The following is a 57671-nucleotide window of genomic DNA, read 5'->3' as shown; positions in this document are numbered from 1 at the left end:
GCTTCTTCACGATAGGTGATTCCTTCCAACACATTTTCAAATTTAACTTCACCCGCAATTTCAGAGATGATTACATTATTGAATGGATCCCATGTACAGATCACATCACCTTTCTTTACATGCTGACCATCTTTTACGGTAAGCGTAGAACCATAAGGAATATTATTAGTGATAAGAAGACGATCATTTTTCAGATCCATGATCCTTACTTCACCAGTACGACCAATTACAGTCTGCACTTTTTCTTTCTCTATATTTTCTGTAGTAACTGTACGCAGGCCATCAAACTGGATAGTACCATCGAATCTTGCAGTTAATGAAGATTCTACTGATGCTGATCCCGCAACACCACCCACGTGGAAGGTACGTAATGTAAGCTGTGTACCCGGCTCACCAATTGACTGCGCAGCAATGATGCCTACAGCATCACCTCGCTGAGCAATTGTACCTGTAGCCAGGTTCTTACCATAACACCTTACACAAACACCACGCTTAGATTCGCAGGTAAGTACAGAACGTATCTCAACAGTTTCAATACCTACTTCTTCAATATAATTAGCTACATCTGCAGATATTTCAAGACCCGCTTCAATGATCAGTTCATCTGTTACAGGGTGATAAACATTGTGCAATGATGTACGTCCTTCAATCCTATCTGATAGTGGTTCGATTACATCTTCATTATCCTTTAAGGCACTTGTTGCAATACCACGAAGTGTACCACAATCTTCTTCACCAATTACCACATCCTGAGATACGTCAACAAGACGACGGGTTAAGTAACCGGCATCTGCTGTTTTCAAGGCAGTATCGGCAAGACCTTTACGGGCACCATGCGTAGAGATAAAGTAATCCAATACGTTCAGGCCTCCTTTAAAGTTGGAAAGGATCGGGTTTTCAATGATCTCGGATCCTGTAGAGCCGGATTTTCTTGGTTTTGCCATCAATCCCCTGATACCAGCTAACTGTTTAACCTGTTGTTTAGAACCACGGGCACCTGAATCAAGCATCATGTAAACAGAGTTGAAACCTTGTTTATCTGTTGCCATTTCACGGATCAATGTTTCAGTGATCCTTGTATCAACACGGCTCCATATATCAATTACCTGGTTATAACGTTCGTTATTGGTAATAAGGCCCATGTTATAATTTTCCCACACTTCATCCACTTCAACTTTAGCCTGGTCTAATAATTCATTCCTGATCTCAGGTATAATAAGGTCATTAACGTTAAATGATAACCCACCCCTGAACGCCATGCGGAAACCTAATGTCTTAATATCATCCAGGAATTTTGCAGCTGTAGGTACATTGGTTATTTTAATGATATCACCAATGATTTCACGTAAGCTTTTCTTAGTTAATAAAGCGTTGATGAAACCAACTTTTTCAGGTACATGCTGGTTAAATAGTACGCGGCCTACAGTGGTATCAATAATTTTTTTAGAAATATTTCCGGTTGCAGCATCACGAACATTTACTTTAACCTTAATGCCCGCGTGTAGATCTGCTCGTCCTTCATTGTAAGCGATCATCACTTCTTCCATGCTGTAAAAGGTCATATTCTCACCTTTTACTCTCTCAGTTTCAGTAGATTTTTTGCCTTTGGAAATATAATACAGACCCAATACCATGTCCTGTGAAGGAAGTGTGATTGGCGTACCATTCTGTGGGTTCAAAATGTTGTGTGCAGAGAGCATCAATAACTGGGCTTCCAATACGGCAGCATTGCTTAATGGAACGTGTACCGCCATCTGGTCACCATCAAAGTCAGCATTGAACGCTGTAGTTACCAACGGGTGTAATTGTATCGCTTTACCTTCTACCAGTTTTGGCTGGAATGCCTGGATAGACAGACGGTGAAGTGTTGGAGCTCGGTTAAGCATAACCGGGTGACCCTTCAATATATTTTCAAGGATATCCCAAACCACAGCATCTTTTCTGTCAACTAATTTCTTGGCAGACTTTACTGTTTTTACGATACCTCTTTCAATCAATTTGCGAATGATAAATGGCTTAAACAATTCAGCAGCCATATCTTTTGGTAATCCGCACTCATGCATCTTGAGTTCAGGACCTACGACGATTACAGAACGGCCAGAATAGTCAACACGTTTACCCAATAAGTTCTGACGGAAACGTCCTTGTTTACCTTTCAGTACATCTGATAAGGATTTCAACGCACGTCCACCTTCAGCTTTAACTGCATTTGATTTACGGCTGTTATCAAACAAACTGTCAATGGCTTCCTGCAACATACGTTTTTCGTTACGCAGGATCACTTCAGGCGCTTTGATCTCTAACAACCTTTTCAAACGGTTATTACGGATAATAACACGGCGATAAAGATCATTAAGGTCAGAGGAAGCAAAACGACCACCATCCAATGGCACCAACGGGCGCAATTCAGGTGGAATTACAGGAATATATTGCATTACCATCCATTCAGGACGATTGGTAATTCTTGTACTTGCATCACGGAAAGCTTCTACCACACTCAAACGTTTTAAAGCATCTGCCTTACGCTGTTGTGAAGTTTCTGTAGCTGCCGCATTACGCAATGAAAAGCTTAATTCATCAAGATCAAGTCTGCCCAACAGATCATGCACTGCTTCAGCACCCATTTTAGCGATGAATTTCTGCGGGTCTTCATCTGGCAGATACTGATTATCTTTTGGCAAACCATCTATAATATCAAGGTATTCTTCTTCAGAAAGAAGATCACCCATTTTAAGACCTTTATCTTCACGGATACCAGCCTGTATTACCGCAAATCTTTCATAATACACAATGGTCTCTAATTTCTTAGAGCTCATACCCAAAAGGTAACCAATCTTATTTGGCAAACTTTTGAAATACCAGATATGCACCACCGGAACCACCAGTTTAATGTGACCCATACGTTCCCTGCGCACTTTCTTTTCAGTAACTTCCACACCACACCTGTCACAAACAATACCCTTATATCGGATACGCTTGTATTTACCGCAGGCACATTCGTAATCCTTTACTGGTCCGAAGATCCTTTCGCAGAACAATCCATCACGTTCAGGTTTGTAGGTCCTGTAATTGATGGTTTCAGGCTTTAAAACTTCGCCAAAACTGCGTTCCAGAATGCTGTCGGGAGATGCAAGACCAATGGTAATCTGCGAGAAATTTGATCTTGGACGGTTGTCTTTTTTAATGGCCATATTAAAAATTGCAATTTTTTAAATGTTATGCTGAATTATGTTTCCGGCTTTCTTATAAAAATTTAACTTCCGTTGCGTCATACACTTGTACTACAACACCTTGTTTGTCAAGGTATTACAAATTTTTTATTTGTAAACTCAACTGGAAACTTTTAATTGTAAAACCGCCGGGAGACAATACTTCAAAATGCATAGGGCGGCAAAGGTAAGTATTTATGACAAATCAAAAGACAGAAAATTTTGGTAATAAAACATTGATTTTTCCGCAGTCTCATCATGATGTTACAATATGATCTTGTCTATAATCAGTAAAGTTAATGTACCTGCCAGCCAAAGCCAATTCTTGATAGTGGGTCTATATTTTTTTCTAAATGGCTTCCACAGAAGAATAATAGAAAAAACAAAACAAATAATAGATGTTACACCATAGCTTTTATAAAAAGAAGCAAATGGCAGCATGTTATTGGCAGCATTTGATTTAGAGGATAGATAAAATATAGCACCAAACATAGCTGTGGCAATCAGTGAAAGTAACCACCCTTTCTTATCATTAAAAAAAAGCAAAGAGCCACCAAACAGGCCGATCAAACTTATAAGTACCGGTAAATGATGCATTTTTAGTAACTGTAAATAAGTCGAACCGTCTTTAGAGGTATAACCGGAAGTGAGAATACCTGCAATTATAGAAACCTCATTATATAATACAAACACACTGCTTATTGTAAGAATTACAGCAATTGCTTTTTCAACAAAATTCCATCCCCTGGGTAAAGCAGGCAGTGTATCGTTTTGTGATGACATCAGTTAATTTTTAGTTGGCGACAAATTAAAACAAAAATCCCGGCACAATCTATAGCCGGGACTTTAATATTTATTCAGTCAAAATATTTTATCCAAAACTTCTGCACTCTTTCAATTCTTTTTCTGTGTACGTATATCCATATTGCTTTAGCACATCTTCAGGTACGCCATTCCATTGATTAGGTGTGTTACCCACATAACCAACATCTTTCACGCCAATCTCGGAAGTATAAAAACCCGTTGCTGTAAGATTGCGCATCAAATTAAAAAATGAAACACCCTGACTCATTTCAGGCTTTGCCTTTTTAGGATAAGCAATTGCATCCACCATTTCTATTTGTTGTTCTTTAGTGCAATCTGTAAATGCCTTTCCATAAAGCTCGATACATTTTATATCAAGCCAGCGCAAGCCGCCACGCATCGGCGTTTGATGATCGGGCATATCTTTTACAATAAACTCTATGAAGTCGGGAACCTTTGCGTCACTGGCGCTGCCACTCACATCATCTTTTGGAATAATTATATCTCCAAGCACAGTTATTGTTGCCATTTCAGCGTCTGTAAAAAACTTCGGGCCTTTGTTTATGCCATCTATATACGCCTGTTCTTCTGCCATACGATTGATGCCATCTGTCTTTTTTGCGTCAGGCGCAACAGTTGTTTCTGCCTTTTTATCACCGGGTTTACAGGCATCTATCAATACGCCTGTAGCAACTGTTCCTACTGCAAGGGCTTTGAGTGATTTTCTTCTATCCATAAACAGTAATTTTTTTATTAACTGATCAGAATTTTTTTTGTTGATTTTTTTGTTTCAGTACAAGAGTGCGACGCAACAGGCGATGATACAGGTGTAACTGCCCGGTTTATAACATCCTTATAAATTTCTTTTCTTCATTTCATCTACAATATACTCGCTTGTACGCATAGACAATGCTAGAATGGTCCATGTAATATTCTTATCTGCCTGTGATACGAACGGACCACCATCCACACAGAAAAGGTTCTTACACTCATGCGCCTGCGACCATTTATTGAGTGGCGCACGTTTTGCATCATTGCCCATACGCACTGTGCCGGCTTCATGAATAATATTACCAGGTGCATGCAAACCATAATTATTTTCAGGGCCATCATCCCCGCCCCATGTAATAACTGCACCCATTGCATGCAATATTTCTGAGAATGTTTCTTTCATATGTTTTGCCTGCTTTATTTCATACTCTGAAGGCTTAACATTGAAACGCAAAACAGGAATACCATATTTATCAACAACTGTAGGGTCTATTTCGCAATAGTTTGTTTCAAACGCAATTGCTTCTCCCCGACCTGCCATACCAACATGCGAGCCAAAGAAGTAACGATAATCCTCTTTCAATGAAGCACCGTAACCGCCAGCCTCTTTTTGTTTGCCTTTTATTTTATAAGTTCCGTTGAGATTTTCAATTCCCCAGCTAAAGCCATACACCGGCTGCCCAAAACCACCGCCGTATTCAATATGATAACCGCGTGGAAAATCAAGTTTTTTATTATCCAGCCACCATGGCGTATACACGTGCATGCCCCCTACCCCATCTTCATTGTAGCGTTTGCGATCGAAGAGTTCAGGAATAATACCGCCCATATCTGCACCGGTAGAATCATGCAAATATTTACCAACAACATTACTGCCGTTTGCAAGCCCGTTTGGATGACGTGCTGATTTTGAATTAAGCATCAACCTTGCACTTTCGCATGCGCTTGCGGCAAGTATAACCGTTCTGCCTTCAACCTGATACTCCTGCATGTCAAGTGTATTTACATAAGACACTCCTGTAGCAAGGCCCTCTTTATTTGTCATTACTTCACGTGCCATTGCATGCGGAAATACATCGAGGTTTCCCGTTTTCTGTGCCGGAATAATTAATACAGATGACGAAGAAAAATCTGCATATGCTTTACAGCTTCTTCCGCATTGCGCACAGTAAAAACATTCACCGCGTTCATTGTTAATCTTTTTGGTCAATATAGATAACCTTGAAGGAATAACAGGAATACCAATACCTGTTGCGGCTTTCTTTATAAACAACTCATGTAAACGTGGTTTTGGCGGTGGCAGGAATATACCATCAGGTGCATCTTCCAAACCTTCATTGGTACCAAACACACCAAGCAACTGATCAATTTTATCGTAGTAAGGTTTAATATCTTCATAACCAATCGGCCAGTCATCACCGAGTCCATCTATGCTTCTGCGTTTAAAATCTTTCGGACCAAAACGCAATGAAATCCTTCCCCAGTGATTGGTTCGTCCACCCAGCATTCTTGCACGCCACCATTCCCATTTTGTATCGCCCACATGGGTGTAAGGTTCACCATCAATTTCCCAGCCCCAGTAACAACCATCAAAATCACCAAAAGGGCGAAATTTAGTGCTGGCACCACGACGTGGAGAATCCCAGGGGTTCTTTAACTGGTTAGAATCTTTTGCCGGATCGAACATAGGGCCTGCTTCAAGCAAGCAAACTTTCAACCCCGCATTCGCTAAAACATACGCAGCCATACCACCGCCGGCGCCGGAACCAACGATCACTGCATCATACTTTTTAGTTTCTTTTTTTACAGAGATACCCATAATTGAATTACAATTGGAGATTATTAATACACAAGAAATTTTATGATACCAGCTTTTGTACTTATGGCGTCTTCGTTGCGTCGCAATCCTTTCATCTGCATACGAATTGGCAGCTATAATCATTCATTTCCTCAATTCATTTGCCTTAGTACACTTTCCAGGTTATTTGAAACAAGTTTCTAAACTCTCCTTTTGAGGAAATTTAGAGGGCTTTGTATAGCAGGTGTGAAAGTAGGATATTATGACTTACAACAAATGCTTTTTTTATAAGAGTGCTTCAATTATTTTAGCATCATGCAACATTTTATTGCCATTGATCTTGGCACCACAAATTGTAAGACTGTTGTTATAGATGAAAGCTGCCATATTGTTCACACAAACAAGATAGCTGTCAACTCTATTCTTCAGGATGATGGCACACATGAACAAAACGCCGAAGAAATATTCCAGGCTGTTATAAAACTTTTACAACAATATTTACAGGGGTCAGATAAGAATATAATTGCCTGTGTAAGTTTTAGTGCAGCCATGCATAGTTTTATGGCTGTTGATAAAAATGGCAATCCACTCATGAATGCCATGACATGGGCAGATACACGCAGTAAAAAATATGCTATTGAATTACGCAACTCAGAAACGGGGAAAAATATTTATGCGCAAACAGGAACACCCATTCACGCCATGTCTCCGTTGTGTAAATTACTTTGGCTAAAAAATGAGAAACCGCAAATATTTAATGCTGCAGACAAATTCATTTCCATCAAAGAATTTATTTATAGCAAGCTCTTCAATAAGTACATTATTGATGAGGGCATAGCCTGTAGCACAGGCTTATACAATATTTATGATAACAAATGGAACAAACAATCTTTGCAACTGGCAGGCATTGATGAGTCAAAACTTTCTACCGTTGTTGCAACAACACATTATGAAACAGAACTTTTGCATGGGATAAAGACACAACTGAATCTTACAAACGATATTCCATTCGTAATGGGCGGCAATGATGGCTGTCTTGCCAACTTTGGTTGCGGTGCATTATCAAAAGATACGGCAGTTCTTACGCTTGGTACCAGTGGCGCAGTAAGGTTAACCATTCCCAAACCAATACTAAAAGAACTCAACGGACTGTTTCGATACATACTTACAAAAGAAGTTTATGTTACAGGTGGGCCAATTAACAATGGTGGCATTGTACTAGAATGGTTCGCTAAGAATTTTCTAAATATTATTTTGGAACAAGATGACAATTTTGATAAGGTAATGCGGCTTGCTGCAAAAGCTTCTCCAACATCGGAAGGTTTAATGTTCCTTCCTTATTTATTAGGAGAACGTGCACCTGTATGGGATGAAAATGCCTGTGGCATTTTTTACAACCTGAAAATGAATCATGAAAAAGAGCATTTAACAAGGGCCGTTATAGAAGGCATTTCATTTTCATTGTTACAAATATTAAATAACATCGAAGAACAAAACAATACCGTCGACGGTGTTTATGTAAGTGGTTTTGTTACAAATTCTGATTTCTGGATGCAACTGCTTGCCGACATGTTTGGCAAAAAAATTATTCTTAATGAAGTGGCAGATGCATCTGCTGTTGGTGCAGCATTAATTGGTATGTATGCAACAGGTTTTATAAAAAATGTTTACGAGGTGAAAAAGTTTTTAAAAACAGATAAAGTGTTTATACCAGATGATACTAATCATGTATTGTATCAAAAGCATTTTGAGCGATACAAAAAATTATATCCCGCTTTTAAAGTAGTAAGCTAAAATTATTGATTGCATTCCCGAAATTGTACATGCACGATTAATAATAAAATGCCATTCATTAAAAGATAACTAAGCAGCCCGCTTCCCATATATTTCCCAAAGGGACTATTATTCCCCAAATTATTTACCGCCCATACCTGCAATAATGTGGAACAAGGTTTGAGATAGTAATATGCACCTTAGAAAAAACCGGGCTTTTAAGAAACTGTTTGAGTTAATAAAAATCTTTTCATTTATATGCAGGGTAATGATGCCATATTTTATATGGATGAATGGATTGCGACGCAACGAGGATGCTATAAAAGCTATAGCTGGTATCTAAAACAATAACTCAGGCAGGTTTTAAGTATGCTAACCTAAAGAAACATCTGCTTTATTAATTGCCATGTAAAATAAAAAATATAACCATGAAAAATACTACCAAAAAAAAACAAGGTGGAGACACACATCAAACTGCAGACAAAGCGCATCCTGTTTTAACAACCAACCAGGGCATTCATGTATCAGATAACCAGAATAGTCTGAAAGCGGGGCAACGCGGCCCGGTATTACTGGAAGATTTTGTGCTGCGCGAAAAGATATTTCATTTTGACCATGAACGCATACCCGAACGCATTGTACATGCGAGAGGTTCTGCTGCGCATGGCTATTTTGAATTGTATGAGTCCTTGTCCGACATTACAAAGGCTGATATCTTTCAACGCGCCGGTGAAAAGACACCTTTGTTTACAAGAATTTCAACTGTAGCAGGTGGTGCAGGTTCTGTAGATACACCAAGAGATGTGCGTGGTTTTGCTGTAAAGTTTTATACAAAAGAAGGAAACTGGGATCTGGTTGGAAACAACATTCCGGTGTTCTTTATCCAGGATGCCATTAAATTTCCTGACCTTATACATGCCGTTAAAATGGAATCTGATAAAGGATATCCCCAGGCAGCAAGTGCACATGATACATTTTGGGATTTTGTTTCTTTAATGCCCGAAACATCTCATATGATCATGTGGGCAATGAGCGACCGTGCTATTCCACGTTCCTTAAGAATGATAGAAGGTTTTGGTATTCATACCTTCAGGCTGGTAAATGCAAAAGGTAAATCGACTTTTGTAAAATTTCATTGGAAACCTAAGCTGGGTTTACAATCAACTCTATGGGATGAAGCATTGAAACTACAGGCTGCTGATAATGATTTCCATCGCCGTGATTTATATGAAGCAATAGACAGGGGCGATTTTCCTGAATGGGAATTGGGATTACAACTGTTTGATCAAAAGACAGCAGATGCATTGCCTTATGATGTACTCGATTCTACTAAACTGATACCTGAAGAAGTAATTCCTGTAAGAATTGTAGGGCGCATGGTACTTGACCGCAATCCCGATAATTTCTTTGCAGAAACAGAACAGGTGGCCTATTGCCCCGCCAATATAGTTCCGGGAGTAGATTTCACCAACGATCCATTATTGCAGGGAAGGTTGTTCAGCTATCTTGACACACAGAAATCAAGATTGGGAACTGCCAATTTTCACCAGATACCCATTAATGCACCCAAATGCCCCATGATGAACCTGCAGCGTGATGGTATGATGCAGACAGAAGTGCCTAAAGGTCGTGCTAATTATGAACCAAATAGCCTTGATGTGGCAGGTGAAGAAGCCGGTCCAAGAGAATGCCCTGTTACAGGCTTTACAAGTTTCCAGGGGCGCCCGGAAAATGAAGAACAAGGAGATAAACTACGTATCCGTCCCGAATCTTTTGCAGATCATTATAGCCAGGCAAGATTATTTTTTAATTCACAAACAGAAAATGAACAGGCACACTTAGCTTCCGCACTTGTGTTTGAATTATCTAAAGTAACGCTGGAACACGTGCCTCCACGTGTTATTGCCAACTTACGGAATATATCAGAAGACCTGGCAGCACGGGTTGCCAAAGGCTTAGGCATTCCATTGCCCGCAAAAGCACCATCTTCCAAACCGGTACAGGATCTTGAAACTTCAGCTGCACTCTCTATTCAAAAAAATATGAAAGAGACTTTGCAGGGCAGGTGTGTGGGTATTTTAATTACCGACGGAACCGATGCTGCTGCTATAGACAAATTGAAAAAAGATATCAAGAAAGCAGGTGGCACCAGCAAAATTGTGGCACCAAGACTTAACGGTATTGTACTATCAGATAAAACAAAAATAAAAGCAGATGGTCAGCTTGCAGGAACACCTTCCCAGCTCTTTGATGCAGTAGCTGTTATTCTTTCCAGGGAAGGTGCTGATATGCTTGCAAAAGAAGCCGCCGCCATACAATGGGTAATGGATGCATTCGGGCATTTAAAAGCAATTGGCTATACTAAAGAAGCCATGCCTTTGCTCGATAAAGCAAACGTTGTAAAAGACGAAGGTGTAAAAGAATTGGGCAAACAATTCATTACTGCAGCCACCAAACGTTTCTGGGAACGTGAACCTTCCGTTCGTAATCTTGCATAGTTAAACTGTATATATTTTACTTACATAGATAAGTCCATCATACCTGATGGACTTATCTATTATTTTTATAGCAGCACCGGCAGCAGTTATAATTGCATTTACACTTGCACATTAAGTAATAAAATTACCTGCAGTAAAAATATAATTTGAAAGAAGGAATATTATGTAACCTGCTATATAACCTTTTTCAACTTTTGTTGTGTCACTCACTTGTGCGACTGGTTCTTTGTGCAGCAAGGCACGGGTACCTGCACAGAAAGCCTTGCGGCTTATACTTCGCCAGAATAAGATTTTTTTATAGAGACTTTTGTTTTATCAACCAGTCTTTACTCCGAACAGGTAACCAACCAAAGCTGTTATCCCCATTGCTATTGTTCCCCAAAAGCAAATTCTGAGTATTCCCTTTACAATAGCTGAGCCACCCGCCTTTGCAGCAATAGCACCCGACAATGCAAGAAATACAATTGAAAAAGAATATTGATAAATAACCATGTGGTTTACAGGCGCAAATAAAGAAACCAAAAGTGGTAAAAGTCCACCCGATATAAAAGATGCTCCTGAAACCAGGGCTGCCTGCAATGGCTTAGGCTGTGTGGCTTCATTAATACTTAATTCATCCTTGGCATGAGCCTCTAATACATTCTGCTTTGTAAGCTGTACGGCTACCTGCATTGCCAAATCGCTGTCCAAACCCCTGCGTTGATAGATCTTAGCCAATTCATTCAATTCAATGTCGGGTATTTTATCCAATTCACTTTTCTCCCTATTTAAATCAGCGGTTTCACTATCTGACTGTGAACTAACAGAAACATATTCACCTGCTGCCATAGACAAGGCACCTGCAACCAAGCTAGCTAATGCCGCCAGAATGATTGGAGGTCTTGTATCACTGGCTGCAGCTATTCCAATAACTATACTTGTTGTCGAAAGTATTCCATCATTCGCGCCCAATACAGCCGCCCTGAGCCATCCACTTCTATTTATATAATGTTTCTCAAGTTCCATTTTTGGTGAGGTTCTTACGCTTGCACCTAACACTAAAATATACGACTCTCACGAGTTTCCCAAATAAAACTGAACCATGGAAAATGAAATGCCTGATGTTCACTGTTCTTACAGAAAGATGAAATTCTTTACAGGATTTGACACCTTGTAAAAACGACAACTCAGGGGAGGGATTCCGGCAAGAACAGAAAGATTGCGAACATTGACTGATAAATAAAAGAACATTTTTTGGTTTGGGGCTAACAACCTTGTGGCAACTGTGGTTGTGCCACTCACTTGTACTTTTTGTTTTTATGGCAGCAATAAAAATACATTGCTATGGTACAGGCAACTACCGGCACAAGGTACTGTCAGTAATCACGTTTATATACCTGCACCATTTGGGGAATTTATAATACCTATTATTTCAAAGTTAAATACCAGTCACGCTTTACTATTTAAATTGCATATCCGTTATGTTACTTTAAAAAACTATTCAGATAGTTCAGGATCGTTGTAGTCTGCATCATCAGGCTTACATGTCCTTGTGAAGGAACAATTGCCAGTTGCGATTTTGGCATTGGTTGCAGATCAGAAACACCACCTCCCAATAATTTATATGTTTTCATCAACTCAACTTTATCCAGACCATCGTTATCTCCGGATATAATTAATACAGGCGCAGCAATTTTCGCAATATTAGAATCTCCAACGTTGAATGGCTCTTGTGCAAAAGCAAACATCTGCATTAAAAAATTTCTCCATTTTGTTTTATCAGGTGCCACTGCATCGTATGCAGTTTTTAAAGGTGTGTTGTCAAAAAACTCAGGTTTAAAATCTTTAAACGCACCGTTTACTATTGGCAGCCAGCCATCAGATTTATAAGTGGAAGAAATGATGACTAATTTTCTTAACCGTTCAGGACTTTGCACTGCAAACCGGTAAGCAACGGAACCACCCATACTATAACCTGCAACATCAGCACTGTCTATCTTCAGGTAATCCATTACTTTTTCCACATCACTTGCCAACGTAGTGATCGATAATTTTCTGTCTGAGTATGGTGTATGCCCATGTCCCTGCATTTCAATGGCGATTACTTTTCTTGTTTTTGAAAGTTCTGGTATCAACTGACTCCAGTTAAGATCAATGGTGTAAAAAGCACCATGCAGTAAAACTATAGGGCTACCCTCACCATATACTTCGTAATAAACTTTGATGCCATTAACAGGTGCGTATCCACTGCTCGAAGGTTTTATTTGTTGACCGTTTGATTGAGATGCTGCCAACATAATGGTTGTAATCAGCATTATTGATTTAAAGAGACTATGTGTTTTGAGTAAATTTTTCATGGCACTATTTAACTTAGTTAGAATTTTATTGACAATACAAAGATGGAATTCATTCCGGTATTTGATACGGTGTAAAAGCGACAACTTAGGGGGTAAATTTCGGCAAGAGCAGAAAGATTGCGGACATTAACCGATAAATAAAATCGATAGTTGCAGGTATTGAAGTTATTTTTTGGTACATGCTGCAGGTAGTTATGGTGTCTCTGGTTGTGTCACTCATTTGTACGGGTTGTTCTTTATTGAACATTTCGCTTTGCTCAATATAGTTGCTGCAGATGAAGTGAGTGACACAACCAAAGCCGCAACCTGCATTGGAGCCGGTAAACAAAAAATATAAAAACCCATGCAAGCATGGGTCTTTTATATCACAGTTGCAAGTTTAATTAAACCACTCCGTTGGTGCCTTACCATATTTCTTTTTAAAAGAATAAGAGAAATGTGCAAGGGTTTCAAAACCCAGGTCAAGATAAATAGCGGAAGGCTTCTTCTTTTTTTCTATAAGATGCCTTGCTTCTGATAACCTTTTTTCCCGCAGCCAATGCCTCGGCGACATATCAAATACTTTTTGAAAATCACGTTTAAAACCTGCAAGACTTCTGCCTGTAAGCTGCGCAAACTTTTCAACGGGCAGGTTGTAATGAAAGTTGCTCAACATAAATTCTTCCAGGTCTATCTTATATGGTTCTGAAAAATCAAACAACAAGTCACTAAGTTGTGGCACAGCATGGAGTATCAGCTTTACCGCCTCTTTTACTTTCAGCATGCCCATATCTGCAGATATTGTTGTCTGCGGGTTGCGCACATAAGGAACAATAGATTGAAAAAATCCTTTCAGAAAATCACTGGAGGGGATAAGCACATTTAATGGCCCTGTATATTTTTGTTTTGTTTCAATGTGTTCTTCCAGTGCTATCTTCCTCAGCAGGTCTTCCTGTAAAGAAATAACGATCGTTTCATACATCCCGTCACCAGGTAGTGGTGTTTTAGTAATGGTACCTAATTGATTTTTACCAATCAGCAGCATCTCACCTTTTGTCATAGAAATTTTCTGCGCCGCTGTTTCCAGGGTAAAATGTCCTGATACCTGTAACACAAGCGTATTATGCTTTAAAAAGCTCACCTTATCTTTCCTTGTAGCAGAGAGATAAGCATAGAAAATTACACCCGGTATTATTTTTGTAGGATTTGTCACAATGTAAAGATATTGATCAGCTTTTTATTATCGTTGCAGGTATGTACCACCAAGTATGGTGCCTTGTGCAAACGTGGTGTTCAGTGTATTCATTTCTGCAGGCGTAAAATTTATTTCCATTGCCTGTATGTTTTCCGGTAACCTTTTCCTCCGGCTCATGCTTACCAATGGCATAATATGTTCACCCTGTGTATTAACCCATGCTATAGCCAGTTGCGTTGGTGAGTAGCCTTTATCGCGTGCCATTTGTTTTAATACTTCTACTTTCTCCAGGTTCTTTATAAGATTATTTCCCTGGAAGCGTGTAAAGTGATTTTGATAATCACCGGCAGCAAGTGGTGCCTTCATATCACCGGTAAGTAAACCTTCTGCAGTATTGGCAAAAGCAACCACGCCAATGCCCAACTCTTTTGCCGCAGGTAAAAGGTCTGCTTCAATTTGCCGGTCTGCCAGCGAATAACCTATCTCTAATGCAGTTACAGGATAAACGCTGTTGGCTTTGCGTAGCTGTTCTGCTGTTATTTCTGATACACCGAGGTAGCGTACTTTTCCTTCTTTTATCAGGTCTGCGACCGTGCCTATAATATCTTCTACCGGCACGCTGTTGTCCATCCTGCACGGCTGGTAAAGATCAATAGTATCTATACCGAGGCGCACCAAAGAATAATTGATAAAATTCTTAATGGCTACAGGGCGAAGGTCTAAGCCAATGAATTGATTGCGGTAAACAAGACCACCAAATTTTACACTGATGAATGCATCATCTCTCCTGCCTTTAATGGCTTTACCTACCAGCAGTTCATTGTGACCCGCCCCATAAAAATCTCCCGTATTCAAAAAATTAATACCATTCTCCAATGCCATTTGTATGGTAGCAATACTTTCACTTTCATCATTCATTGCGCTACCCCACACAGGCGACATGCGCATACAACCCAATCCAAGTTTAGATACGAGCGGACCATTGTTGCCAAGCTTTATTTTTGTCATAGTCAATATTGTTTTTGTTTTATTAACTGTGCAAAGGTCCTGGCACTTAAGCAATGGCATATTTCCTGAACGGCTCAATTTACTTGCCTGTATAGCTCACATGTTTGTAGTGATTATTATGTTGCCGGCATTGGTATGTTATGGCATCTTCGTTGTGTCACTCACTTGTACGTTCTGTTTTCATGGCAGCATTAATATTTTTTATTTCTAAGGCGAGTCTCATGTGTGCAGGATTGAGTTATAGCGGACTCGCCGTGTTATTATGCGGTGAGTGCCATAAAACCAATACACAAAGCAATCTGACACTCGCCTGAGAACGTGTTTATTTTGGAGACTTACGGAGTAAAAAAAAGAAAAGGTGGAGATGTTGCAGAAATTATTAGACAGGAAATAAAATGTGTTTTAAACTTCTTTCTTATACATATCCCATCATTGGATATGCTTTGACAAACCTCTTTATTTTTAAAGAGGTTTTTTGCCTTATAGGTAGTTACAAATTTACTTCCACACCTTGTTGGGTGCCCTGAAACTTTTTTCCAAACAATCGTAACTGAAAAATAACCTTTACCCTTTTGCACAGTTTTATTATATGGCTAAATTTAATTGTTCGTGTTTTGTTGAGTGAATGAAAAGATGTTTATTATGAAAAACAAAGTGGTCCTAATTTTCAAGAAAGTAATTAATTATAAAGCGCTTGATCTTGCTATTGCATCGTGCAAACGGGACGATAATGATCTTGCAGTTGTATTTATTTACTCTCCGCAAGATGAGAAAAGGGGTTATGGCTTTCCGAGCGATATAAACTTAGCGGAAACTGTAACAGACGAAAAAGACATATGGCGTGAAGATACCGGGTTGCTGTTAGAAGAGGCGAAACTGCTACATGAAAAAGCAAAAACGGAAAATATTGACATTACCATTGTTCCATTCAATCAAATAGCCGGGAATACTTTGCAAACCATGATCGATGAAGCACCGGAATTATATGTAGATGCTTCTGAATTTAAGGAAGTAACAAATGAACCCAATGAACTGATCCTTCAAAATTCTCATTTTAAAGTTAAGTGCCCGGTTATATTGGTTAAGAAAAAATGATTTTCCAATATTGCCTGCCTGATGCTGGCTTAAGATTGAGGCGTATGTTTAGTGTGCCAGCATCTCAAGCCTTGTTGAGTCATCCATCACAACACCCTTACATACAAAGCCACGCCTCAGTCTTGCGCTATCGTATTATTTTTTATTTGACATTCTTATACCAACGCGAGGGTCTGATCTTAAAATTATTATTAAGCGCACCCATTATCAACAAGCAATTATTTAATCATCTCTTTTAGTATATAGTTGAATACTCCCGTTTGGTAAATTGTTTTAGCCATCGCAGAAATTTGCAGAAAAGAGTCATTGCCTATATGCAGTAGGGCAAGCTACTTTTATTACCCACAGGGTTCGCTACGCCCAACCCTGGGACGACACAAAATGATACTACTTCACCTTTATAGATTCAAGTATTTTGTCAGCATTAGGTTCCCATGTTTTTTGAAGTTTTTCAATACAGTTAAAAGTGAAAAATAAAATTTTACCATTAGCAACTGTAAAAAAATAATAATTAAATATTTTCTGATCAACCGCCTGAGAAGTAAATTTAATGTACCCAACTTTCTTCCCATTTACATCTTTAATTCCATCTGATAAAAAAGTCACATCCGATCTTGTGTTCTTTAAATTTTGTATTCGAAAATCTTTATAAGAAGATAACTGGTCTTCAGAAGCTGGCTGGTTTGTTATATCAACCAGGAGATTGATCTCTGCATTTTCATCAGAAAAAGCAACTGCAGGTTTTGGTAAAGTATGATATTTAATTTTCCATGTTTCATCAGATATGGCTGATAAATTATCTGTTATTGAGAATTCAACTTTTCCATCCAGCAAAGTCATCTTTTTAAATCCTGTTTGAGGAACAAGTATAAAGGAAAAGATCAATGAAATAATTGGTTTCATAATTGTGTTGATTTTTTCTAATAGTGAATTTACATTGCACTTTTAATGGCAGTCCTTAATTTTTTATAACTTCTTACTTCTGTGATTTGTTAATACAAATACTTATTACCCACAAAGTTCACTACGCATAACGCTGTGGCGACAGCAAAAGAAACAACCGTTTAATAAAACACAGGCACATTTTCAAAAGAACCATTTGTAATTAATACTGAACCTTGGGTACCATATATATCAGGAGTACCCGGAGTTATCAATGGTGTAAGCACCCCTGAAAAATTTCCGCTTATATGCCCGTTTGAATAAGATGTAATGTTGAAGTTTATATTATCCCCCGGGTAATGCACAAATGAAGGATGGTTGTTATAATCTGTTACAAAGATGTCGCCGGAAGTATATTTATAATTGCCCACAGTTAAACTATCCGTAAAAAAGGTAAACGCAAATTCCCCGCCACCAATAGCTTCCAGGTAATAAAAACCAGATTTAGTGCAAGCCAGTTTATAATTACCCGGCATTTGGTTATCTGCATCAGGCACTGATATATTTACCGCTTCACCATTAAATTCATAGCTAAGTGTTGCAGTACCGCCGCCATGCTTGCCAAGCATCGCATCCGGAATGGATTGTTTTAAACAAGATGAGAAGAGCAGTATTGCTATAATGGTTGTACAATAAAATTTCATGGTAAATAATTTTTGAACAGTTTTTTAATCTCTCCTTCCAAAGCTGATAAATCTTGATATTCCCAAGCTGATAAAATTATTAGAACCTCCATGAGCCATCACCGTCTCGTAACGAAGGTTTAAATCAAAAGGTAAGTTCCAGATGGAGAACAGGTAGCCTGTACCTGCTGCAAATACAACACCGTGATATTTCAGATCTACCTGTTTGCCCTGCGCATCTGTTAAAGAAGTAACACCGTAAACATTATAACCTGCCTGTGGTTCTACATAAAATCCCTCGCCGGTTCCGTTTAATGTATACCTGTATCCAACTTTCAACGGGCACATTGCTGTACCTTCACCACTACTCCAACCACCTTCTGAAGGAAAAAAATCAGCTCCTATTTCTACGGTAACATTAGCCGCGTCTGATACAGGAATGCTGCTTTTAATAAACGCCCCAAAACCTATTGAATAATCTTTGGTACCAGGTCCAACTAATTTCATGACACCTATTTGCGCATGTGCATGCAGCATAAAAAAGAAAAGAATAAATATGGCAGGAAGTCTTTTTCTCATAGCAGGTTCAGGTTTTGAAAAAAAATTAAGTGTTTAAGAAACGACACAATACTACATTTTATTTCAGCAATATCATTACAAAGTCTTATTGATTTTTTTGTTATAAGCTTTAGCAACATTGTGGAGCTGTGGTTGTGTCACTCACTTCATCTGCAGAAGCATTATTGAGCAAAGCGAAATAATGCAAAGGCAGACTTGTGCATTCTGTTTTCATGATAGTATTAATATTTTTTATTTCTAAGGCGTCTCATGTGTGCAGAATTGTGTGATAGCGGACTTGCCGTATTGTTATGCGGCGAGTGCCACACAGCCAATACACAAAGCTATCTGACACTCGCCTGAGAACATGTTTATTTTGAAGACTCGCGGAGTAAAAAAGCCTTTGTTTAACTAACCCGCCCAAGACGCCATACACAAAGCAACTCCTCAGTCTTGAGCTAGCTTCTTATTTTTTATTTGGCATTCTTTGACTAACTGGGGAACGTTGTTTATTTTGGAGACTCGCGGAGTAAAAAGAAAAATTTTGTTTCCACTCAGTTCTCTTTTCGTTGCAGAATATCTTTACAAACTAAAGTCTGTCTTGCACCAGTACAATATAAAATGCTATTGCTCTATAGAGATTTCCTTTTCTCCTTTTGCAATCTTATCCAATATATCTTTTGCTATTTGATCGTAGTATTCATTTTGTGCGTGCTGATCTTCTTTCGACCACTCTTTGTTCACAAAAGTGATAGCAAGCGCTTCATTAAGTTTCTCTTTTGATGAATCATTGTTTCCAGTAAAATAGCTCATACAGCCAAGCATTAAAGTATAGTACTTTTTATTTTCCAGGCTTGTGTCAGCTAATACCTGTTTAGCGAATTCAATTGCTTTTTGCCGTGAATCTTTAGCAAGTTCTGGCTTATTCTCCCCCATCATATGATAACCCATTACCCTATAAAAAAAGCACCATTCATGAGGAGATTGTTCTTTTATCTGATAAACTTTTTCGGCCACAACAAACCTTTCAGACATTGGAATGTCGTAGTAATTTTTTTTCTGATCTATCTTAACATCTTTAAGCATTTTTATCAATGCTTCTTTTTTATCTGCGTGTACACTGTCAAAATCGCTCATCATTGCCGTATAGTAACAATGCTTGCAACTATACAGGAACCTTGTATCTGTAGCCGGCCAATATATCAGTTGATACTTTGAAGGCCAACTATAAATGTAGCTACCATAACTCATTACTTCCTGGAAAGTATTTACTGTATTGCATAAGGGGCACTTAACTTCAACAGATCCCCAGGTGGTGGCGTTAGCATTAATAAAAAAAGTAGAAAGAAAAAATATTGAAACTGCTTTGAATAGGAAGGGTCTCATAATGTTTGTTTAGGTTTTTTAAATGTAATAAATAAAAATGTAGCGTTTCGTTAAAACAAATACGCAGTACAAGGCTTCTGGTTTTGAAAGTTGCTTTTACATATCTGTACAAGTGAGTGACACAACAGGCGATGCCATGAAATGCCGTAGCTGGCTACAAAAATTATCCTTTATAATAATGATGACTGCTGTTGTCTTCGCTATAACGATCTTCTTTCTTTTTGACTTTTCACTTTTCACTTTTGACTTTTGACTTATGTTCCAGCCGTATATCATATTGTTTTGCTGGCAAGTGTTTGGTTGATTAAATTTATAAGGATAATATTTAAAACCACATGAATTTAAGCCGCCGTAAGTTCTTACAATCATCCTTCTTTGCCGGCTTCGCTATAGCGACAAAAAAAGGCTGGGCAAACAAACTTCCCACGCCGGCAACGGAGCGCCGTGATCTCTTTCCACAAGGTGTAGCATCGGGTGACCCGACAGCCAACAGCGTGATCCTGTGGACGAGACGCCCTCCTCTAAAAGATAGTACTGCTAAAAAGCTGGTTGTTGAAATTTCAACAACGGATGATTTCAAAAAAATACATGCAGGCGGTACGGCGAATATCAGTGCTGATTCAGACTGGACATGCCGTTTCCTGGCAAAAGATCTAAAACCCCACCATGAGTATTGGTACCGTTTTATTGATGAGCATGGTTTCGCCAGCCGCACCGGTCGTACTATAACAGCACCCGCCAACGATGCTGATACTCCTGTTCATTTTACGTTTGTAAGCTGCCAATGCCCTAACGAAGCTGGGCTGAATGCTTACCGCAGGATGATCTTTGAAGATGAGGCACGCCCCAGGGAGCAGCAACTAAATTTTGTATTGCACCTGGGTGACTTTATTTACGAAGTAACCTGGTATGCAGAAGATAACCCGAATGGAAACCGTGGCCGCCGCATAAGAGACCTGTATAAGTTTCCGCAGGGTAGAAAGGTTAGTAATTTTCATCTCCCCGTTACTTTGGAAGATTATCGTACACTCTACCGTGCGTACCTGGAGGACCCTGATCTGCAGGATGCCCGTGCCCGTTGGCCATTTGTTTGTATCTGGGATAACCACGAATTTGCCTGGGCAGGATACCAGAGTGAGTATGTTGCAGGAGGCGGCTACAATGCTCCTGCACAAAACCAGAAAATCTCTGCCAACCAGGCCTGGTGGGAGTTTATACCTGCCATGGTGCAACAGCCTGGCAACCCAAAGCTTGAACATTTTATAGCCCCTGCTGTGGTGGACACACCAATGGAAACCTTCAACGAAGACGGACTTAGTGAAGAGCCTAATAACCTGGTGGCGATACACAGCCTGAATATACGGCGCGTATTGCGATGGGGTAAAAATGTTGATCTGCTGTTGACAGATAATTGGTCATTCCGTTCTCCTGATATGTCCACCGATGATTTTGCTGTGCCTGAATATCCCAGGGTTGATGCGCAAATTCCTTTTGAAATCATGAATTACGGTCGTCATTATAATAACGACAATCCACCTGATACCATTCGTTTTAATGGAAAGGATATACCAAACCCTACAAAAGATGTACATGCCCAGACTTATTTGGGCAAGGAGCAAAGAGACTGGGCGTTAGAGCAGTTAGGAACTTCAACTGCGCGCTGGAAAATATGGGGACATGGTTTTGGCACTATGGAAGTAAGAAGCGATTATCAAAACCTGCCCGGTGAATTAGGAAGTAAGTGGCCGAAAGATGCAGGCTACGCAGTAATAGACAATCGCTTTCTTCGTGATAAAGACATCATCTTTGATTTTATACGTGATAACAAGATAACAGGCTTTTGTGTTGTTGGTGGTGACCGTCATGCGTTTCACGCCGGTTTAGCCTCGAAAGCGCTGCCACCTAAGCAGTACGAGCCACTGGGCGTTGAATTTATTACCGGCTCTATATCGCAGCAAACGCTGTTTGAAGTAATGGAAGTAACCATGGCCAAAGACCATCCGAAACGTGTACTGCACCTGATCGATCAACCCGATGGTACTGTGATCCCTTCTATGAATGTTACTGCTATGCATGGAGTGCTTTCGACCTTAAAGTTGAAGGAGACCGGAGATATGAAGCAAGCCCGTGCGATACGCAACCCTGACGTTGCACCGCATTTATCATTTATCGATTTTGGTGGTCACGGTTATGGTTTAGTAACCGCCACTTCCGATGAGCTTTCGACTGAGTTCGTATGCATACCTATTCCTTTTGAACGCAATGAGCGCCCTGATGGTGGACCTTTGGTTTACCGGGTTGTGCATCGCACCCGTTTATGGAAAGCTGGAGAGGCGCCTAAGCTTGAACAGGAAATCCTGGAAGGCGACCCGAGGTATTGCGTCTGAAAGTCATTACCCGCAGAGAACCCTGTGCAGGTATTTATAATAAATGCTTAAGTAATTGATCAAAGATTAGCAGCAGCCTTTTCAGAAGATTGGGCCAGGTTGTTAGCGGTTACACAATTTCATTTGGCATTACAAATAGCAAACTATTCTTTAAAATAAAAAAGTTGATTTCTTACAAAAAGCCACAGACAACTCAATACACAAACCCATGCTGTTGTCTTCGCTATGACGATATATTACAAACGTACAAGTGAGTGACACAACAGGCGATGCCATAAGTGCCAAAGCTTGCCAATAAAAAAATTATTTCTTTCTGTAACATAACCTTCACTCATCAAATTATTTTACAGATGAACCCTGTAAACAAAGAGGCTGCTCTAAAAGAGCAGCCTCTTGCATTATAAGAAGAGTTTTTTAATAAACAGCAAGACCCGCTGCAAAATCAGGTAGTGATGAAACAGTGCCGATATGATTGAGCTGACCGAAAGGTTTTCTTTCAAACCCCTCCAGTGTATGCGAAGCCGCACCTATTGCATAAGTGTAACGGTTGTCTGAACTTACTATTACATCTATTGTTGACAGGCCGGCTGCGCCTGCAGCAGCATTTATAAGATAAAGATTGCCTGTTTCTGAGATGTAATATGAGGACAATGTTCCGTTACCGGTATTAGCCACATAAGCAAAAGTTCCATGTTTGGTAGTACCAACCCAGCAAGGTGCACCCTGGTTATTGGCAACCGCGCCATTCCTGTCGTTAAGCATTCCGTTTGCAGAAAGACTATATGAAGTACATGATCCTGCGTCTGCAAGACCCATTACCGCATTAGATACAACAAGGAATTTTTTATTGCGGGCATAATCAAAACCAAAAGGTGTTTCGCCTGTAGAAGGCATAAAGTCTGCAGATGCAACAGCACCATTTGGGTTAAGTGTAAAGCGATCTATTTTATTGGTTGCTTTTTCTGTAACATACAGTGCCTGACCTGTAGGCTCAAAACTTATCTGTGGTGCATCAACTGCAGTATCGCTTAATGCATGCCATGAGCCTTCTATTTTGGTGAGCTCACCATCGGAACCGATTGCAAAACCACAGATAGAAGAGCTACCTGTGTTAAGCACATACAAAATGTTTCCATGTACTGCAACACTGTTTGGTTTTGCACCACCTGATGCCGCAGTATGTTTTAATGTAAGGTTGCCATCTGCAGCAACGCTAAAGGAAGACACTGTATTATCACCTGCATTTACTGCAAAGAGCAAGCTATGTGTTTCATTTAATATCAGTGCACCTTGTGATCCAAGCCCTGCACCATAACCTGCACCACCTGAATTAACTTCCTGCTGTTTGGTTAACATACCATCTGCACTTTGGCTAAATACCCATATTGTGTTTTGTTCCGCTGCATTGCTTTGTGTGTAAAGATGCCCGCCACCTGTTCCTGCTGCATTTGCAGCAAAGATAGCTTCATCAGGATTGGCGCCATGCTCGCTTATCATGTCCTGCAGAGATGTGCTTACAACACCTTGCACTTTAGATAATTCATTTTCTTTTTTACATGCGCTGAATAAAAGCATAGACATAGCGATAGCCGTAAGTGCTTGCGTCTTTTTCATAATTGTTTTTATTTGATGTTGTTAAAAATTTACCTGCAGGATTGGCAATAACTGCACATTCCGTTTTATTGAAGGAATATCTAATGTTTATTTCTTAATTGAGTACACCTGTTATTCTATACCGGTTTGATATTACGGGTTGTAAACTAACAAGCTGATTTTTTCAATGGTCAGCAATGGATTTATACGTATAAAACGAAGTGCTATAACAAGTACATACGCCGCATTTATAAAAGCGTTGCAGTAAATAAATATTTTTTTTGTGCCGTGCTTTGGCACATGTATTAGACTTTCGTTGCGTTGCACACTTGTGCCGCATAAAATAATTGAGCAATATTTTGTGGTATGATTTATTTGTGCGGGGCTATTGTAAAAAATACATGCACACCTGAAGTTGAAACAGGAAGACTACCAATACCGATGCCCTTTGCAGGTATTGTTACATAAGGTTCAAAACGTATTGTATTATTTTTTCCTACGCTGTGGGCATAACCTGCGCTTATATTAAATGCACCCGCAAAGTATCCTGATGTGTTTGTATAATTGCTATGCATATTACCCGTGTTGCCATTGATTGAGGTAGTATAATTATTTTTCTCATTAACCAGTATATAAGATGATATTCCTGCAGAAGCATATACTGCATTGTTTGTTCCCTGAACTATGTTATACCTGAATTTTAATGGTATTTCAATAATGCTGCTATTGCCTTTAACACTCATGATTTTCATATCCTGTGGCATATCATTTTTCATTTTATCCATACTGAAATACTTACCATCACTGTAATAATATTTATGCGTGTACAATACATTTATTTCTACCGATGATCTTGCGGATAACTGATAGCCTGCGGCAATACCTATATCAAAACCAGGTTTGGTAAAGCTTTGGCTTTTAACAGTAGTAAAACCTGCACCTGCCAGTAAGCCATAATACATACCATGTTTATTTTTCACCGTCAGCTTAATTGCCGGGTTATTTGATGCACTGTCATTAGATAAGGTTTGTTTTGCGTCAACAGGTTTATGGTTTGATACAGTAAGTAGTTCCGGGGACTGAATTAAAGTTACTTGTTCATTATCTATTTTATTGTCCGAAGCAGGAAAGTTTTTAATATGAGGAATATTTTTATCATCAATACGGGCAATATTATATTTAATGCCTGGCGTGTAAATCAATTGATCTTTCTTGTCAGGTCGATTTGCAGCAGTTGTAATTCTATTGTGATCAAGGTAAGGCTGTGTGTTTTTATTCTGATCATTTATTACCACTTTATCCTGCTGTATTTTCTCTTCACCTGGTGATAAAATGCTTTCATTTAATTTGTCAGCGCTTGTGTTATTGGTTTGATGTTTTGTATTTACGGGTATTACTTTATTAATAAGTGCATATTTATTAAACAAAATACCTGAAGCAAAGCATAATAAAAGAAGATTAGCTGTTATTATGTGTTTTCCTGTTCTTTTGTTTTTAGTTTCGGGCACAACAGGCGCCACGACAGAAGGCTCTAACTGACCGGCGATTTTGTTCCAGTTGCTTTCTCCTTCTTTCAGCATATAATTATCTGCTGCCTTGCGGAATAATTCATCCATATGTTCGCCTACATCCTGCATGCAGTTGCATCCTCCATTTTTTTTATACCTGATTGTAATAAGTTTCTGGCTCTTGAAAGGCTGGATTTTGAAGTGCCGACTGATATATTCAATATTTCTGCAATTTCTGTGTGTGAATAACCATCAATAACATAGAGATTAAAAACAGTTCTGTAATTTGGTTGCAGGTTTTTTACCATAGCGATAAGATCGTTGTATAAGAGTACCTGGTCTGCTTTGTTGCTGTCATCAGGGGTATCCCACACATACTCAGGAATACCACCAATCTCAGGCATCATGCTTGATCTGCGTAGTGCATCTATAGAGGTGTTTATCATTATTTTTTTCAGCCATGCCATCAGAATTTTTTCATTATCGGTATCTGCACCAATATTAAACTCCGGGAAATGGTTGAATAATTTTACAAAACCATCGTTTACTGCATCAACAGCTTTTTCATACCTGTACAGATATCTAAAAGAAATATTTAAAGCATAGCCACGATAATGCTCATAAAGAATCTTCTGACACTTATGATCTTTATTTATGCACCCTTTTATAATCGTGGTTATATTTTCCAAAAGCCCCTGAACAGTTTATATAAGTTAGCTCACAATTTTAAAGCCATAGATTTAGTGTATCCATTAAAGCAGTAAACAATACAAATAGTGAATACGCTTTATTTAAAAAAGGGTTGCAACAGGAAAATAATTTTCTGTTAATGTAAACTCTTATGCAGTTATTTGCAAGTTAAGCCAAGCGTGACAACAGGTGATGTCAAGTGTATCAAAACTTGCTTACAAAAAATTATTGCTTCTCTACCGGATACACTTCACTCAATAAATTACTGTTGCTGATAAACGCTATCTTCTTACTATCAGGCGACCAGTTCGGGGTATTCATTGTTCCCTGCCCACCCTATAAATAAGCTATAACCCTGGGGGTTTATAAATAAATTTTGATGAATACCCGACGTTAATAACTCCTGTTTTGTTTTTTGTTGGTTTCAGGTGTTGCTCTTTAAATTTATAGCATGAACCGACTACTGCTGATGTTTTGCTTGCTGCTATTGATTGCTGTAGAAGTATTACGTGGTTAGTTTATCATGCCGCTTCCCGGGAGCCAATCTGATAATACCATTGATTTTGCTTACTGGTTAAACAACAACGTGAACTGGATAAGAGTTGCGGGATTGATCGTAGTATTATTTCTGTTGCTAAAAATATTCAGAAACAGCAAAACAGGGGGTAAAGGTATTATTCTCTCTTACGGTTGCTGCCTATGTTGTAATCTTTTACCTGTTTAATTTTCATCTGGGGCTGACTAGGTATTTTACCAGCCTAAAGTAGCATCATTTGTCATCATCTGCTGATACAACTGATAAAGTAAAACTGGTAATCGGTATTGTAGTTAATGGCGAAGCAAAAAACGAAAGGAAAAATCTTTTTTATTGCTATATACATATTAAGCATAAAGTTTAAAATATAACCTAATCGATAAAGTTTGGAACGCATAAGTAAGCGACACAACAGGCAATACCACGAAATACACGTTGCCTGCAAAAGATCCTGCTACTTTTCCCGGCAAACTTCAAATGCAGTTACATAACAGCAATAGATATGCTGCCAGCTAAACGTTTGGTAATGCGATGATAAAATTGGAGCCCTCCCCGGGGATGCTTTCGGCGTTTATAAACCCATTGTGTTTTTCAATGATTTTTTTACAGATGGATAAGCCTACACCGCTTCCTTCAAAATCATGATAACTGTGTAATCTTTTGAAAACGGAGAAAATATCTTCTTTATATTTTGGATCAAAACCAATTCCGTTATCCTGCACATTAATGAGAGAATAAGTTATCGAATTGATTTTTTTTGAGGACAATTGTATGTTTATTGAGGGTGCCAGATCTGAACGGCGAAACTTAATAGCGTTATTAAGTAAGTTATAAAACAACTGGCGTATAAGGCTTGGGATAATATAAAGCACCGGAAGCTTTTCAACATGAATTGATGCTTTTGTTTTTTCAATTTCCATTTCAAGTTCATGTAATGCCTCCTTTACAATAATATTCAGATCAGATTTTGTAAAATCGGAAGGAGTAATATTTTGTCTTGAAAAATGAAGCAGGTCTTGTATCAGCGATTGCATGCGTTGTGAAGAACTTACAATCTTTTGCAAATACCTGTTTACATTCTCTTTTGTATCCGCCATCAGAATTTTATCACTGAAGATCATGATCTTTCTTAGTGGTTCCTGCAGATCATGGGAAGCAACGTACGCAAACCTGTCTAATTCTTCATTTACTGTTTTTAGGTTTTCATTATTGATCAGTAACTGCGTATTCAATAATTTTATTTTTTCTTCAGATAATTTTCTCTCTTCAATTTCATTTTGAAGCGAGGTATTAATCGCAAGCAATTCTTTTTCATGTTCAATCAATTGTTGATTCTTTCTGAAGAGTTCAACAAAGACCTCCACTTTAGCTTTTAGTAATTCAGGATTAATTGGTTTGTAGATGTAATCAACCGCACCTAATTTGTAACCTTTAAAAACAAGATCATCATCATAATTGTGCGCAGTAATAAATATGATCGGAATATCTTTCAGTTTATCCCGTTGATAAATAATGTTAGCAGTTTCCAAACCATTTATGTCGGGCATCTGCACATCCATCAATATCAGCGAAAAATCGTGCTGATGAAGTAATATCTTTAAAGCAGCCCTGCCTGAATTAGCTTTGACAATTGTATAATTATTTTTTTCAAGAATAGTCTCTATAGAAAACAGGTTATCTTCCCTATCATCCACAGCAAGAATCTTAATATCTTTCGAAGCAACTTTCAAAACCGTGCTTTTAAATTTTAAGTTAGAATTCTTATTTACTTAACTATTGTACTACTATCATCGCCTGTTGTGTCACTCACTTCATCGTTTTGAACCTTGAAGTCAAAATTCACAATGAGCATGCATTTTTGAATTCTGACTTTTTACTCTTGAATTATATTCTTAACTACAAGAGTGCGACGCAACAGGCGATGCTATAAAATGCCGCAGTTCATAACAAAAAAATCGCGGCATTGAGGATTAGTCCTTTATTTTTAAAAGTATCCTCGAATTTCATTTCACTAATACCAAAATAAAATAACAGACACATTGGTAAATGCTTAAGCTGGTATCCAAAAAAATATTTCAAACAGCTTAATGATTTAAATGCTACTTATAAAGCCAAACCCTCATCAATGAAAGTAACTGATCTATTTTTAATGGTTTTGTAATGTAATCTGAAGCGCCGGCTTCGATACATTTTTCCCTGTCACCTTTCATTGCCTTTGCAGTAACTGCAATAATCGGCAAAGAAGTGTTCTTATGTTCTCTTCTTATTTTTTGAGTTGTTTCGTATCCGTCCATTTCAGGCATCATTATATCCATCAATACAATATCAATGTGCGGATGTTCAGATAAAATCTGCATTGCTTCACGTCCGCTTTCTGCAGTAATTGTATTGATGTTAAACCTGTCGAATGCAGTTGTTAATGCAAAAAGATTGCGCACATCATCATCTACAACAAGTACATTCTTTGCAGTGAGGATGTCTTTATTAGAACGTAAGTTTTCTATGAGCTTACGTTTTTCAGGAAGCAGGTCTTTTTGATTAATGTGCAATAAGAGAACAGTTTCTTCAAGCAAAAGATCAAGAGAGCTTACATCTTTTAATAGAATCCTGTTTGCATATTGTTTTAACTGGCTTCTTTCTTTAGCAGAAAAATCTTTTGCAGAATAAACTATCACTGGCGTCATTTGCGATTTCCTGATAGAATTGATCTCTGTAAGGAACTGGAAGCCTTCAATATCAGGCAACATGAAATCAACAATTATGCATTCATACTGGTTGTTTGTTATCAGCTGCAATGCTTCTTTACCTGAACTTGCTATTTCAATCGAGATCAAATCTCCGTTATCAAGTATTCTTGCGATCTGTGAAGAATCCAGTTCATTGTCTTCAACGATGAGAAGCTTTTTTGTTTGAATGTTATTATAATTGATAATATCAGTAAACAAAATATTCAAAGCCTCTGTTTTCAATGGTTTCAGGTTAAAGCTTCGTGCGCCTCTCTGCATGGCAAGTAACCTGTTTTCTTCACCTGAAATAAGATGTACCGGGATGTGCCTGAAGTTAATATCGTTTTTAAAGAGATCTATAATCCTCCATCCGCTTGCATCAGGAAGTTTCACATCAAGTGTTATAGCGATTGGATTGAATTTGTTAGTAAGATCAAATACATCCGCAAAATTGGTAGCGACAACAACCTTAAGATCCAACTCATGTGCCTTCTCTACCATGATCTTTGCAAAGCGGATATCATCTTCAATTACAAGTATTACTTTGTCAGAATGAACAATATTATTGCGGTCATCACCTGTATCATTAATGATCTCATTTAGTGCATCAAGATCCTTTGGTTCTGCAAATTTTATTGTTGGCACTGATTGTAAAGAAATATCATCATTTGTTTCTGAAAGCTTGTACTCACTGATGGTAAGTGTACTTTGTTTTTCTTTTTTTACAGCTGCAGGGTTATAGTTAATAGGAAGGAATAAAGTGAATGTACTTCCATGCCCCATTTCGCTTTCTAATTCAATTGAACCACCAAGCAAATCTGCCAGGCCTCTACTAATGGAAAGACCTAAACCGGTTCCTCCATATTTGCGGCTTGTTGATCCTTCTGCCTGTTGGAATGCTTCGAAAATGATGTTTTGTTTATCTCTTGAAATTCCGATACCTGTATCCCTGATCTCAAAGGCAACTACACGGACTGCATTATCCAGGCCAGGGTGACTTTGTTTCCAGTTGTGATTCGCTTCATATATCTTGAATTTAACCTCACCTTTTTCTGTAAACTTGAATGCGTTTGAAAGAAGATTCTTCAGTATCTGGTTCAAACGTTGTGCATCTGTTTCAAGACTCGCAGGAAGTTTATCATCCGTTTCAATGGTAAATCGAAGATTCTTGTTTTCTGAAATGTGCTTAAAGGTTGTTTCTACGAATGCGGTTATTTCATTAAAGCGCAGATTAATAAAGTCTGTTGAGATATAACCTGATTCGATCTTGGAAAGATCGAGAATATCATTAATCAATTGGATAAGATCATCACCGCAACTATGAATTGTTTTAGCATAACGAATTTGTTTCTCTGAAAGGTTACCTTCATAGTTCTCATATAATTGTTGTGCAAGTATCAGAAGTGAGTTCAAAGGCGTACGCAATTCATGAGACATGTTGGCGAGAAATTCAGATTTGTATTTAGAGGTAAGCTGCAACTGTTCAGCTTTCTCTTCCAAAGATTTTCTTGCTTCTTCTACTTCTTTATTTTTTGCTTCCACTTCTTCTTTTTGTTTTACAAGAAGGTGTGCTTTATCCTGCAACTCTTCATTTGTTCTTCTTAATTCGTCTGCGAGCGATTGTGATTGTTCAAGAAGATCTTCTGTTCTTGAGTTTGCTTCAATAGTATTAAGCACGATACCGATACTTTCTGTAAGCTGACTTAGAAAGTCAAGGTGTGTTTGACTAAAAGTATCAAAGGATGCAAGCTCAATAACCGCCTTAATTTCCGTCTCAAATAACACAGGCAACACTATGAGGTTTACAGGTGATGCCTTACCCAAACCGGAGTTTATTTTAATATAATTCTTTGGAACATTTGTCAATAAAATTCTTTCCTTATCAAGTGCACATTGACCAACTAATCCTTCCCCCAAAGCAAATTCCTTTGATGCCTCCACTTCTTCACCAAAAGCATAAGCAGCGAATAATTTTAATTTAGGTATTTGTTGTGCTTCATTTTGTTCTAATATATAGAACATACCTTTTTGGGCATTAACAACACGGGCAAGTTCTGAAAGAATACGTCTTGTAACAGTATTGAGATCTTTCTGACCCTGCAACATTTGCGTAAACTGTGCAAGATTAGATTTCAACCAATCCTGTTCCTGATTACGTAGTGTTGTTTGCTTAAGGTTAGCAATCATCTGGTTGATGGTATCTTTCAATTCTTCAACTTCTCCCTTTGCTTCCACACGAATCATTTGAGTAAGATCACCTTTCGTTACAGCAGATGCAACTTCAGAAATTGCACGCACCTGTGTAGTAAGATTTTCTGCTAACTGGTTAACGTTTTCTGTTAGGTTTTTCCAGATGCCAGATGCGCCAGGCACACTTGCTTGTCCTCCCAGTCTTCCTTCTACCCCCACTTCGCGTGCAACAGTGGTAACCTGGTCTGCAAACACAGCCAACGTATCAATCATCTCATTGATCGTATCTGTTAACTGAGCAACTTCTCCTTGCGATACTATCGATAATTTTTGCTTAAGATTTCCGGTTGCCACAGCAGTCACAACTTTTGCAATACCTCGTACCTGGTTGGTAAGGTTTGATGCCATCATATTTACAGAATCTGTCAAATCTTTCCATGTTCCTGCAACACCCTGTACTTCGGATTGACCTCCCAATTTACCTTCAGTGCCAACTTCTCTCGCAACACGTGTTACTTCATATGCAAAAGAGTTGAGCTGGTCAACCATAGTGTTGATCGTGTTTTTCAAATCAAAGATTTCTCCTTTAACATCTATCGTAACTTTTTTTGAAAGGTCACCTGACGCAACAGCTTTCGTTACTTCTGCAATATTTCTTACCTGTGATGTAAGATTACCTGTCATTTGATTCACAGAATCTGTAAGGTCTTTCCATGTTCCGGCAACTCCTGGCACAAATGCTTGTCCTCCAAGTTTACCATCTGTACCTACTTCACGTGCCACACGCGTTACTTCAGATGCAAATGCACGAAGCTGATCCACCATCGTGTTTAGCGTTTCCTTCAATTGTAAAATTTCTCCGCGTACATCCACCGTAATTTTTCTTGACATGTCTCCGTTTGCAACTGCAATTGCAACGTCTGCAATGTTTCTCACCTGTGCCGTAAGATTACCAGCCATCTGGTTAACAGAGTCCGTAAGATCCTTCCATGTTCCCGCAACGCCCGGCACATTTGCCTGACCGCCCAACTTGCCTTCCGTACCAACTTCTCTTGCAACACGTGTTACTTCTGATGCGAATGCACGAAGCTGCTCCACCATGGTGTTGATAGTGTTCTTCAATTCAAGAATTTCACCTTTTACATCCACTTCAATTTTACGTGATAAGTCACCGTTGGCAACGGCTGTGGTTACCTCTGCAATGTTTCTTACCTGCGAAGTAAGATTAGAAGCCATTTTATTTACAGAATCCGTAAGGTCTTTCCATAAACCTTCTACACCGGGCACATCGGCCTGTCCGCCAAGCTTACCTTCACTACCTACTTCTCGTGCTACCCTGAATACTTCCGAACCAAATGAATTCAACTGATCCACCATTGTGTTGATAGTATTCTTCAATTCAAGAATTTCTCCTTTTACATCCACCGTAATTTTTCTTGAAAGATCTCCTTTTGCAACAGCAGTGGTTACTTCTGCAATATTTCTTACCTGTGCAGTAAGATTTGATCCCATCTGGTTTACAGATTCTGTTAAGTCTTTCCATGTACCACCAACACCCTGCACTTTTGCCTGACCTCCTAACTTACCTTCTGTACCTACTTCGAGCGCAACTCGTGTTACTTCAGATGCAAAAGAGTTTAACTGGTCAACCATTGTGTTGATGGTTTTCTTTAACTCTAAAATTTCACCTGCAACATCCACCGTAATTTTTTTAGAAAGGTCTCCGTTGGCAACGGCTGTTGTTACCTCTGCAATGTTTCTAACCTGTGCTGTTAAGTTTGATGCCATCTGGTTCACAGAATCAGTAAGGTCTTTCCATGTACCACCAACACCCTGTACTTTAGCTTGTCCACCAAGTTTTCCTTCAGTACCAACTTCAAGTGCCACACGTGTTACTTCAGATGCAAAAGAGTTTAACTGGTCAACCATTGTATTAATGGTAATTTTTAATTCAAGGATTTCTCCTTCTACGTCTACCGTGATTTTTTTTGACAGGTCACCATTTGCAACAGCGGTCGTTACCTCTGCAATATTTCTTACCTGTGCCGTAAGATTCGATCCCATCTGGTTTACAGATTCTGTAAGATCTTTCCAAACACCGCCAACTCCTTTTACTGTTGCCTGTCCGCCAAGTTTTCCTTCAGAACCTACTTCTCTTGCAACACGAGTTACCTCAACAGAAAATGAATTTAACTGATCCACCATTGTATTAATGGTGTTCTTCAATTCAAGAATTTCTCCTTTTACATCCACTGTAATTTTTCTTGATAAGTCACCCCGCGCAACGGCAGTAGTTACTTCTGCGATATTTCTTACCTGACCTGTAAGGTTAGATGCCATTTGGTTTACAGAATCTGTTAAGTCTTTCCATGTACCTGCAACACCCTTTACTTCAGCTTGTCCACCAAGCTTTCCATCCGTACCAACTTCTCTTGCCACACGGGTAACTTCTGATGAGAAAGAATTCAACTGATCCACCATGGTATTGATGGTATTCTTTAATTCAAGAATTTCTCCCTGTACATCTACAGTGATCTTCTTTGAAAGATCTCCTTTTGCAACGGCGGTAGTTACTTCTGCGATATTTCTTACCTGCGCAGTAAGATTACCCGCCATTTGGTTTACAGAGTCTGTAAGATCTTTCCATACACCAGCTACACCTTTTACTTTAGCTTGTCCTCCTAAAATTCCCTCCGAACCAACTTCTCTTGCCACACGGGTAACTTCCATGGAAAACAAATTCAATTGTTTTACCATGTCGTTTACTTCTGTTGCAATACGACCAAACTCTCCTTCAAGCATATGGTCGCCGATCTGCAAAGGCATTTCCTGTGAAAGATTGCCTTTTGCCACAGAACTTATTACATGCGCTATTTCAATTGTTGGATGTACAAGATCAGAGATGAGTGTATTAATAGATTCAACAGCAGAATTCCATGAGCCGCGTGCTGATTTTGGAAGCTCTACGCGATGGTTAAGTTTTCCTTTATTTCCGATTGTATTTCTTGCAAGGTTTAGCTCTTCAACAAGTGTTGCGTTTAATACAATTATATCATTCAATGTGTCGCATATTTTGCCGCTAATGCCAACCTCATCGATTGGCATTCTAACATTAAAGTTGCCATTCTTTACTTCTGAAAGTATCCTTAGTAGAGATTTTACATCCAGCTCATTATCATCTTTCAATTGGGCATCCGCCGCCTTAGCGGATGTGTTTGCTTTTTTACCACTGCCATTTTTATTTTTAACGGGAACATCAATAGTTGCGGTTTCAGTGTTTTCCAAATTTGGCTGTAGTTGTCTTTTGTGTGTCTTCATAAAATGAATATTGTGGTTCAAACCTACGAAAAGAGAAATAAATAACTGAGTCCCGGGTATGGATAAAATAATTATGATACCAGCTTTAGTGCCTGATTGATCCCGGTTGCGTCGCAACCCTTGCATCTACCTGATTATGAATTAAACTTTTTGCTAAACCATGCGCCCAAAATATAAACAGATGAAGTGATTGCTCACGTATTTGTTATTTTACTTTTGTGTTCGCGAATTTCCTTCGTCGATTTGCGACGCAAGGGACGATGCTATAAAGTACTTTCGCTGGTATTTTAAATAATACTCAAATCTTCGTTTATTCCCGGAATAATAAAATGTTAGTGGGTTATTGAATAATAATTTTTGTAAATACTCTACTTTGCATACTAAATTTCGAAAAAAGTGAATGCCCCTTCAAAAATATTAATCGGAGAAGATGACATAGATGACCAGGAAATACTCTCTGATATAATTAAAGATCTTAACAAACCCGTTGAGTTGCATTTTGCAGATACCGGAATGAAACTTATACATACGCTCAGTGAAATGGCTGGCGCTAATCTGCCATGTTTGATACTGCTTGATTATAATATGCCCGAATTAACGGGAGAAGAAATCTTAAAGAGGATTAATTCGAACAGGCATTTTGCAAATATACCTAAAGTTGTATGGAGCACTTCCGGTGCTGTTAATTATAAAGAACGTTGTATTAATGCCGGTGCTTTAGATTATCTCGTAAAACCTACTACTATCCAGTCTTTGAAAGATATGCTGATATATATACTTTCCATTTGTAGTTTATGATGCTGTCCTTTATACTTGTATTATCTCTGCAAGATTTTTAAGTGAGATTGGTTTTTCCCAAACTTTTACTTTATCAAGCGATGAAATATTTTTTGTTTCAGGCTTATACGCGCTAACCAAATGAATTCGCAACCCAGGATTTTTATTCAGAATGGTATCCACAAATGTCCATCCTGAACCATCCGGAAGATTGTTGTCAAGAAATAAAATTTCAGGGGAAAAAATTTCCAGTAAAGGCAAGCCATCTTTCAAAGTGTGAGCCATTTGTGTTTCGCAGTTCCTTGAAGAATAAAAATCTTTTATCAGCATACAATAGTCTTCCTCATCATCAATTATCAGGATTTTCATTTTTATGGCATTTATTATGTTGAATGCTAAAGGTAATAATTTGTACATTCATGATTGATTACAACGTTTAATTTCAATTTTATAATCTGCTTTTTTGTTAAGATTTAAAGTCGATTCCTGTTTTTACACAACGTTAACCAAACCGAAATATCTAAACATGCGTTTGAGTTTATTGAATGAGGTTTTACAGGTTTTACCGGATCTATATTTTATTTATGATGTTAATGAAAAAAAAGTATTGTGGTGCAACAGGTATACCCAACAGCAACTTGAAAATCTCGACATTCCTGGTAATGAAGATTTTTTGTTGTCTGTCTTAAAAGAAGATACCCGTTCTTTTGAAAATGAGTGGAAACAAAGTGTTGAGCTAATGCCTGATCAAACTCATACATTTTTATATTTTAAAAAAGATTCTGATTTGTTCAAGGTTATTGACGCAACTAAAATCTACATTGAAGACAATCATAAGACGGGCCTGTTAGTATGCTGTAAGCAGTCATTTCAAAACCTTTTGCAGCAGCAAATAGGGATTTTAAAAGAATCATTGACAACAAGTGAGAAAAAACTAGAAGCTTTGAAAAATATGCAGAACGATTTCATTGCTCATGCTTCGCATGATCTTCAATCACCATTAAGAAAATTAAATCTCTATCTCGAGAAATTTATTTCAACCCAAGGAACAGGTGGAACAACCAACAAGATGTATGTTGAAAGAATAAAATCCCTTTCCACATTAATGACTTCATTAATAAACAACTTTGTTATTATTTCTTATATAAACGATCAACCGGCATCTTTCGAAAATTGTGATTTGAATAAAATTTTAAAAAATGTATTAGCAGACATTAAAATGACTGTAAAGGATGGAACTTTTATTGTTGAGAATTCATTGCCGGTAATAAAAGGAGAAAGTTTTTTATTAAAAAATCTTTTTACTCAACTGCTCTATAATAGCGTAATTTTTAAAAAAGAAGATACTCCTTTAAAGGTAACAATAAATGCATCTTCTCTTTCAGATCATGAAAAGCAAAAATTACAATTAGATGTAAATTGTTCTTTTTGTTCTATTACAATCACCGATAATGGATTAGGATTTGATAATGAAGACAGTGTTGAAATATTTACCCTCTTTTACAAATTACAGGGAAACAGCATTCATAAAGGTTTTGGAATGGGACTCGCAACCAGCCGGTTGATTATGAAAAGACACAGAGGGCTAATTTTTGCAAAAGGGGAAAAAAATTTCGGCGCTCAATTTACCTTAATTTTACCGGTAACATAACAACCATTATCCTCATGCAGTCTGACAATTTAATAAGAGTACTTATTGTTGATGATGATGAAGATGATTTCCTTATTCTGAAGGAAACACTTCAGGATATTCCTACTAATTCATTCGAAATTGACTGGAGCCGCGATTATAACGAATCATTGCAAAAAATAAAATCAGGCATTTACGATATTTATCTTGTAGACTACAGACTTGGGCAACATACAGGTTTGACGCTTTTAAAGGAAGCAATCAGTGCAGGATGTGAAGAGCCCATCATTATGTTAACCGGAAGAGGCAATAAAGAAATAGATGTGCAGGCTATGCAACTTGGCGCTACTGATTATCTGATCAAAGCGGAACTCAATTCAGAGAAATTAGAAAGATGTATCCGCTATTCGTTTGAAAGAACAAACAATACCAAGTCTCTCAAAGAAAGCGAAAAGAAGTACAGATACCTGTTTGAAGGCGCGAAGGATGTTGTCTTTATTGCTGATGACCAATTAAAATTTATTGAAGTAAACCCTGCAGCCGGGGAATTGTTTGGATTGAAAACAAATTCCGGATCTTATAAGTCTTTATATGATTTTATTGCTGATGAAAATACTGCTGCCAGCATAAGAAGACAACTGGAGCAAAGAAACCATTTACAGGATCTTGAGGTAAGAATCTATAATAAAAATGGTGAAAACAGGTATTGCCAGCTCTCTTTATTTATCGAAGGCCCTGAACCACACAAAAATCTTGTTTATGGTATAATGCATGATGTAACAAATCTTAAAATTGCAACCAACTCAAAAATTCAGATTGAGAAATTTGCAGCAAATGAAAGATTGATACGCATTATCGCTCATGAGATCAGAAACCCACTCACTAATATTCACCTTTCTGCTGAACACCTGAAATTACATTATTCAAACCTCGAACTGGAGCCGTATTTGGGTATAATTGAAAGAAACGGAGTTCGCATTAATGAACTTATTTCCGAATTATTAAACTTCAGTAAACCTATTGAGCTCGTTGCTGAAAGAATATCATTACAGGAAATTCTGGAGCAATGTCTTGCAGACAATTCAGATCGTCTGCAGTTAAAAGGAATAGAACTTTTCACGGATTATTCAACTGAACCGTTTGAGATTATAGGAGATAAGCAAAAGCTAATTATTGCTATTTCAAACATTGTTATCAATGCTATTGAAGCCATAGAAAATGCAAGCGGTAAGTTGTCGTTAAAAATTGAGCAAAGCAGCGATCATTTTTTATTACATATAATTGATAACGGCAAGGGCATTCCCGAAGAATATTTGTCAAAGATCACAGAACCATTCTTTACTCTTAAGAAAAAGGGAACCGGGATTGGACTATCAGCAGCTCTTACTATCCTGAAATCTCACAAAGCACAAGTGGAAATTCATAGCAAAGTTGGTGTGGGGACAAACTTCATCGTTTGCTTTGAAAAAGCATGTGCAACTTCACAGACGAAAACTAAAGATGAAATATTAGTATCTCAAAAAGACACATTTTAGTCATTTTATAAAGCTTCCTTTTCGAATCGATCATCAAAAGGCTGTGACTGGTATAATTTATGTGGAAGGACATTACACCTTCGAATTATCTATGAATGACACAACATTAAGTCCATTGGACGTTCACATAATAATATTGCGACAACAAATAGAACTTGAAGAGTCTAATTACCGTTACGCAATAGAACTTAAAAAAGATATTGATACACTAAATATTTTACGGCGATACATAATTGAGCAAAAGATACTACTCTATAAATTGATCAGGCAATCAGTGGAATAAAAAGCCATCTGTACTATCAATAATCCTTTTATAAAAGCATACCACCTGATCGAAATCCGCAAGATCTATTATATTTCTGCAAAAACCATTCATACTGAAATATCATGAGTTGATCAAAGAGGCTCAAGTTTGCCTACATATATCACATTGCTCAATAGTGCTCAAACAGATGCAGTGAGTGATACAACAGGCGATGCCACATGCACTAATGCTTGTTAACAAAAATTCTTATTTCTTCTCTACCGGATACACTTCGCTCAACAAATTACTGTTACTGATAAACGCGATCTTCTTACTGTCAGGAGCCCAGCAAGGGGTATTCATTGTTCCCTGCCCGCCATACAAATAAGCTATAACCTTTGGTGTGCCTCCGTCTGCGGGCATAAGGCGTATATAAACATGTTTGTAAAAAGGATGATCTGAAGGGCTAACATCCTGCCCGAAAGAAATAAATACGATCCACTTTCCATCGGGTGACGGATGTGCAAACCAGTTATTCAGTGCATCATTGGTAAGTTGCTCCACATTACTGCCATCGGGCTTCATGCGGTAGATCTGCATTAAACCATTGCGCACAGAATTGAAGTAAATATATTTTCCGTCGCGTGAGTATTCGCAACCATCATCAAGACCTTTTGAGTTGGTAAGATTCACTTCCTCACCACCTGTCGACGGCACTTTATAAATATCATAATCCCCATTGCGCTGACCAACAAACACCAAATATTTTCCGTCTGCGCTCCAGCCATGCAAATAAGAAGGACCTGTTGGGGTTATTTGTTTTGGTTCTCCACCACTGAGCGGTAGTGTATAAACTTTCGAGGCATTATCTTCTTTGTTGTTACTGCTTATACCAAGCATTTTACCATCGAAAGAAATTACGTGGTCATTATTATTTCCTGTTATGCTTCCGGTATTCAATACAGAAGGCGTAAGTGTTTTGAGATCGAATTTATAGATCAGACCATCGCTGTTATAGATCAAATGGTTTCCATCGGGCATATAATTCGGCGCCTGTATGGAACGTGGCGATTGAAAGATAATTTTACTGGTTGCAGATGCCACATCCATTATTTCCAATTGACTTCCCAGGTATTGCCTGTAGGGAACCAATGTTGATGGTGCAGGAATGGTGATGCGTACATTATGAAACACGGCAGTTTCAGCAACAGCATTGTTATGCGAGCAAACAAATAGGCCAACATACACATCATTACCAAGATCAAGATCGAGAGAATCAATGGTAAACAGGTCTCCATTTTTTGCCACACTCATGTAATAGCGGTTGCCTTTGCGTTCCAGCCTTACCACATCTGCGTGTGTTATGGTTGATTTTTGTTCTTCCGTTATTGCACCCGCTGTTCTTCTGAACTGCAATGATGTTAATCCATCCCCATGCACAACAGCATTTACATGAGGGGAAGAAGTATCTAAAGACCGTCTCACCATCCATCCCCATTTGCGATGCTCTTCCACACCTTTGCCAACAAAGGCTGCATTAGTGGTAAGCATAAAATCGCCACTCATTTTCTTATACAGGAATTGAAATTCATCATGCGTTGCCCAAATGTTTGTACCGGAACCTGTAATGATATATTCCTGTGATTGCGCATCGTATTTGCACATTCCCTTTTTAGCATTACCCACTTCTGTTTGCGCATCAAAAATGCCAAGGGAGGATTTCTGCGCCATTAAGCGTACAGCAGGGATACAAACAACCAGGAGAATGATGAATATTTTTTTCATGATAGCAATTTTTTCTGTCAGAATAAAAAAGAAGTACTAAATATAGAACAGCATTCGATTTGTTTGCTATTATTTTTTTGAGCCCAGCTTTAGATCATCAGTTAAGCATCGTTGCGTCGCGCTCTTGTACTGTTGAATAGGATTGGTCATAGCGAAGACAATAGCCCGGCCTTGTGTGTGAGATTGTCTGTGGCTATCTTTTTAAAACCTGTAGCGTCCCTTAATTGAAAAGATTGCCACACCCCGATAGCTATGCACAAGGCTATACACCGGGCTCGCAATGACGATAAACGAACAGAACGTACAAGAGTGCGACGCAACCGGCGATGCCCAAAGTGCAAACGCCGGGTACATAAAATCTTTTATAGCATAGGTTACTACTTGCAAATAAAAATAAATCTGTTTATCTTTCTGTAATTACAATCACTTAAAACAAACTCCCGTATGAAAAAGGTATCTTTTATTGCTACCGCTCTTTGCGTGCTGGCAGCTTGTAATTCCGGCGAACCAAAATCTGGAGACACAGCAACTACCAATGATAGTGCTGCGACTACAACAACTGCTGCGCCGCTTACTTATGCATATACACCAACCTATTCAGGCGATTTTGAACAAGGCGATCCTAAATATGCGCAAACAATTCTTGATCTCTGGAAAGACTTTGATAACAATACTTTCGATAATCATAAAGATGCGTTTGCAGATTCCGTGTATATAGATTTCAGCGGAGGCGATCATTTCGCCGGCACGAGAGATTCATTGATATCAAACATGAAAGCATACAGAACTGCTCTGGGTACTTCGACAAGTGAAGTAATTGCCTGGACAACAATAAAACCAAAAGGAAAAGATGAAACATGGGTTATTGTTTGGGGCAAAGAAGTGGATGAAAAGAATGGAAAGAAAGACTCAGTAAACCTTAATGAAAACTGGATGTTTAACAAAGATGGAAAGATCAGTTTTATGACACAATACACTCAGAAATATGCAGCAAAAAAATAATTGCTGATTAACCCACCAAAACAAAAGCCTTCGTGATGAAGGCTTTTGTTTTTAAGAAAACCATATTGAGTAATATTGTATTACAGCTTTGAGTTGCTTTCATTCATTTAAAAATAAGGTAATAAGCCTTTCAAAACAAGTGTGTTGATCTTTTCACTCCCCTTTTAGGGGTTGGGGGCTTTACTTCTTCTCTCCATCACCTCTCTCCATGTTGTGAGAATGATATGCTGATTTTCCAATGCCTTTTTAAATTTTGGATCTTCCATTACCAATAAGTCCCCCTTCCGCACCGGACCGGAGTCTGAGATATGCTGAAACACTTCTGTTGGTGCAGTGCAATGCATAATAACCATGGTTAACCCGGGTTTCAATTGTTTAAGCATATCTATGTATTTAGCAGTCTTCCATGCCTGCAATTTTTTGTCGTCATTCTTTACTTCATCAGGTACAGGCCAGCTATAAGTTTCATTGTATAAGTCGTCCAGTACCGGTAACCCTGAAGTCCAGAGTGTTTTGCCAACACTTCGAATCTGGTTCATATACGCATCCGGGAATTTCATTTGTGCTTCTATCAAGGTTGCATGACCGGCAGGCATCATTACAGGAATATGATTTTCTATACCAAGCTTTACATACACCTGCATAAAACCCACTGATCCAAATAAAGTACCCATGTGGCTATCAAGATGTGTGGGTGTAAAGCCCATTGTTTTTGCACGCTCAAGCTGCGCTTTTATTTCTGCGTATACTTCATCGGGTGTTGCATGCTTAACAACATCTTCAACAGAGGGCCACATATCGCCTTCATTGTCTACAAGCCCCGGTACGGCAGGCTTTCCCATCAATGGCCCCCAGCGGTATTCTTTCCATTCCGATGTTAATGTAAGATGCAAACCTGCATCTGTTGTTGGATGTTCTTTCCAGTAATGAATGTAAGCAGGTACCCATGGGCAAGGCATCATAACACTGCAGGAAGTTGCAACGCCTTTTGTCATGGCATCTATTGCACCAAGATTTGAGTCATAACTCATGCCCACATCATCCACATGCAGTATCACCACTTTTGCGCCTTTTGGATAGCCGAGCTTTTCTGCATAAGAAGTATCCAGAGTTTGTGCATGCAGGTAACTGCTCCAAAAAAATAAACTGAGCAATAAAAGTTGTTTCATATAGCGTTTATCTTGAATGAAAAATATTCAATACACAATAATAAATGTTCAATATACAAAAGAAAGTACAAGAGTGCGACGCAAGAGGCGATGCTATTTGTACCACAGCAGGGCTCATAAATCTTACTAACATCAACCGTTTGCAAACCGAAGTAAAGCAAATTGATTGAAATTCATTTAAGCGTAACAGAAACATTTTTGTAATTTCCTCTGTCAAACGATACTTGCTATGAATAAAAACAAACTGCTTCTTTGGTCTGTTGTTGCTGCACTTGCAGGATTTATTTTTGGATTTGACACGGTGGTAATTTCAGGTGCCAACCAACCAATAAAAGATCTCTGGCATACCACGCCGTTGTTTCATGGATTTTTTATTATGTCCATGGCGTTATGGGGAACGGTGATCGGCGCTATATTTGGTGGTTTACCAACAGAAAAATTCGGCCGCAAAAAAGTACTGCTGTGGATTGGTATTTTATTTAGTGTATCTGCCATTGGTTCTGCGCTTTCTCCGGATCCGTATATATTTTCCTTCTTTCGTTTTATTGGTGGTTTGGGTATTGGTGTATCATCTGTTGCAGCGCCAACATATATCTCGGAAATATCTACGGCAAAGACGAGAGGGAGATTGGTGGGCATGTATCAATTCAATATCGTGTTTGGAATTTTTGTTGCTTACTTCTCTAATTATTTATTAAAGGGTGTTGGCGGAGTGAACGACTGGCGCTGGATGCTGGGCGTTATGGCAATTCCTTCCCTGATCTATACACTGCTTGTGTTTAGTGTGCCTGAAAGTCCAAGATGGCTGATCTCTGTAAAAAATAATTTAGTACGTGCAAGAGAAATTTTGGTGTTGATAGGTTCAGATAATCCGGATGCAGACATCAATGATATTATTGCTGCAAACAACACTATAAAAAGCGGAAGCAATAACCAGCAGTTACTAAATAGGAAATACAGAACAGTAATGTGGCTTGCATTTTTTGTTGCATTCTTTAATCAATGGAGCGGCATTAATTTTATTCTGTACTACGCGCCGGAGATATTGCAAAGTGCAGGTATCGCGGCAAAAGATTCATTGGCAAGTTCAATTGCGCTTGGCGGCACGAATCTCGTCTTTACGTTTGTGGGCTTGTATCTTATCGATCGCATTGGCAGAAAACAATTACTCATCATCGGTTCGCTTGGATATATTTTGAGTCTTGCTTCAGTTGCCATATGTTTTAAATTCGGCGCAGGCAATATTGCGTTGCTTGTATCTTTAATGCTGTTCATTGCATCGCATGCCATTGGACAGGGTGCAGTTATCTGGGTTTTTATTTCAGAAATATTTCCCAACAATGTACGTGCACTGGGGCAATCGTTTGGTGCCAGTGTACATTGGGTCTTTGCAGCCATCATTACATTAATTACACCATACTTTCTTGATAAAAACAGCGGCGTGTTTGGAGATAATCCCTGGCCCATCTTTGCCTTCTTTGCATTTATGATGGTAATGCAATTGGTATGGGTGCTTACTAAAGTGCCCGAAACAAGAGGTGTTTCGCTGGAAGACCTTGAGAAAAGACTGATACATGAATAAATTTTTGTGAACCCATCATATATAACATACATGAAGCTTTTGTTGCGTCGCACTCTTAAGCGTTTGGTTCTTTTATGAGCTATAATTTTATGAACGTGCAATTATTTATGCATCACTTCCAGTATGTCCTCAAAGTATTCCTTTTTTGCTCTTTCTCCGGCTGTAAGGGAGTCTTCACGTATAGGAGACAATTCCTTTATATCAAGCACCATATTATAAAATCTCTCATCATCATATAATTTGTAAATACTATCCTGCACATAACGAACAGGAATTTTATTTGACGGAGATATTAGCGGCTGAAAATGGTTAAACACATAATCGCGGGATGAAGTGTTGCCACCTGTAAGAACAGGGTAAAAAGATTTTCCATCCATTATACCAAATGCCCCCGGAACAGGCACTCCGGTTATATCTGAAAGTGTGGGTAAAAAATCTGTAAGGTCAACAAGCTGACTGGTAACACCACCCGCATTTATATGACCAGGCCATGTAACAATAAGTGGCACGTGTGTGCCAAAAGTGGTGGTTGCTCCTTTATCTCCTGCAACTGGTTGCCCGTTGAAAGTGCTTATTACTCCTTTAGTTGTACCATTATCGCCCAGAAAGATAAATACCGTGTTATTTTCTAAACCAAGGCTGCGTAAGCTATCACGCAAAATGCCAAGATGTTTATCCATATACTTAACCATGCCCGGAAGAAAACGCTTACTGCTTTTGGTATAATCCCAGGTGGCATATTGGGGATCATCCGGGGTAGGTGAAAATTGTACATGACAAAGCGGTGTGGAATAATATAAAAGGAAAGGGGATTGCTTGTTTGTTCTTATAAAATTCAATGCATAGTCTGTAAAAAGATCCACAGAATATTTATCTTTTGTTGCTTCGGGTGGAAGGAAAGCTCCCCTCTGGTATATAGGTGCGCTTTTATAGCGGGTACCACCTGCATCTTCGGGTTTTAAATAATATGGAAGCCACACACTGTAATTGTCGAAACCAAATGTGCGTATGGATGTATCGCCACCATCCAGTTGCCATTTTCCTACATAACAGGTTTTATAACCACCTTTCTTAAACATATTACCCATCGTCCGGTTGGTTCTGTTAAGCACGCCCCATTTTGTGTAATTCCTGAAATTATATTTTCCTGTAAGGAGCATTACCCTTGAAGGTGAACAGAGTGCAGATGCATAACATTGTGTAAACCGTATGCCATCTCTGGCAAGCTGGTCAATGTTTGGAGTAGTGTAAGATGAGCCTCCATCGATAGTTGGAATTTCGTATCCTATATCATCTCCAAGCACAATAACAATATTAGGTGGGCCGTCAAGCCTTACCGTATTATTTTCTGTTGCAGAAGTAATAAAAGGTTTATTATTTGACTCTATTTTTCGGCAGCTTTGAAAAATAAGAAACAACAGACCCAAAAAACAAAGTTGTGTACAAAGTCTTTTAAATAGAAGAAGGTTGAATAACATAGAGGGTGTTGTTTAGGATTAAACAATATCAGGCACGGATGTTTTGCACTGCATCAAAATAAAAAAAATATTGTAAATAAAAAAGTACCAGGCAATTAAAATATTTTTTAATACCGGCAGCACATATTAAAGCAGATGACTGAGGGATAAATCACGATCTAAAAAGCCGAAATATTTGTTTCAGTACAAGTGTGCGACGCAACAGCAGATGCCATAAAAAATACAGCCAGGCTCATAAAATTTACAATACTAAATGAAGATTTGTAAAATGGAAAAGCCTTACAGTACATTAATACTTATGCATACTTATTCGTTTGAATGTTCTGCGAACAAGCATATTTTGCAGGAAGTTGGGCGTTAATTTACTTACCCCATAAATACACCTGTTCCAAAAACCCGGTATAATAGCAGCCTTGCCTTTTAGCATTTTACTGATGGCTTCTTTTGCAAGATCTTCAGGACTAAGAATCGAACGTTTTGCAATTCCTCTGAGACTTTGATTGCTGGCAATGGTATTTTCATTACTGTCTATACCACCAGGGCATACCACACTTACAGAAATACCAGAGCTCTCCAGTTCCATACGCAGCGCCATACTGAAAGAATAAATAAAAGATTTGGTAGCTGCATACACTACTTTTTCAGGCAATGAAAAAAAGCCACCCATACTGCCCATATTCATTATATAAGCCGGTGCATTTTCTTTCAGATCGTCAATAAACAAACGTGTTAAAAGGCAGGTGCTAAGTATGTTAAGGTTGATCTGCTTCTGATAAAATTCTATAGAAAGCTTTTCAAAAGCACCCTTGGAGCCAACACCAACGTTATTGAGCAGGACATTGACTGGATAATTTTTTTCCTTAACCCAATTATATACATCTGCCGCTGCTGTGTTTAGTGAAAGATCTGTACCAAAACTATAACAGGTTACTTTGTACCGCTCGCAGATCATTTTTTCCATTGCTACGAGATCTTCTCCGGGAAGTGCAACGAGCAAAATATTCATACCTCTGGATGCACATTCAAGTGCCAGCGCTTTACCTATTCCCGAACTGGCACCTGTAATTAATGTGTACATAAAATTTTATTTTATGAGCCTGGCTTTTGAATTGCTGTTATGCAGTCGTTGCGTCGCACTCTTGTACGTTCTGTAATTTATCTCAACAAAAATTATTCTTGCTTTTTTAATTCAAACTTTAGCCAATCAACAGTTTGTTGTAGCCCTTCTTCAAGCGATCTGTAAGTATAGCCTAATTCCCGCTGTGCTTTTTCACAACTTAAAGACCAGTCGTATAAATATTTTCTTATCCATTTAGGTGTAAGCAATGGTGGTTTGCCCGTAATTTTTGTCAGGCCCATCATACCATAACCTGCAAGCACCATTACCCACACCGGAAGCGGAAGTAAAAAGTTTTTTTTACCATTCACTTTTGCCAGTGTATTGAAAAAGGTTGTGTAAGAAACATTTTCACCAGAGAGTATATAACGCTCTCCCGCCCTGCCTTTTTGCATGGCTAATACATGTCCATTTACCACATCATCAATATGCACATAACTACCTGTACGTTTTCCGTCGCCGGGCAGTATTCGCCATTTACCCTGCATATATAAATGCACCATTCTAGTTAAAGCATTGCTTTCGCTGTCCACGCCGGGACCATATATCCTTGGTGGGTTTACCATTACGATACGCATACCAAACCTGCGGCTGTAATCACGGCACATTTCTTCTGATTGCGTCTTTGTTTCTTCATATTCATTCAGCATCTCACCAATTCTTGGATCATCTTCTTTCACGGGTCGTTCACCTGAAGGTCCTAACACACCTGCTGTTGAAGTAACCACTATATCATTGATGGCAAGCTCTCTTGCTGCTTCTAATACATGCCTTGTGCCTTCTACATTTAATGTATGGTAAGTAGATGGATCTTTTGCCCAAACCCTTGCATAAGCAGCAAGATGGTAAACCTGTTCACAGCCTTGCATAGCATTTTTAACAGATGCAGGATCTGTAATATCTCCTTTGAATAATTGAATATTATCATGGTTAAGCAGGGTAGATTTTTGTGCAGACCGGTTGAGTGCATGAATAATGTGCCCTTCCCCTGCCAGGCGTTTTGCAAGATTATTTCCTATATACCCCGTGGCTCCTGTAACAAATATTTTCATTAACATTTTTATTCTAAAGCAAATAAAAGTAAAATAAAATTCAGGATGGTATTTTTTTGGTGGTGTAAGTATGGGTTCAATTTCAGGCTTATTTTTATTGAATAACAATGCGCTTTGCATACAGCGTTTTATAGTTGCGGTATAAACAATAAGCTATGAATTTTTAATTATAAATTTAACACCGGTTGAGTGTCTGGTAAATTTCAATATAATTCTTGACAAGCCGTGAATATTGACAACAAATCGAATAAAACATGAATGAATCCTGGATTGACAGATGGAATGAAAGATACAGTAAAGATGAGTTTGCTTATGGCGAACAACCCAACGATTATTTAAAGGAGCAATTAGGAAAGTTAACTCCAGGGTCTATACTTTTCCCGGCAGAGGGTGAAGGACGTAATGCAGTTTATGCAGCTAAACTTGGTTGGAAAGTTTCAGCATTTGACATAAGTGCTGAAGGGCAAAAGAAAGCTTTCCGGCTTGCGGAAGCTAATAAAGTAACTATCGATTATCAGGTTGGTGATTTACAGACTTTGAATTATAATCCGGAACAATTTGATGCAATTGCATTGATTTATGCACACTTTCCGGCAGACATTAAATCATTATACCACAAAACACTTGACAAATATTTACGCAAGAACGGTGTAGTTATTTTTGAAGCGTTTAGTAAAAGACATATTGAATTCATTTCTAAAAATGAAAAAGTTGGCGGGCCAAAAGAAATAGCCATGTTATTTTCAATGGAAGAATTAAGATCAGATTTCGTGAATTATGATATTATAGAATTAGCAGAAAAAGAAATTGAATTGCGTGAAGGTCAGTTTCATAACGGAACAGGGTCTGTAATACGGTTTCTTGGCAGAAAAAATAAATGAACAAAAAGTACAAGTGTGCGACGCAACAGGTAATGCTATGAAAAACACATGCCGGGTTCATAACCTGCTTTCATTTAAAAAAGAGCTTCTACATTTGCAGCATGAAACAATTTCTTACTGATCTGTTTGCTGATCAATCTTACGATGAAACAAATTTTTTTCTAATCGCAGGCCCTTGCGTAGTTGAAAGTGAAGAACTGATAATGGAAGTGGCAGATAAAGTATCCGGCATTTGTAAAAGGCTGGGAATTCCTTATGTATTTAAAGCAAGCTACCGGAAAGCAAACAGAACAAGTGCCAATTCATTCACGGGTATTGGTGATGAAACAGCTTTGCAACTGGTGAAAAAGGTTGGCTCAACCTATAAACTACCTACCACCAGTGATATACATGCACATGATGAAGCGGCGCCTGCTGCCAAATACGTTGATATACTGCAGATACCGGCTTTTCTTTGCAGGCAAACAGACCTGCTTATTGCTGCCGCCGAAACAGGTAAAGTGGTAAATGTAAAAAAAGGACAATTCCTGAGTGGGCCGTCAATGAAATTTGCCGTGGATAAAATTGCGAAAGCGGGTAATGATAAAATAATTTTAACGGAGAGAGGCACTACGTTTGGCTACCAGGACCTGGTAGTTGATTACCGCAATATTCCATGGATGCATGAACATGGAACACCTGTTGTAATGGACTGCACCCATAGCTTACAGCAGCCCAACCAAACAAGCGGTGTTACCGGTGGCAATCCTCAATTGATAAGCACTATTGCCAAAGCTGCTATTGCTACAGGCGCTGATGGATTATTTATAGAAACACATCCCAACCCTGCGGTTGCAAAAAGTGATGGCGCTAATATGCTTAAACTTGAACTGCTGGAAGACCTGCTGGAAAAACTGGTGAAGTTGAGAAAGGCGGTGTTGTAAAACATGTAAGGTTTTTGAAGCCTCCTATGTTTAATAATTTAATTATTGCTCCATACATGAGGCTCTGCTTCGGTATTGGCATATCCTGCAGAAGTTTCTTCGTTTACAATCTCACTGGGCAGTAAACCAAATTCTTTTCTGAAACTGCCGGCGAAATGCCCCAGGTTGGAATAGCCTACCATAATGCCCACTTCTTTGACAGCATACTTCCCTTCCAGCAGAAGAGAACGTGCACGAATCATGCGATTCTTTTGATAATATTCGTATATCGGTAATCCATACATAGATTTAAAGTCGCGCTTTAATTTAGTAGGGCTCATAGCTGCTATTTTTGAAAGCGCTGAAATGGTGGGAGGCGCACCTGAATAATCTTTAACCAATAAAGATTCTACTTTAATAAGCCTGTTTATTTCATCGTCTTTTAGCTTGATGAACTTGTTATTGTTTTCCAGCTTACCCATAAAACCGGTAACCAGTTTTTCGATCATCAGCATTACCCGGTTACTGATATATTTTATACGCAAAGGGTGATCAATTTTTTCCCTGATTAATTCATCCATTAATACACGATAATCTGTACCTATTAATTCAGGATTTCTGTTCTTGAGGAGCATGGAGAAATAATTGCTTAAGAATTTATCTGCCATCTCCCTGCCTATAAAATTGTTCAGCAGGTCGCTGCCCAGAATGATGCGTACAGAGCGTATTCTGATACCCTTTGGTATAAAAAACTTTGCATCCATCAATGAGCTGGTAAGTAAAACTGCATGTTTGCGAATGTTGTAAACATGTTGCTCATTTGCTTCAGGAGGTGTATTGCTCTCCTCTCCTTTGGTAAAAGATTCGTTGAACTGCAGTATAAAATAATGCTGGCTTGCAGTAGCCTGGCGATGAAAAAAAAGATTGTCGTATAAAATAGTGTCGCTTACAATTATTGAAACGCCTTCCGGAAGATTGTAAGGAATAACAAACCCTTCACCGATATTTTTGGGCAATCTTATAACATCACCCTCAACCTGAAGGCCAAAGGAACGCACCAGCATTTGTGCCAGGCTCTTGTAATCATTATTATTATAGTTTACTTCAATCACGCTACAATTTATTTATGTATGGCCCCTGCAATATCTGATGGGAACTGTTCAAATGTTTTATAAAAAGCTTTATTAAAACTGCTTACGCTGGAAAAACCCAAAGTACCTGCTGTATCTCTGATAGAATACTTCCTCGATAAAAGCATAGCTTTTGCTTTATTCATCCGGTGGCGCTGGTAATACTGGTTTACAGGATAACCAAATACTTCTTTAAATAAAACTTTTAGCTTGGAAGGGCTCATCGCTGCAACCCTTGCAAGCTGTGCAATTGCAGGGGGCGGTTGTGAAAAATCTTTTAGCAATTCACTTTCCACTTCCTTAACTCTTTTTAATTCAATTGATGATATGCGCAGGTTTGAATTCTCGTTTTCAATACTTTTAAAAAGCTTGGTAAAAAAACGTTCTATTATAAAAGATACACGGTTTTGTAAAATAACCTGTTCAAAATTCTTGCCAGCTGGTAAACTCATCATTTCACTCATTAGCCGTTTATATTCGGCGTCAAGAATTTCATAAACAACAAGGGGAGATTTCAGTGTAATGTAATTATTAAGTATCTGGCCTGCATCTTCCTGTTCAAAGTATTCATCAAGCCATTTTTTACTCATGATTATTTTTATCTGCCGGAGATGCGTATTGGCAGAAAGTGTATATGTCCACTCCTGGCTTGTCTTCGCAAAGAAGAGGGAAGATTTGGTAGTGCCATTTATTTCTTTAGCTTCATCAATTCTTATAACAAAGAATTCTTTGGCAGACTTTTTACGTATAAAGTCTATACCCTCGTAAGAAATAAAATCCAGCAACATAACCTGCGGCCCGTTTGGCAGGTTAAAAAGTTTTATAGCACCGTTGCCCTTATCAGGTGTGAATTGAACAAAATTATCTGTAACCTTCAGCTTTAGACATTTTGCAAAATACCTCAGCAAGTCTTCATAGCTGGTAAGATTATACTCGAATTTTATCACTGTGCCTGCCTTGTTTTTACAGGTACTTCAGTGGGTTACGTCTTGCAGACAGAATATATTTTTTTATATTCAGCCAGAAAGCCATCACCATATATATAATCACTGGAGAGCCCATGGTTAAAAAGGAAATGTAAATAAACCACAGACGGATACGGGAAGTAGCGATCCCAAGCTTGTCGCCGACTGCTGAGCATACGCCGAATGCCTGCCATTCTATGAAATGCTTTAACCTGTACATATCTGCAATTTATAAAATAGTTGTCTTACTACACAAACACTTTTATTAACCTTTGTTTTGTTGTAAATTCGCGGCAATTCAAAACAAAGCATTTTTGTGTACCCGGCAGCAATGCAAAAATGATGCCTCTGTTGCGTCGCACTCTTGTACTTTTTGTTCTTCGGTCGACAGTCCGCTGTCAACTGTCGACGACTTTTCCGAACGCACAAGTGTGCGACGCAAGAGCAGCAAAATAGTAAATTAAATGCCGGGTACAAAAACTCATTACATAAATTAGCAACAACAATTTAAAAACTTCACTATGGCATTTGATGTTGACATGATCAAAAAGGTGTACGCCGCAATGCCCGCCAGGATTGAGGCAGCCCGTAAAAAATTAGGAAGACCACTTACACTTTCAGAAAAAATTCTCTTTTCGCATCTCCACGATGATCAGCCACTGGAGAATTTTGAGCGTGCAAAAACCTATGTAAACTTTGCACCAGACCGTGTGGCCATGCAGGATGCAACAGCACAGATGGCACTGCTGCAGTTTATGCAGGCAGGCCGGCCAAAAGTAGCGGTACCTTCTACTGTACATTGCGATCACCTCATCGTTGCCAAAACAGAAGCAAAACAGGATCTTGAAAAAGCAGTTAATGAAAGCAAAGAAGTGTATGATTTTCTTGCTTCCGTTTCCAATAAATATGGAATTGGTTTCTGGAAACCAGGTGCTGGTATTATTCACCAGGTTGTACTGGAAAACTATGCTTTCCCCGGTGGTATGATGATCGGCACAGATTCACACACGGTAAATGCGGGCGGACTTGGCATGATAGCCATTGGTGTTGGTGGTGCAGATGCCTGCGATGTAATGGCAGGTTTACCATGGGAATTGAAATGGCCAAAATTGATCGGTATAAAATTAACCGGTAAGCTAAGTGGATGGACAGCTCCAAAAGATGTGATCTTAAAAGTAGCCGGCATACTTACCGTAAAAGGTGGAACCGGCGCTATAGTTGAATATTTTGGTGAAGGTGCAACCAGCATGAGTTGTACCGGTAAAGGAACCATTTGTAATATGGGTGCAGAAATTGGTGCAACCACTTCGACTTTTGGTTATGATGATAGCATGAGCCGTTATCTTAAATCTACAGGCAGAGAAGAAATTGCATCAGCAGCAGATGCAGTAAAAGAACATTTGACAGCAGATGCAGAAGTGTATGCATATCCTGAAAAATATTTCGATCAACTCATTGAAATAAATCTTGATGAGCTGGAGCCACATTTGAATGGACCATTCACACCAGACCTTGCAACACCTATCTCTAAAATGAAAGAAGTGGCAGCTGCTAATGGTTGGCCAACAAAAGTAGAAGTAGGTTTGATCGGTAGCTGTACCAACTCTTCTTATGAAGACATTTCAAGATCGGTAAGCCTTGCCAAACAGGTGGTGGCAAAAGGCCTGAAAACAAAAGCGGAGTTTACTATTACACCTGGTTCTGAACAAGTACGTTTTACCATTGAAAGAGATGGCTTCTTAGATACATTTAATAAGATTGGCGCCAAAGTATTTGCCAATGCTTGTGGACCATGTATAGGCATGTGGGACAGGGTGGGCGCAGAAAAAGCAGAGAAGAATACTATTGTGCATTCTTTCAACCGCAACTTTGCAAAACGTGCAGATGGCAACCCTAACACGTATGCATTTGTTGGATCTCCTGAACTGGTTACAGCTATTGCTATTGCAGGTGATCTTACATTTAACCCCATTACTGATACTCTGATCAATGAAAAAGGCGAAACTGTAAAACTGGATGAGCCAACTGGTGATGAGTTACCATTAAGAGGTTTTGCAGTTGATGATCCCGGTTTCCAGGCACCTGCTGCCGATGGTAGCGGTGTTGTGGTAAATGTTTCACCCACATCAAAACGTTTACAATTACTTGATCCATTTGCCGCATGGGAAGGCACTGATCTAAAGGGGTTGAAGCTTCTAATCAAAGCAAAAGGAAAATGTACTACAGATCATATTTCTATGGCTGGCCCATGGTTAAAATTCCGTGGCCATTTAGATAATATATCCAACAATATGCTGATTGGTGCAGTTAACTTTTTTAATGAAAAAACAGATAATATTAAAAACCAGTTGACTGGAGAATATGGCCCTGTACCTGCAACTCAACGGGATTACAAAGCTCACGGCATAGGTTCAATAGTTGTAGGTGATGAGAACTATGGGGAAGGTTCTTCAAGAGAACATGCAGCTATGGAACCACGTCACCTGGGTGTTCGAGCCATTTTGGTAAAATCATTTGCACGTATACACGAAACCAATCTTAAAAAGCAGGGAATGCTTGGATTGACCTTTGCCAACAAAGAAGACTATGATAAAATACAGGAAGATGATACCATTGATATACTCGGCTTAACAGATTTTGCACCAGGTAAACCATTGGCAGTTGTATTACACCATACAGATGGAACTTCTGATATCATCAGTGTTAATCATACTTATAACGAGCAGCAGATTGAATGGTTCAAAGCAGGTGGTGCATTGAACATTATCCGTAAGAATTTTGCTGCTGCATAATTTTTTGAAGTTCCCGACCTTGACAAAAAGAATCCTGTCGCGAAAGTGATGGGATTTTTTTATACGCTATGTTTGATCAATCATTTCCAAAACTTTGAATAAAAAATTCTAAGTTAGCTACCCGTAATTTCGATAAACCAACATTCAACTTAATGAAATCAACAACACGTATTCAGTTATCTGCAATGATGTTCCTGGAGTTTTTTATATGGGGAGCATGGTATGTAACAATGGGAACCTATCTCGATAAAGTTTTACATGCGGATGGAGTGCAGGTTGGTGCTGCGTATAGTGCCATGGCTATTGCTACAATCATTTCCCCTTTTTTTGTAGGTATGATCGCAGACAGGTTTTTTAATGCCGAAAAAGTATTAGGTGTATTGCACCTTGCAGGTGCTGTATTGTTATATTACTTAACTACTATTGATAATGCCAGTACATTTTATTGGGTGCTCTTATTATATTCATTGATGTATGCACCAACACTTGCGCTGGCTAATTCAGTTGCATTCAGGCAAATGCAGGACCCCAGTAAAGAGTTTCCATCTATTCGTGTGCTTGGCACCATTGGGTGGATTGCTACCGGCTGGATGATAGATAAAGTATTTCATATAGAAACAGAAAACCTGGTACTTACTTTTAAAATTGCGGGCATTGCTTCTGCAGTCTTGGGGTTATTAAGTTTTGCCTTGCCCAAAACCCCACCCAAAGCAAAAGGCACAACGGCAACTTTTGGTCAGATACTAGGCAGCGATGCATTTGTATTGTTTAAAGACAAATCTTTCGTGGTGTTTTTTATAGCATCTGTGCTTATTTGTATCCCGTTGTCATTTTATTATAGCCTTACCAATCTTTATCTCACAGAAACTGGCATGCAGAATGTAACCAGCAACATGACCTTTGGCCAATTCTCTGAAGCATTTTTTATTTTATTGATACCTTTTTTCTTTAGAAGGCTTGGCGTAAAATGGATGATTGCGCTGGGCATGATAGCATGGGGCGTTCGCTTTTTATTTTTTGGATATGGAGATGCACAGGCCAATTTATGGATGCTTTTTGCGGGCATAATTTTACACGGTGTATGTTTTGATTTCTTCTTTGTTACCGGGCAAATCTATACAGACAGTAAGGCTGGTTTAAAAATACAAAGCCAGGCGCAAGGCATGATCACGATGGCAACTTACGGCATTGGCATGTGGATGGGTACGCTCCTATCCGGTTATGTAAAAGATAATTATACCGCAAACGATATTGTACAATGGAAAAGTGTATGGATGGTGCCTGCAGGTATTGCTGCTGCCGTGCTTGTCTTTTTCATTATATTTTTTAAAGACAATCAAAGAACAGCGGCACATTTACATGCGGAGCCGGTGGAAATGGTATAGTATAGTTTTTGAGCCGGGCTGCAGAATAGCAATTTAGCTCCTGTTGCGTCGCACTCTTGTACGCCTTGTTCAATAATGAGCTGAACGATGCAGTGAGTGACACAACCGGCAATGCCAAAAGATATACTGCCGGTAACAAACATGATCTTAATAAAAAACTACAATTAAATTATATGAGACGAATTGCTATGCTTGGCTCCGGTTTTATCGGACGTTTTTATGCAGACTCCATCGAAGGACAAAGAAGTAAAGACAAGATCATCAGCATTTATGCACGGAAAGAAGAGAATGCGAAGAAGTTTGCGGCAGATTATAAATGCGATCACTGGACAACCAATATGGAAGAAGCTATTGCGCATCCAGATGTGGATGTGGTATGTATCGCATTGCCAAACTACGTGCATGCAGATGCCGTAATGCTTTGCTGCAAACATAAGAAGGCAGTTGTAACAACAAAGCCTTTAGGCCGTAATGGCGCAGAGGCTTTGCAAATGATGAAAGCAGTTGAAGAGGCAGGAATATTCAATGGCTATCTTGAAGATCTTGTATATGCACCAAAATTTTTGAAAGCATATGAAAGTGTAAAGAATGGTGCACTAGGCAGGATACTCTGGGCCAAATCCAGAGAAACACATCCCGGCCCGCATAGCGATTGGTTCTGGAATATTGAACTTGCAGGTGGTGGTTGTATACTTGACCTGGGTTGTCATTGTATAGAAATTACCAGAACATTTATTGGCAAAGATATTAGACCGGTTGAAGTGATGTGCTGGGCCGATACACAGGTAAAACCAATTGATGCGGAAGACCATGCTATTGGTCTTATCAAATATGAGAACGGTGCCATTGGCCAGTTTGAAGTAAGCTGGGCATTTCGTGGTGGTATGGATCTTAGGGACGAAGTAATGGGAACAGAAGGCACTATCTGGATCAATAATTTTTTACGCACAGGTATGGATATGTTCACTACGGGCAAAGGTGCAGATTATGTTGCGGAGAAAGCCGAGAGTAATACAGGCTGGTTATTTCCCGTTGGCGATGAAGTAAATGATCTTGGGTACAATCATATGTTTACAGAGATGTTTAACTGTATTGAAAACGGGACCGACCCAAGAGAAACATTTTATGATGGTTATGTAGTAAATGCTATTATTGATGCAGCTTATAAAAGTGCCAAAACAAAATTATGGGAGCCTGTACAACTTGAAGTATGGCGTGGCAAAGAAGGTGTAACTAAACAAAGTACTCTTGTGGATTATGATGTTGATCACTACCTCATCAAGGAAGAAGTAACGCATTACGGCGCTAAAAAAGTGGTAATAA

40 protein-coding genes (2 of these 40 running past the window's edge) are annotated in these 57671 nt (G+C 38.8%); 14 read left to right on the top strand and 26 right to left on the bottom strand.

The window, feature by feature from the left end; all coding sequences use genetic code 11:
* From rpoC to FRZ67_RS16905, 4 genes are all read right to left on the bottom strand, one after another.
* Positions 1-3191 carry the 5' portion of a DNA-directed RNA polymerase subunit beta' gene (gene rpoC, locus FRZ67_RS16920; RefSeq protein WP_147191417.1) on the bottom strand. The gene continues 1105 nt to the left of window position 1, outside the view, so the window shows 3191 of its 4296 coding nt (coding positions 1-3191); it begins with the start codon at positions 3189-3191; its stop codon lies off the left edge, out of view.
* A 282-nt stretch (positions 3192-3473) separates the two neighbouring features.
* Entirely contained in the window at positions 3474-3992 is a 519-nt protein-coding gene (locus FRZ67_RS16915; protein WP_147191415.1) for a hypothetical protein, read from the bottom strand.
* Positions 3993-4080: 88 nt separating this feature from the next.
* Complete coding sequence (locus tag FRZ67_RS16910) at positions 4081-4749, bottom strand: gluconate 2-dehydrogenase subunit 3 family protein (RefSeq protein WP_147191413.1); 669 nt, start codon at positions 4747-4749, stop codon at positions 4081-4083.
* 117 nt (positions 4750-4866) lie between these two features.
* Positions 4867-6603 (bottom strand): GMC oxidoreductase, encoded by a 1737-nt coding sequence (locus FRZ67_RS16905; RefSeq protein ID WP_147191410.1) that lies wholly within the window; start codon positions 6601-6603, stop codon positions 4867-4869.
* Positions 6604-6897: 294 nt separating this feature from the next.
* Between FRZ67_RS16905 and FRZ67_RS16900 the strand changes: the two genes are divergently transcribed.
* Positions 6898-8376: a gluconokinase gene (locus FRZ67_RS16900; RefSeq protein WP_147191407.1), complete on the top strand. Its 1479-nt coding sequence runs from the start codon at positions 6898-6900 to the stop codon at positions 8374-8376.
* Positions 8377-8783: 407 nt separating this feature from the next.
* Positions 8784-10853: a catalase gene (locus tag FRZ67_RS16895; protein ID WP_147191405.1), complete on the top strand. Its 2070-nt coding sequence runs from the start codon at positions 8784-8786 to the stop codon at positions 10851-10853.
* 315 nt (positions 10854-11168) lie between these two features.
* On the opposite strand, the gene FRZ67_RS16890 is transcribed toward FRZ67_RS16895, so the two are convergent.
* From FRZ67_RS16890 to FRZ67_RS16875, 4 genes are all read right to left on the bottom strand, one after another.
* Positions 11169-11858, bottom strand: a complete 690-nt coding sequence (locus tag FRZ67_RS16890) for a VIT1/CCC1 transporter family protein (RefSeq protein ID WP_147191403.1) — start codon at positions 11856-11858, stop codon at positions 11169-11171.
* Positions 11859-12316: 458 nt separating this feature from the next.
* Positions 12317-13189, bottom strand: coding sequence for an alpha/beta fold hydrolase (locus tag FRZ67_RS16885; RefSeq protein ID WP_147191401.1), 873 nt, complete (start codon positions 13187-13189; stop codon positions 12317-12319).
* A 379-nt stretch (positions 13190-13568) separates the two neighbouring features.
* The gene (locus tag FRZ67_RS16880) at positions 13569-14381 is read right to left on the bottom strand and encodes a helix-turn-helix domain-containing protein (protein WP_147191399.1); all 813 of its coding nucleotides are present in this window, start codon (positions 14379-14381) and stop codon (positions 13569-13571) included.
* Positions 14382-14408: 27 nt separating this feature from the next.
* Positions 14409-15371: an aldo/keto reductase gene (locus FRZ67_RS16875; protein ID WP_225975376.1), complete on the bottom strand. Its 963-nt coding sequence runs from the start codon at positions 15369-15371 to the stop codon at positions 14409-14411.
* Between the two features lie 642 nt (positions 15372-16013).
* Here FRZ67_RS16875 and FRZ67_RS16870 point away from each other — a divergent pair.
* Positions 16014-16466, top strand: a complete 453-nt coding sequence (locus tag FRZ67_RS16870) for a hypothetical protein (protein WP_147191397.1) — start codon at positions 16014-16016, stop codon at positions 16464-16466.
* 387 nt (positions 16467-16853) lie between these two features.
* On the opposite strand, the gene FRZ67_RS16865 is transcribed toward FRZ67_RS16870, so the two are convergent.
* The 4 genes from FRZ67_RS16865 to FRZ67_RS16850 all read right to left on the bottom strand — a co-directional run bounded on the left by FRZ67_RS16865 (position 16854) and on the right by FRZ67_RS16850 (position 19975).
* A complete protein-coding gene (locus FRZ67_RS16865; RefSeq protein WP_147191395.1) occupies positions 16854-17369 on the bottom strand; it encodes a hypothetical protein in 516 nt (171 codons plus the stop codon).
* Positions 17370-17530: 161 nt separating this feature from the next.
* A complete protein-coding gene (locus FRZ67_RS16860) occupies positions 17531-18052 on the bottom strand; it encodes a hypothetical protein (protein ID WP_147191393.1) in 522 nt (173 codons plus the stop codon).
* A gap of 24 nt (positions 18053-18076) precedes the next feature.
* On the bottom strand, positions 18077-18610 hold the full coding sequence (locus FRZ67_RS16855) for a hypothetical protein (protein ID WP_147191391.1): 534 nt from the start codon (positions 18608-18610) through the stop codon (positions 18077-18079).
* A 603-nt stretch (positions 18611-19213) separates the two neighbouring features.
* Positions 19214-19975, bottom strand: a complete 762-nt coding sequence (locus FRZ67_RS16850; protein WP_147191389.1) for a DUF2225 domain-containing protein — start codon at positions 19973-19975, stop codon at positions 19214-19216.
* Positions 19976-20310: 335 nt separating this feature from the next.
* Here FRZ67_RS16850 and FRZ67_RS16845 point away from each other — a divergent pair, with 335 nt between their 5' ends.
* Positions 20311-22362 (top strand): alkaline phosphatase D family protein, encoded by a 2052-nt coding sequence (locus FRZ67_RS16845; RefSeq protein WP_147191387.1) that lies wholly within the window; start codon positions 20311-20313, stop codon positions 22360-22362.
* A gap of 414 nt (positions 22363-22776) precedes the next feature.
* On the opposite strand, the gene FRZ67_RS16840 is transcribed toward FRZ67_RS16845, so the two are convergent.
* The 5 genes from FRZ67_RS16840 to FRZ67_RS16815 form a co-directional block, all read right to left on the bottom strand.
* Positions 22777-23976, bottom strand: a complete 1200-nt coding sequence (locus tag FRZ67_RS16840; RefSeq protein WP_147191385.1) for a lactonase family protein — start codon at positions 23974-23976, stop codon at positions 22777-22779.
* 350 nt (positions 23977-24326) lie between these two features.
* Entirely contained in the window at positions 24327-25592 is a 1266-nt protein-coding gene (locus FRZ67_RS16835) for a porin family protein (RefSeq protein WP_147191383.1), read from the bottom strand.
* A complete protein-coding gene (locus FRZ67_RS16830; RefSeq protein ID WP_147191381.1) occupies positions 25580-26152 on the bottom strand; it encodes an RNA polymerase sigma factor in 573 nt (190 codons plus the stop codon). The genes FRZ67_RS16835 and FRZ67_RS16830 overlap by 13 nt, the downstream gene beginning before the upstream one ends.
* 1048 nt (positions 26153-27200) lie before the next feature.
* A complete protein-coding gene (locus FRZ67_RS16820; RefSeq protein WP_147191377.1) occupies positions 27201-28418 on the bottom strand; it encodes a sensor histidine kinase in 1218 nt (405 codons plus the stop codon).
* 369 nt (positions 28419-28787) lie between these two features.
* The gene (locus FRZ67_RS16815) at positions 28788-34922 is read right to left on the bottom strand and encodes a HAMP domain-containing protein (RefSeq protein ID WP_147191374.1); all 6135 of its coding nucleotides are present in this window, start codon (positions 34920-34922) and stop codon (positions 28788-28790) included.
* Between the two features lie 396 nt (positions 34923-35318).
* Here FRZ67_RS16815 and FRZ67_RS16810 point away from each other — a divergent pair, with 396 nt between their 5' ends.
* Positions 35319-35720: a response regulator gene (locus tag FRZ67_RS16810; RefSeq protein ID WP_158638391.1), complete on the top strand. Its 402-nt coding sequence runs from the start codon at positions 35319-35321 to the stop codon at positions 35718-35720.
* Positions 35721-35729: 9 nt separating this feature from the next.
* Here the strand turns inward: FRZ67_RS16810 and FRZ67_RS16805 are convergent, their stop codons facing one another.
* Complete coding sequence (locus tag FRZ67_RS16805) at positions 35730-36068, bottom strand: response regulator (RefSeq protein WP_158638390.1); 339 nt, start codon at positions 36066-36068, stop codon at positions 35730-35732.
* Between the two features lie 157 nt (positions 36069-36225).
* Here FRZ67_RS16805 and FRZ67_RS16800 point away from each other — a divergent pair, with 157 nt between their 5' ends.
* Together FRZ67_RS16800 and FRZ67_RS16795 are read left to right on the top strand one after the other, a co-directional pair.
* Positions 36226-37350 (top strand): sensor histidine kinase, encoded by a 1125-nt coding sequence (locus FRZ67_RS16800; RefSeq protein WP_147191368.1) that lies wholly within the window; start codon positions 36226-36228, stop codon positions 37348-37350.
* Positions 37351-37364: 14 nt separating this feature from the next.
* Positions 37365-38864, top strand: a complete 1500-nt coding sequence (locus FRZ67_RS16795) for a hybrid sensor histidine kinase/response regulator (RefSeq protein ID WP_147191365.1) — start codon at positions 37365-37367, stop codon at positions 38862-38864.
* Between the two features lie 511 nt (positions 38865-39375).
* Here the strand turns inward: FRZ67_RS16795 and FRZ67_RS16790 are convergent.
* Positions 39376-40893 (bottom strand): TolB family protein, encoded by a 1518-nt coding sequence (locus FRZ67_RS16790; protein ID WP_147191363.1) that lies wholly within the window; start codon positions 40891-40893, stop codon positions 39376-39378.
* A gap of 444 nt (positions 40894-41337) precedes the next feature.
* On the opposite strand from FRZ67_RS16790, the gene FRZ67_RS16785 reads away from it, so the two are divergent.
* Positions 41338-41895 (top strand): hypothetical protein, encoded by a 558-nt coding sequence (locus FRZ67_RS16785; RefSeq protein ID WP_147191361.1) that lies wholly within the window; start codon positions 41338-41340, stop codon positions 41893-41895.
* A gap of 164 nt (positions 41896-42059) precedes the next feature.
* Here the strand turns inward: FRZ67_RS16785 and FRZ67_RS16780 are convergent, their stop codons facing one another.
* Positions 42060-43064: a polysaccharide deacetylase family protein gene (locus FRZ67_RS16780; RefSeq protein ID WP_147191359.1), complete on the bottom strand. Its 1005-nt coding sequence runs from the start codon at positions 43062-43064 to the stop codon at positions 42060-42062.
* A 229-nt stretch (positions 43065-43293) separates the two neighbouring features.
* On the opposite strand from FRZ67_RS16780, the gene FRZ67_RS16775 reads away from it, so the two are divergent.
* The gene (locus FRZ67_RS16775; protein ID WP_147191357.1) at positions 43294-44646 is read left to right on the top strand and encodes a sugar porter family MFS transporter; all 1353 of its coding nucleotides are present in this window, start codon (positions 43294-43296) and stop codon (positions 44644-44646) included.
* A gap of 101 nt (positions 44647-44747) precedes the next feature.
* Here the strand turns inward: FRZ67_RS16775 and FRZ67_RS16770 are convergent, their stop codons facing one another.
* From FRZ67_RS16770 to FRZ67_RS16760, 3 genes are all read right to left on the bottom strand, one after another.
* Complete coding sequence (locus FRZ67_RS16770) at positions 44748-46124, bottom strand: sulfatase-like hydrolase/transferase (protein ID WP_147191355.1); 1377 nt, start codon at positions 46122-46124, stop codon at positions 44748-44750.
* A gap of 289 nt (positions 46125-46413) precedes the next feature.
* Positions 46414-47202 (bottom strand): SDR family NAD(P)-dependent oxidoreductase, encoded by a 789-nt coding sequence (locus tag FRZ67_RS16765; protein ID WP_147191352.1) that lies wholly within the window; start codon positions 47200-47202, stop codon positions 46414-46416.
* Between the two features lie 92 nt (positions 47203-47294).
* Positions 47295-48413, bottom strand: a complete 1119-nt coding sequence (locus FRZ67_RS16760; protein WP_147191350.1) for an SDR family oxidoreductase — start codon at positions 48411-48413, stop codon at positions 47295-47297.
* Positions 48414-48547: 134 nt separating this feature from the next.
* On the opposite strand from FRZ67_RS16760, the gene FRZ67_RS16755 reads away from it, so the two are divergent.
* Complete coding sequence (locus FRZ67_RS16755; RefSeq protein WP_147191348.1) at positions 48548-49174, top strand: class I SAM-dependent methyltransferase; 627 nt, start codon at positions 48548-48550, stop codon at positions 49172-49174.
* 101 nt (positions 49175-49275) lie between these two features.
* Complete coding sequence (kdsA, locus tag FRZ67_RS16750) at positions 49276-50097, top strand: 3-deoxy-8-phosphooctulonate synthase (protein WP_147191345.1); 822 nt, start codon at positions 49276-49278, stop codon at positions 50095-50097.
* A 38-nt stretch (positions 50098-50135) separates the two neighbouring features.
* Here kdsA and FRZ67_RS16745 read toward each other — a convergent pair whose 3' ends face one another.
* Genes FRZ67_RS16745 through FRZ67_RS23940 form a run of 3 tightly spaced genes read right to left on the bottom strand, consistent with a single transcriptional unit; the run spans position 50136 to position 52391 of the window.
* Positions 50136-51188 (bottom strand): helix-turn-helix transcriptional regulator, encoded by a 1053-nt coding sequence (locus FRZ67_RS16745; RefSeq protein WP_147191342.1) that lies wholly within the window; start codon positions 51186-51188, stop codon positions 50136-50138.
* Positions 51189-51196: 8 nt separating this feature from the next.
* Positions 51197-52153 (bottom strand): helix-turn-helix transcriptional regulator, encoded by a 957-nt coding sequence (locus tag FRZ67_RS16740; protein ID WP_147191339.1) that lies wholly within the window; start codon positions 52151-52153, stop codon positions 51197-51199.
* A 16-nt stretch (positions 52154-52169) separates the two neighbouring features.
* Positions 52170-52391: a PspC domain-containing protein gene (locus FRZ67_RS23940; protein ID WP_147191337.1), complete on the bottom strand. Its 222-nt coding sequence runs from the start codon at positions 52389-52391 to the stop codon at positions 52170-52172.
* 301 nt (positions 52392-52692) lie between these two features.
* Between FRZ67_RS23940 and FRZ67_RS16730 the strand changes: the two genes are divergently transcribed.
* The 3 genes from FRZ67_RS16730 to FRZ67_RS16720 all read left to right on the top strand — a co-directional run.
* Positions 52693-54963: an aconitate hydratase gene (locus FRZ67_RS16730; RefSeq protein WP_147191335.1), complete on the top strand. Its 2271-nt coding sequence runs from the start codon at positions 52693-52695 to the stop codon at positions 54961-54963.
* Positions 54964-55115: 152 nt separating this feature from the next.
* Positions 55116-56348: a nucleoside permease gene (locus FRZ67_RS16725; protein ID WP_147191333.1), complete on the top strand. Its 1233-nt coding sequence runs from the start codon at positions 55116-55118 to the stop codon at positions 56346-56348.
* 173 nt (positions 56349-56521) lie between these two features.
* Positions 56522-57671: the 5' portion of a Gfo/Idh/MocA family protein gene (locus FRZ67_RS16720; RefSeq protein WP_147191331.1), read on the top strand. The gene runs 44 nt beyond the window's last position; only the first 1150 of its 1194 coding nucleotides appear in the window; it begins with the start codon at positions 56522-56524; the stop codon falls past the right edge of the window.

Source organism: Panacibacter ginsenosidivorans, from assembly GCF_007971225.1.
Classification (GTDB): Bacteria; Bacteroidota; Bacteroidia; order Chitinophagales; family Chitinophagaceae; genus Panacibacter; species Panacibacter ginsenosidivorans.
Note: the sequence above shows the minus strand (reverse complement) of the source record. Positions and strands in the feature narration are given on the sequence as shown.

Coding starts and splice junctions, on each gene's coding strand:
- FRZ67_RS16915 (WP_147191415.1), bottom strand. CDS start 3,992: ATGTCATCACAAAACGATACACTGCCTGCTTTACCCAGGGGATGGAAT.
- FRZ67_RS16910 (WP_147191413.1), bottom strand. CDS start 4,749: ATGGATAGAAGAAAATCACTCAAAGCCCTTGCAGTAGGAACAGTTGCT.
- FRZ67_RS16905 (WP_147191410.1), bottom strand. CDS start 6,603: ATGGGTATCTCTGTAAAAAAAGAAACTAAAAAGTATGATGCAGTGATC.
- FRZ67_RS16900 (WP_147191407.1), top strand. CDS start 6,898: ATGCAACATTTTATTGCCATTGATCTTGGCACCACAAATTGTAAGACT.
- FRZ67_RS16895 (WP_147191405.1), top strand. CDS start 8,784: ATGAAAAATACTACCAAAAAAAAACAAGGTGGAGACACACATCAAACT.
- FRZ67_RS16890 (WP_147191403.1), bottom strand. CDS start 11,858: ATGGAACTTGAGAAACATTATATAAATAGAAGTGGATGGCTCAGGGCG.
- FRZ67_RS16885 (WP_147191401.1), bottom strand. CDS start 13,189: ATGAAAAATTTACTCAAAACACATAGTCTCTTTAAATCAATAATGCTG.
- FRZ67_RS16875 (WP_225975376.1), bottom strand. CDS start 15,371: ATGACAAAAATAAAGCTTGGCAACAATGGTCCGCTCGTATCTAAACTT.
- FRZ67_RS16870 (WP_147191397.1), top strand. CDS start 16,014: ATGAAAAACAAAGTGGTCCTAATTTTCAAGAAAGTAATTAATTATAAA.
- FRZ67_RS16865 (WP_147191395.1), bottom strand. CDS start 17,369: ATGAAACCAATTATTTCATTGATCTTTTCCTTTATACTTGTTCCTCAA.
- FRZ67_RS16860 (WP_147191393.1), bottom strand. CDS start 18,052: ATGAAATTTTATTGTACAACCATTATAGCAATACTGCTCTTCTCATCT.
- FRZ67_RS16855 (WP_147191391.1), bottom strand. CDS start 18,610: ATGAGAAAAAGACTTCCTGCCATATTTATTCTTTTCTTTTTTATGCTG.
- FRZ67_RS16850 (WP_147191389.1), bottom strand. CDS start 19,975: ATGAGACCCTTCCTATTCAAAGCAGTTTCAATATTTTTTCTTTCTACT.
- FRZ67_RS16845 (WP_147191387.1), top strand. CDS start 20,311: ATGAATTTAAGCCGCCGTAAGTTCTTACAATCATCCTTCTTTGCCGGC.
- FRZ67_RS16840 (WP_147191385.1), bottom strand. CDS start 23,976: ATGAAAAAGACGCAAGCACTTACGGCTATCGCTATGTCTATGCTTTTA.
- FRZ67_RS16835 (WP_147191383.1), bottom strand. CDS start 25,592: ATGCAGGATGTAGGCGAACATATGGATGAATTATTCCGCAAGGCAGCA.
- FRZ67_RS16815 (WP_147191374.1), bottom strand. CDS start 34,922: ATGAAGACACACAAAAGACAACTACAGCCAAATTTGGAAAACACTGAA.
- FRZ67_RS16805 (WP_158638390.1), bottom strand. CDS start 36,068: ATGAAAATCCTGATAATTGATGATGAGGAAGACTATTGTATGCTGATA.
- FRZ67_RS16800 (WP_147191368.1), top strand. CDS start 36,226: ATGCGTTTGAGTTTATTGAATGAGGTTTTACAGGTTTTACCGGATCTA.
- FRZ67_RS16795 (WP_147191365.1), top strand. CDS start 37,365: ATGCAGTCTGACAATTTAATAAGAGTACTTATTGTTGATGATGATGAA.
- FRZ67_RS16790 (WP_147191363.1), bottom strand. CDS start 40,893: ATGAAAAAAATATTCATCATTCTCCTGGTTGTTTGTATCCCTGCTGTA.
- FRZ67_RS16785 (WP_147191361.1), top strand. CDS start 41,338: ATGAAAAAGGTATCTTTTATTGCTACCGCTCTTTGCGTGCTGGCAGCT.
- FRZ67_RS16780 (WP_147191359.1), bottom strand. CDS start 43,064: ATGAAACAACTTTTATTGCTCAGTTTATTTTTTTGGAGCAGTTACCTG.
- FRZ67_RS16775 (WP_147191357.1), top strand. CDS start 43,294: ATGAATAAAAACAAACTGCTTCTTTGGTCTGTTGTTGCTGCACTTGCA.
- FRZ67_RS16770 (WP_147191355.1), bottom strand. CDS start 46,124: ATGTTATTCAACCTTCTTCTATTTAAAAGACTTTGTACACAACTTTGT.
- FRZ67_RS16765 (WP_147191352.1), bottom strand. CDS start 47,202: ATGTACACATTAATTACAGGTGCCAGTTCGGGAATAGGTAAAGCGCTG.
- FRZ67_RS16760 (WP_147191350.1), bottom strand. CDS start 48,413: ATGCAAAGCGCATTGTTATTCAATAAAAATAAGCCTGAAATTGAACCC.
- FRZ67_RS16755 (WP_147191348.1), top strand. CDS start 48,548: ATGAATGAATCCTGGATTGACAGATGGAATGAAAGATACAGTAAAGAT.
- kdsA (WP_147191345.1), top strand. CDS start 49,276: ATGAAACAATTTCTTACTGATCTGTTTGCTGATCAATCTTACGATGAA.
- FRZ67_RS23940 (WP_147191337.1), bottom strand. CDS start 52,391: ATGTACAGGTTAAAGCATTTCATAGAATGGCAGGCATTCGGCGTATGC.
- FRZ67_RS16730 (WP_147191335.1), top strand. CDS start 52,693: ATGGCATTTGATGTTGACATGATCAAAAAGGTGTACGCCGCAATGCCC.
- FRZ67_RS16725 (WP_147191333.1), top strand. CDS start 55,116: ATGAAATCAACAACACGTATTCAGTTATCTGCAATGATGTTCCTGGAG.